Here is a 40,410-nt window from a genome sequence, read left to right as displayed (position 1 = left end):
CTGCAGGGGGGACCCTGTGGGAGAGTAGGACGCCGCCGAACAATTATTGTGGGAAGGCCCCGCACCTTATGGTGCGGGGCCTTTTCGCGTTCACCGTCAGTTCGTCTCCGCGCAGTTCGTCTCCGAGCTGCGTGCCTTTTGAAGCGCGAAGCGCTGTTCCGCACCTGCTGTCCAGGGCGGGGGCGGTGCGGCTCGTCGCCGGCCTTGGTCCCCGGCGTACGTTCCGCGTTCGGCGCTGCCGGGGGTTCTGAGTGCCCCGATCATCGGGTATAGTTTCTCTTGTTGCCGCGCCCCAATAGCTCAGTCGGTAGAGCGTCTCCATGGTAAGGAGAAGGTCTACGGTTCGATTCCGTATTGGGGCTCAAGTAAAAGAGTAAAAGAAAGGCCCCCGCCAGTGGCGGGGGCCTTTCGCATGTCCGAGGCCGGCAAGCCGCAGGCGGCGGCACGTCGCTGACAGCGGTCAGTGGGCGAGGTGGGGCTCCGGGATACGCATGGTCAGGATCGCCATGTCATCGGATGCGGGTTCGGCCGCGAAGCGTTCCACCGCGCGCAGGACACGGGCGCCGACCGCGCCGGCCGTGAGGCCCGTACAGTTTCTCAGGACATCGGCGAGGCCGTCGTCGCCCAGCATGCGGGTGCCCTCGCGGCGTTCCGTGACGCCGTCGGTGACGCACAGGAGGACATCACCCGGGTCCAGGGTGACCGTCTGCTCGTACAGCTCCAGGTCTTCCATGACGCCGAGCAGCGGCTGCGGTTCCGCCGAAGGTTCGACCGTGCCGTCCTGGCGCAGGCGCAGCGGGAGCGGATGGCCGGCGCACACCACCTTGAGAAGTGCGCTGCCGTCCTCCTGGGGCCACAACTCGCCGTAGAGCAGGGTGAGGAAGCGGCTGCGGGCGCCCTCGTCGAGGATCGCCGCGTTGAGTCGCTCCAGGACCGCGGGGCCGCTGAACCCCTCGCGGGCCAGCAGCCTGAGGGCGTGGCGGGCCAGGCCGGTGACGGCCGCGGCTTCCGGACCCGTACCGCAGACATCGCCGATGGCGAAGCCGTAGGCCCCGTCCCGGATGGGGAACAGGTCGTAGAAGTCGCCGCCGACCTCGTTGCCCTCGCCCGCCGCGCGGTAGATGACGTCGACCTCGACGCCGGGGATCTGGGGGAGGCCCTGCGGCAGCAGGCTGCGCTGCAGGGCCTGGCTGATGGCTGTGCGCTCGGAGTAGAGGCGGGCGTTGTCGAGGGCCAGCGCGGCCCTGCGCGACAGGTCTTCGGCCAGCTCCAGAATCTCCTGGCGGAAGTGGTCGTCGGAGGGCTTGCCGAGGGTCAGCATGCCGATGACCCGGTTGCGGGCCACCAGCGGCAGCACCACGGTCTCGCCGCCGACCGCGGCCGCCGTGGCCAGCGTGGTCCCGACGGACGAGACCTGCGTACCGCCGAGCTCGCGCATGGAGGTACGCAGCGCGGCCTGGTGGGCGGCGTCGGCGGGGGCGGTCCAGATGCGGGCGCCGGGGGCGGGGACCGGGTCGGGCGGGTCGATCTTGGACAGCAGGGCCTTGAGGCCGTCGATGCGTTCCTCGTCTTCGTGCAGCACGTAGGAGAGGTACGGGTCCGACGACTGGTCGGCGATGGTGTAGACGGCGCACCAGGTCGCGAGGGTGGGGACGGTCATCTGGGCCATCAGAGCCAGCGTCTGGTCGCGGTCCAGGGTGCCGGCGAGCAGGTCGGACGCTTCGACGAGGAACGAGAGCGAACCCCGGCGCAGGCGTTCCAGCTCGCCGAGGCGGGCGGATTCGACGGCCAGGGCGATACGGTCCGCCGCGAACTGCAGGCGCAGCGCTTCCTCGTTCGAGTAGCGGCCGGCTCCTTCGGCGGCGACACCCAGGGAGCCGGTGAGCCTGCCCTCGACCTTGAGCGGGACGGTCACGACGGAGCGCATGCCGGTGTCGTTCAGCAGCGGGACCGCCCCGGGGACGGCCAGGAGATCGTCGTGGACGGCGGGCATGCGTGCGGAGCCGTAGCGTCCGGTACCTGCCTCCACGGGGACACGGGCGAAGCGCTGGCGGGCCGAGGGGAGGCCGGTGGAGGCCCGTACCTCCAGTTCCGTCTCGTCGTCCGTGGCGAGGAGGAGGAAGGCCGAGTCGCCGTCGAGCATGTCGCGGGCGCGCTCCACCGTGCGCTGGAGGAGCCCGTCGAGGTCGTCGGGGGCGGGAGAGCCGATGAAGATCTCGAACGGGTCCGCGGTGCGGCTGTCGGCGCCCGCGTCGGTCGCGGGGGCGCGCAGCGGGGTCTGGATGACGGCTCGCTCGTGGTCGCGTACGAGGAGGCAGACCGTGGACGGTTCGCCGTGGGTGTCGCGCACACGGAGGTGGGAGGCGTAGACGGGGATGACCCGGCCGTCGGCGCCCGTGATGCCGTAACTGCCTTCCCAGCGGGAGAGTTGGAGCGCTTCGACGATGCCCATGCCGATGCCGGGGGTCTGTGGCCACGCGGCGAGGTCGGTGAGGGGTTTGCCGGTGACCTGCTCGGCTTCGTACCCGAAGAGGTGCCGCGCGTCCTCGTTCCAGCTGACCACGGTGGTGGCCCGGTCGATCTGGACGACGGCGACCCGTACCCGTTCGTCGGCGACGGGGAGCAGACTTGTCGGCAGGACGGGTCCCGCGGAGCGGGTGCCGACGGCGCGTGCGGGAAGGTCGAGTTCGAACCACACCTGCTTGTGGGTCGGCGTGTATTCGACGCCCCAGCGGGAGGCGAGCGCGGCGCAGAGCAGCAGGCCCCGGCCGTTCTCGCGGTCCGGGCTGCCGAACGACTGGGCGGAGCCCTGGATGGGCACCTCGCGCTCGGGGTAATGGTCGGCGACCTCGACGCGGACGCCGTCCTCCGTACGGAGGCAGAGCACATCGGCGGAGGTGCCGGCATGGATGACCGCGTTGGTGACAAGCTCGCTGGTCAGGACGACAGCGTCGTCGATGACTTCCGAGTAGCCCCACCCCTGGAGCGTGTCGCGGACAAAGGCGCGGGCCGTCGCGACGGACCGCCCGACCGGGTCGAAGGTGGCAGCCGCCCGCGCGGTGATCACAGCACTCCCCATTGGTGTCTCGTCGCTCCCCCGAGTTCTGTGCCCGTTCGGCGCGGCTTCGATTCGCTTGCCAGGCTAGACGGTCGGCGTCGGCCACGTGTCATGGAGTCCCGAGTCCGTGAAGCTGGGTTTCAAGGATTTGACGCTCGTGTGGTTACCCACCAACTGTTGGTCGGGACAGTGAGCCGAAGTGGAACACTGGGCAGGCTGTCGGCGACAGCCCGGGCAGTTCGGTCAACCCCTGCGGGAGGGACACGGTGGAGTCTGGCACGGCGGCGCGTGGCATGAGTACACGCGCGAAAGGCGGACGGTCCCGGAGCAATGGGACCGCCGAGGTGGACTCGGTGGAGCTGAACAGACTGCTGTCGGCCCTGGTGTCGATGCGGGACGGCAACTTCCGCAAGAGGCTGACCGTCTCCGGCGACGATGTGATGGCGGAGATCGCCGCCGTCTTCAACGAGGTGGCCGACCGAAATCTCCACCTCACGGGTGAGCTGGCCCGCGTGCGGCGGATGGTCGGGCGGGAGGGCAAGCTCACCGAACGGCTGGAGACCGGGGCCTGCGAGGGATCCTGGGCCTCCGCGATCGACGCGTCGAACGCTCTGGTGGACGACCTGGCCCGGCCCGTGTCGGAGGTCGGAAGGGTGCTCTCGGCGGTCGCCGAGGGTGACCTGGAGCAGCGGATGGATCTCCGTTCGCACTCCGTGGACGGGGCGGAGCGGCCGCTGCGGGGCGAGTTCCTGAAGGTGGCCCGTACGGTCAACAACCTGGTCGACCAGCTCTCCGCGTTCACCGACGAGGTGACCCGGGTGGCGCTGGAGGTCGGTACCGAGGGCAAGCTCGGCGGCCAGGCGAAGGTGCGCGGTATGTCCGGATCGTGGAAGGACCTCACGGATTCGGTCAACACCATGGCGTACCGGCTGACCGCGCAGGTACGTGACATTGCTCTCGTGACGACGGCGGTCGCCAAGGGCGATCTGTCGCGCAAGGTCACCGTCCATGTGGCCGGCGAGATGCTGCAGCTGAAGAACACCGTCAACACGATGGTGGACCAGCTGTCGTCGTTCTCCTCCGAGGTGACGCGCGTGGCGCGGGAGGTCGGCACCGAAGGTGAGCTGGGCGGTCAGGCGACCGTGCCCGGGGTGGCCGGGGTGTGGAAGGACCTCACCGACTCGGTGAACACGATGGCCGGCAACCTGACCAGTCAGGTGCGGGGCATCGCGGAGGTCACCACGGCGGTCGCCAGCGGTGACCTGACCCAGAAGGTCACGGTGAGCGCGCGGGGCGAGGTGGCCCAGCTCGCCGAGACGATCAACCAGATGACCGAGACGCTGCGTACGTTCGCGGACGAAGTGACCCGGGTGGCGAGCGAGGTCGGGGCCGAGGGGCTGCTCGGTGGCCAGGCGCAGGTGCCGGGTGCGGCGGGGACGTGGAAGGACCTGACGGACTCCGTCAACACCGTCTTCCGCAATCTGACCACGCAGGTGCGGGACATCGCGCAGGTGACGACGGCGGTCGCCAACGGTGATCTGTCGCAGAAGGTCACGGTCAATGTGGCCGGCGAGATGCTGGAGCTCAAGAACACCGTCAACACGATGGTGGGGCAGCTGAAGTCGTTCGGTTCCGAGGTGACCCGCGTCGCGCGGGAGGTCGGCGTCGAAGGCCGGCTGGGCGGTCAGGCCGAGGTGCCCGGCGCGGCCGGGACCTGGAAGGACCTCACCGACTCGGTGAACACGGCCTTCCGCAACCTGACCGGCCAGGTGCGGGACATCGCGCAGGTGACGACGGCGGTCGCCAACGGTGATCTGTCGCAGAAGGTCACCGTGGATGTCGCGGGCGAGATGCTGGAGCTGAAGAACACCGTCAACACGATGGTGGCGCAGCTGTCGTCGTTCGCCGACCAGGTGACGCGCATGGCGCGGGACGTGGGTACGGAGGGGCGGCTGGGCGGCCAGGCGCGGGTGGACGGCGTCAGCGGTACGTGGAAGGAACTCACCGACTCCGTCAACTTCATGGCGGGGAATCTGACCGATCAGGTGCGGCAGATCGCTCAGGTGACGACGGCGGTGGCGCGTGGTGACCTGTCGCAGAAGATCGATGTGGACGCCCGGGGCGAGATCCTGGAGCTGAAGAACACCATCAACACGATGGTCGACCAGCTCTCCGCCTTCGCGGAACAGGTCACCAGGGTCGCGCGTGAGGTGGGTACGGACGGCCGGCTGGGCGGTCAGGCGCAGGTGCCCGGTGTGGCGGGTGTCTGGCGTGATCTGACCGATTCGGTGAACGGCATGGCGGGGAACCTCACCGCGCAGGTCCGCAACATCGCGGGCGTCGCCACGGCGGTGGCGCGTGGTGACCTGTCGCAGAAGATCGATGTGGACGCCCGGGGCGAGATCCTGGAGCTGAAGAACACCCTCAACACGATGGTGGACCAGCTGTCCAACTTCGCCGAGCAGGTGACGCGGGTGGCCCGCGAGGTGGGCACCGAGGGCATTCTCGGTGGCCAGGCGGAGGTCCAGGGCGTCTCGGGTACGTGGAAGGACCTGACCCAGTCCGTCAATTTCATGGCGAACAACCTGACGTCGCAGGTGCGCAACATCGCCGAGGTGACGACGGCGGTCGCCAAGGGCGATCTGTCGAAGAAGATCACCGTCGATGCCAAGGGCGAGATCCTCGACCTGGTCACGACCGTCAACACGATGGTCGATCAGCTCTCGAACTTCGCGGACGAGGTGACGCGCGTCGCCCGTGAGGTGGGTACCGAGGGCATCCTCGGTGGCCAGGCCCGGGTGCGGGGCGTCACCGGCATCTGGAAGGACCTCAGCGACAACGTCAACACGATGGCCAACAACCTGACCAGTCAGGTGCGGAACATCTCGCGGGTCTCGTCGGCCGTCGCCAACGGCGACCTGACGAAGAAGGTGACGGTCGAGGCGCGCGGCGAGGTCGCCGAACTCGCCGACACCGTCAACACCATGGTGACGACCCTGTCCTCGTTCGCGGACGAGGTGACCCGGGTCGCCCGGGAGGTGGGCACCGAGGGCGAGCTGGGCGGTCAGGCCAGGGTGCCCGGCGTGTCCGGTACGTGGAAGGACCTCACCGAGTCGGTGAACTCGATGGCGTCCAACCTGACCGGTCAGGTGCGGCAGATCGCCACGGTCACGACCGCCATCGCCAAGGGCGATCTCACCAAGAAGATCGACATCGACGCGCGCGGTGAGATCCAGGAGCTCAAGAACACCATCAACACGATGGTCGACCAGCTCTCCTCCTTCGCGGAGGAGGTGACCCGGGTGGCCCGTGAGGTGGGTACGGACGGGCAGCTGGGCGGCCAGGCGCGGGTGCGGGACGTGGACGGCACCTGGCGCGACCTCACCGAGTCGGTGAACGAGATGGCCGGCAACCTGACCCGGCAGGTCCGGGCGATCGCCGCCGTCGCCACCGCGGTGACGCGCGGCGATCTCAACCTCAAGATCGATGTCGACGCGGCGGGCGAGATCCAGGTCCTCCAGGACAACATCAACACGATGATCGCCAACCTGCGCGACACCACTCTCGCCAACGAGGAGCAGGACTGGCTGAAGGGCAACCTCGCCCGGATCTCCGGCCTGATGCAGGGCCGCCGTGATCTGGAGGACGTGGCCTCGCTGATCATGAGCGAGCTGACGCCGGTGGTCTCGGCGCAGCACGGCGCGTTCTTCCTGGCGATGCAGACCGGGAATGTGCCGCAGGTCGGTACGGAGGTCGGCAGGGACGCCTCGTACGAACTGATCATGCGCGGCAGTTACGGCTACTCGGCCGGGTCGATGCCGACGTCGTTCCGGCCGGGCGAGACGCTCATCGGGACGGCGGCCGAGGAGAAGCGGACCATCCAGGTCAACGTCCCGCCGGGCTACCTCAAGATCTCGTCGGGGCTGGGTGAGGCGTCGCCGGCGCATGTGATCGTGCTGCCGGTGCTCTTCGAGGGGAAGGTCCTCGGGGTGATCGAGCTGGCGTCGTTCCAGCCGTTCACCCACATCCAGCGGGACTTCCTGAACCAGATCGCCGAGATGATCGCGACGAGCGTCAACACCATCAGCGTCAACTCCAAGACGGAGGTGCTGCTGAAGCAGTCGCAGGAGCTGACCGAGCAGCTGCGGGAGCGTTCGGCGGAGTTGGAGAACCGGCAGGAGGCCCTCCAGGAGTCCAACGAGGAGCTGGAGGAGAAGGCCGAGCTGCTGGCGCAGCAGAACCGCGACATCGAGGTGAAGAACACCGAGATCGAAGAGGCCAGGCAGGTGCTGGAGGAGCGGGCGGAACAGCTCGCCGTCTCGATGCGCTACAAGTCGGAGTTCCTGGCGAACATGTCGCACGAGCTGCGTACGCCGCTCAACTCGCTGCTCATCCTCGCCAAGCTGCTCGCCGACAACGCGGAGTCGAATCTCTCCCCGAAGCAGGTGGAGTTCGCGGAGACGATCCATGGCGCGGGTTCCGATCTGCTCCAGCTGATCAACGACATCCTCGATCTGTCGAAGGTCGAGGCGGGCAAGATGGACGTCAGCCCGACCCGGATCGCGCTGGTGCAGCTGGTCGACTACGTGGAGGCGACCTTCCGGCCGCTGACCGCGGAGAAGGGGCTGGACTTCTCCGTACGGGTGTCGCCCGAGCTGCCCGCGACCCTGCACACCGACGAGCAGCGTCTCCTGCAGGTGTTGCGCAACCTCCTGTCCAACGCGGTCAAGTTCACCGACAGCGGTGCGGTGGAGCTGGTGATCCGGCCGGCCGGCGCGGATGTGCCGCATGCCATCAGGGAGCAGTTGCTGGAGGCGGGTTCGCTGCGTGACGCGGACGGTGATCTGATCGCGTTCTCGGTCACGGACACCGGTATCGGTATCGCGGCGAGCAAGATGCGGGTGATCTTCGAGGCGTTCAAGCAGGCGGACGGCACGACCAGCAGGAAGTACGGCGGTACGGGGCTGGGTCTGTCCATCAGCCGTGAGATCGCGCGGCTGCTCGGCGGTGAGATCCACGCGGGGAGCGAGCCGGGGCGCGGCTCGACCTTCACGCTCTATCTGCCGCTGCACCCGAGCGAACTGCCGCCGCAGGGCTACCCGCAGCTGACGCCCGCCGGTATGCAGCCGCAGGGACGCGCGGTGGACGACGGCACGGCGGACGCGGCCGGCTCCTCGTATCCGGCGCCGGTGCCGGCGGAGCAGGCCGGTCCCGCCGCGCTGTTCCGGCGGCGCCGTAAGAGCGCGGCCGCCGGGGAGCAGGGGCCCGGAGCGGCCGGGCAGGGTACCCAGGCGCTGCCGGGAGGGGCACCGGGGTCGCCGGGGTCCGCGACGTCGGCGGGCTTTTCGGGTCTTCCGGGTTCCTCGGGTCCGGCCCTGGGATCGCTGGGCAGGCCGTCCGGCGGGTCCTACGCCGGTCAGGAGTCCTGGACCGTCGGTCCTGCCGGTACGGCCCGTCAGGAGGCGCCCCAGGAGCGCCGTACCTTCGCCTTCGCCGGCGAGAAGGTGCTGATCGTCGACGACGACATCCGTAACGTCTTCGCGCTCACCAGCGTGCTCGAACAGCACGGTCTGTCGGTGCTCTACGCCGAGAACGGCCGTGAGGGCATCGAAGTCCTGGAGCAGCACGATGATGTGACGGTCGTTCTGATGGACATCATGATGCCCGAGATGGACGGCTACGAGACGACGACGGCGATCCGCAGGATGCCGCAGTTCGCCACGCTGCCGATCATCGCGCTCACCGCGAAGGCGATGAAGGGGGACAAGGAGAAGGCGCTCGATTCCGGCGCGTCCGCCTATGTGACGAAGCCGGTCGACCCGGACCACCTGCTGACGGTGATGGAGCAGTGGATGCGGGAGAAATGACCGGTTGAGGTACGCGTCATCGAGGTGTCCTGACCGGGCCCGCCCGGGAAGGGGTGAGGCGGTGTGGGACGCCGCGATTGATGCGGTGATAATCGGGGAACGTTCTCGTCTCCCGCGACGTTTCCGCATCGAGCACAGTGACATCACGGTGACAGGGTGTGGCGACAAGCGGGGTGCGGCTACGATGACCGGCACAAGTACGGACGGCGTCAGGGAGTCGTCCCCAGGGGCGGCGCCCGGTGATTCGCCGAGCTCCGTGAGCAGGGGGCGCCCCACGCCGGGGCGAGGAGGGCGGGTGGCCATGGTGCAGAAGGCCAAGATCCTCCTGGTCGATGACCGGCCGGAGAATCTGCTGGCGCTGGAGGCCATCCTCTCTGCGCTCGATCAGACGCTGGTGCGGGCATCGTCGGGGGAGGAAGCGCTCAAAGCGCTACTGACGGACGACTTCGCGGTCATTCTGCTGGACGTGCAGATGCCGGGGATGGACGGTTTCGAGACCGCCGCGCACATCAAGCGGCGGGAGCGGACCCGCGACATCCCGATCATTTTCCTTACGGCCATCAACCACGGGCCGCACCACACCTTCCGTGGTTACGCGGCGGGCGCGGTGGACTACATCTCGAAGCCGTTCGACCCCTGGGTGCTGCGTGCCAAGGTGTCGGTCTTCGTCGAGCTGTACATGAAGAACTGTCAGCTGAAGGATCAGGCCGAGCTGCTCCGCCTGCAACTGGCGGGAGCGGGCGAGGCCAGGGAGCCGGCCGGTCTGCTGGCTGAACTGTCGGCGCGGCTCGCGGCTGTTGAGGAGCAGGCGGAAGCGCTCTCCAAGCAGCTGGACGACGACGCGGCGGATGCGTCGGCCGTCGCCACGGCCGCCCACCTGGAGCGCAAACTCACCGGGCTGCGACGGGCGCTGGACGCACTGGGACCGGGCGCGGGAAGCGGATCGCCCACGCTTCCGTCGCAGAACTAGACGGAGCGGGGCGGCGGCTGAGTCCGCGTCAGCTCGTCGATCGTCAGGGACGACACGTACGGGTGAAGCGGTGGGCACACGTGTCCGCGGCGGTGTACACCGGTAACCTCACCACCATGGCCTCACGTACGTCCGGCAAGGGTTCCCAGGGCACGGCGGGCACCGCCAAGCCGCGTGCCGGCCGTACGCCTGGCACGGCGAAGGCGGCGGCCGCCCCCAAGGCGGCCGCGAAGAAGGCCGCGCCCCCGAGGAAAGCTCCGGCCAAGGCACCGGCGAAAGCGCCGGCCAGGAAGGCCCCCGCCAGGAAGGCGGCGGCCCGGCCCGCACCCAAACCCGCGCCGTCCCCCACCGGAGGCGTGTACCGGCTCGCACGCGCCCTCTGGCTCGGGGCGGCGCACGGCGTCGGAGCGATGCTGCGCGGCATAGGGCGCGGCGCGAAGGGGCTCGACCCGGCCCATCGCAAGGACGGCGTGGCTCTGTTGCTGCTCGGCCTCGCCCTGGTCATCGCGGCCGGTACCTGGTCGAATCTCCAGGGTCCGGTGGGCGACCTCGTCGAGATGCTCATCACCGGAGCCTTCGGCCGGCTCGATCTGCTCGTGCCGATACTGCTCGGCGCCGTCGCCGTCCGGCTGATCCTGTATCCCGAGAAGCCCGAGGCCAACGGGCGGATCGTCATCGGGCTCTCCGCGCTCGTCCTCGGGGTGCTCGGGCTGGTCCACATCGCCTGCGGCGCCCCCGGCCGGGGCGAGGGCACCGAGGCGATGCAGGACGCGGGCGGGCTCGTCGGCTGGGCCGCCGCCATGCCGCTGATCTTCACCACCGGTGAGGTCCTGGCCGTGCCGCTGCTTCTGCTGCTCACCGTCTTCGGACTGCTGGTGGTCACGGCCACCCCCGTCAACGCCATCCCGAGGCGGCTGCGGCAGCTCGGCTCCCGGCTGGGTGTCATCGAACCCGCCTACGAGCCGGAGCACGTCGGCGACGACGACGAGCGGTACGAGGAGCGGTGGCGCGACTCCCTGGAGTACGACTCCGAGGCCGAGCGGGCGGAGGCGGCGGAGCTCTCCCAGCGGTACCGGCCGCGCAGGGCCTCCGTACAGCCCTCCCTGGGCCGGCCCATGGACGCCGTGGACGTGGCGGCGGCCGCCGCGGCGGCCCTGGACGGCGCCGTGCTCAACGGGATGCCGCCCTCGCCGATCGTCGCCGACCTCACCCAGGGCGTCTCCGTGGAGCGGACCCGGAGGCGGGAGCGGCCCGGTCCGCGGCCGGACGGGGACTCCGGGGAGCGCTCCGTACCCGTGCCGACCGCGCGCGGGGCCGAGAGGCCACCCGCCGCGCCCGCCGCCGTCGCGGACCTGACCGCTCCCGCGCCCGCCGCGGACCCGGCCGAACCCGCCCCGGTCGCCGACCTGACCAAACCCGCGCCCCGGGAGGACAGGCCGCTGCCCGCGCGCGCCGAGCAGCTCCAGCTGCGCGGCGACATCACGTACGCGCTGCCCTCACTGGACCTCCTGGAGCGCGGCGGCCCGGGCAAGACGCGCAGCGCGGCCAACGACAAGGTCGTCGCCTCGCTGACCAACGTCTTCATGGAGTTCAAGGTCGACGCGGCCGTCACCGGCTTCACCCGGGGACCGACGGTCACGCGGTACGAGGTGGAGCTGGGCCCTGCCGTGAAGGTCGAGCGCATCACCGCGCTCACCAAGAACATCGCGTACGCGGTGGCCAGCCCCGATGTCCGGATCATCTCGCCGATTCCCGGCAAGTCCGCCGTCGGTATCGAGATCCCGAACACCGACCGCGAGATGGTCAACCTCGGCGATGTGCTCCGCCTGGCGGACGCGGCGGAGGACGATCACCCGATGCTGGTCGCGCTCGGCAAGGACGTCGAGGGCGGCTATGTGATGGCCAACCTCGCGAAGATGCCCCACCTGCTGGTCGCTGGCGCCACCGGCTCCGGAAAGTCGTCCTGCATCAACTGCCTGATCACGTCCGTGATGGTCCGGGCCACCCCGGAGGACGTCCGGATGGTCCTCGTCGACCCCAAGCGCGTCGAGCTCACCGCGTACGAGGGCATCCCGCACCTGATCACGCCGATCATCACCAACCCCAAGCGGGCCGCCGAGGCCCTCCAGTGGGTCGTACGGGAAATGGACCTGCGCTACGACGACCTCGCCGCCTTCGGCTACCGGCACATCGACGACTTCAACGCGGCCGTGCGCGGCGGCAAGGTCAAGCTGCCCGAGGGCAGCGAGCGCGAGCTGTCGCCTTACCCCTATCTGCTGGTCATCGTGGACGAGCTGGCCGACCTGATGATGGTCGCGCCACGAGACGTCGAGGACGCCATCGTCCGTATCACCCAATTGGCCCGCGCCGCCGGTATCCATCTGGTGCTCGCCACACAGCGGCCCTCGGTCGATGTCGTCACCGGCCTGATCAAGGCGAACGTGCCCTCACGGCTCGCGTTCGCGACATCCTCCCTGGCGGACAGCCGGGTCATCCTCGACCAGCCGGGCGCGGAGAAGCTGATCGGCAAGGGCGACGGCCTGTTCCTCCCGATGGGCGCGAACAAGCCGACCCGGATGCAGGGCGCGTTCGTCACCGAGGACGAGGTCGCGGTGATCGTCCAGCACTGCAAGGATCAGATGGCACCGGTCTTCCGGGAAGACGTCGTGGTCGGCACCGCGAAGAAGAAAGAGATCGACGAGGACATCGGCGACGATCTCGATCTGCTCTGCCAGGCCGCCGAACTCGTCGTCTCCACCCAGTTCGGCTCGACCTCGATGCTCCAGCGGAAGCTGCGCGTCGGCTTCGCCAAGGCCGGCCGGCTGATGGATCTGATGGAGTCGAGAAACATCGTCGGCCCGAGCGAGGGCTCCAAAGCCCGCGACGTCCTCGTGAAGGCGGACGAACTGGATGGTGTACTCGCCGTGATTCGCGGGGAGTCGCCCTCCTGAGGAAGTCCCATACAGCTCCCGGGGAAAACGGAACGCAACCGTTTCCCTTGGCCAGACGTCAAGTTGGGGAGAGGAAGAGCATGATGTCCCTCTACCACGCCGTCCGGCCATTCTGATGGCGTACAAAGTGCATCCGCCCGGTTGCCCCACCCTTTCGTACCACCCATAGACTGAATGTCCAGCAGGTGGCTACACGCTCGAAAGGCGCTCCCCGTGTCCATCGGCAACTCCCCCGACGGCAAAGCCCCCGACGACGCCAACCCCCCGGAAGACGTCAACTCCCCTGAAGAGGAACGGCCTTCGATCGGCCGTACGCTTCAGCAAGCACGCATCGCCGCGAAACTGACGATCGACGAGGTCAGCGGTGCCACCCGGGTGCGCATCCCCATCGTGCACGCGATCGAGCAGGACGACTTCTCCCGCTGCGGCGGCGACGTCTACGCCCGCGGGCACATTCGGATGATCGCCCAGAAGGTCGGACTCGACGCCGAGCCCCTCATCGAGCGGTTCGACGCCGAGCACGGCGGGCGCCCGGCGCCCACGCCCGCGGCGCCGCTGTTCGAGGCGGAGCGGATCCGTCCCGAGCGGCGCCGGCCGAACTGGACCGCCGCCATGGTCGCGGCGATCGTCGCCGTGGCCGGCTTCGTGGGCTTCACCGCGTTCAGCGGTGGGGACGGCGACGGGAAGACCAAGCCGGTCGCCGAAGGGCCGAAGCCCGAGAAGACCAACGTCAAGCCGAGTGCCACCAAGACGGCCGACCCCAAGCCCGACCCGTCGGACAGCGCCATCGCCGCCGCGCCGCGCGACAAGGTCACGGTGAAGCTCTCCGCCACGGACGACAAGAGCTGGATCTCCGCCAAGGCGCACAACGGCAAGCTGCTCTTCGACGGATTGCTCCTGAAGGGTGATTCCAAGACCTTCCAGGACGACGACCAGATCGACCTGATCCTCGGAAACGCCGGGGCGATCGACCTGTTCGTCAACGGCAAGAAGGTCGAGGACGAGTTCGAAACCGGGCAGGTCGAGCGGCTCTCGTACACCAAGGGCGACCCCGAGGTCGGCTGAGCAACCCTGCACGGCAGGGGCGGGGCCAGGACAAAGTAGTCTTAGGCCCATGCCCGAACGCCGTACCGTCGCCCTTGTCACTCTTGGCTGCGCCCGTAACGAGGTGGACTCGGAGGAGCTCGCAGGCCGCTTGGCAGCGGACGGCTGGGAGCTCGTCCAGGACGCCTCGGACGCTGACGTAGCCGTCGTCAACACCTGTGGATTCGTCGAAGCCGCGAAGAAGGACTCCGTCGACGCCCTCCTCGAAGCCAACGATCTCAAGGATCAGGGGAGAACCCAGGCCGTCGTCGCGGTCGGCTGCATGGCCGAGCGCTACGGCAAGGAGCTGGCGCAGGCCCTCCCCGAAGCGGACGGTGTGCTCGGCTTCGACGACTACGCCGACATCTCCGAGCGGCTCCAGACCATCCTCAACGGCGGCATCCACGCCTCCCACACCCCCCGCGACCGCCGCAAGCTGCTGCCGCTCAGCCCCGTCGAGCGGCAGGCCGCCGGCGGGGTGGCCCTGCCGGGGCACGGTGACCTCGCCCCGGCACCCGCCCCGGGGGAGGGCGACCTCCTCGTGGCCCCCGAGGACCTGCCGGAGGGGCTTGCCCCGGCCTCCGGGCCGCGGGCGCCCCTGCGGCGGCGTCTGGACCGCAGCCCCGTCGCCTCCGTGAAGCTCGCGTCCGGCTGCGACCGGCGCTGCTCCTTCTGCGCCATCCCGTCGTTCCGCGGCTCCTTCATCTCCCGCCGTCCCTCCGATGTGCTGGGCGAGACGCGCTGGCTGGCCGAACAGGGCGTCAAGGAGGTCATGCTCGTCTCCGAGAACAACACCTCGTACGGCAAGGACCTCGGCGACATCCGGCTGCTGGAGACGCTGCTGCCCGAGCTGGCGGCCGTCGACGGGATCGAGCGGGTACGCGTCAGCTATCTGCAGCCCGCCGAGATGCGCCCCGGACTGATCGACGTGCTGACGTCGACGCCCAAGATCGCGCCGTACTTCGACCTCTCCTTCCAGCACTCGGCGCCCGGTGTGCTGCGCGCGATGCGCCGCTTCGGAGACACCGAACGCTTCCTGGAGCTGCTGAACACCATCCGCGGCAAGGCGCCGCAGGCCGGCGTCCGCTCCAACTTCATCGTCGGCTTCCCGGGCGAGACCGAGGCGGACTTCGCCGAGCTGGAGCGCTTCCTCACGGGTGCGCGCCTCGACGCGATCGGCGTCTTCGGCTACTCCGACGAGGACGGCACCGAGGCCGCGACGTACGCCGACAAGCTGGACCAGGACGTCATCGACGAGCGTCTGGCGCATCTGTCGCGGCTCGCCGAGGAACTGACCGCCCAGCGCGCCGAGGAGCGGCTCGGCGAGAGCCTTGAGGTGCTCGTCGAATCGGTCGACCCGGACAGCGACGAGGAGCCTGCGGTGGGCCGGGCGGCGCACCAGGCGCCCGAGACGGACGGTCAGGTGATCTTCACGTCGGGCGAGGGCCTGGTTCCCGGCCGGATGGTCGACGCGAAGGTGGTCGGCACCGAGGGAGTGGACCTCGTCGTCGAATACCACGGCCTGACGGGGGACGGATCCCGGACCCTGGGCGAGGGGGCGGCCAGATGACCGGAGTCCCGGCGTCCGCGGCCGGCGGCGCCGGTGCGCAGCCGGTGGCGGGCGGCGCCGGTGCCAAGCAGGGGTCCGGGCCCGGGGGCAAGCTGGGGGCCGTGGCGGTCAATCAGGCCAGTCTCTGGAACATCGCCAATATTCTGACCATGGTGCGGCTGGCACTCGTGCCGGGCTTCGTGCTGCTGATGGTCCAGGCAGGCGGCTTCGATCCCGCCTGGCGTGCCTGGGCGTGGGCGGCTTTCGCCGTCGCCATGATCACGGACATCTTCGACGGCCACCTGGCCCGTACGTACAACCTGGTCACCGACTTCGGGAAGATCGCCGACCCGATCGCGGACAAGGCGATCATGGGCGCGGCGCTGCTCTGCCTCTCCGCGCTCGGTGACCTGCCGTGGTGGGTGACGGGGGTCATCCTCTTCCGTGAACTCGGGATCACGGTGATGCGCTTCTGGGTGATCCGGCACGGGGTCATTCCGGCCAGTCGCGGGGGCAAGGTGAAGACCCTGGCGCAGGGCACGGCCACGGGGATGTACGTGCTGGCGCTGACCGGGCCGCTGGCCACGCTGCGGTTCTGGGTGATGGCCCTCGCCGTCGTGCTGACGGTGCTCACCGGCCTGGACTACGTGCGACAGGCGGTCGTACTGCGGCGCCAGGGGCTCGCCGCGGAGCGGGCCGCGGCGGAGTCCGCGCGGTGACGGACGCTCCGGCTCCGGTCCGCGCGGCGAATGACGCCGCGCCCGGAGCCGGCGCGGCGCGGGTGCTGGCGCTGCTGGCGGAGCGCGGGGCCACGCTGGCCGTCGCGGAGTCCCTGACCGGCGGTCTGGTGGCCGCGGAGCTGACATCGGTCCCCGGCGCCTCCCGGACCTTCCGCGGGTCCGTCACGGCCTACGCGACGGATCTCAAACGGGACATTCTGGGCGTCGACAGTCCCCTCCTGGCCGAGCGTGGCGCGGTGGACCCGGAGGTCGCGCGCCAGATGGCGGCCGGGGTGCGGCGGGTGCTCGGGGCCGACTGGGGTGCGGCGACGACCGGCGTGGCGGGACCCGATCCGCAGGACGGACAGCCCGTGGGCACCGTGTACGTCGCGGTCGCGGGACCGGAAGACACCTGGAATGTGAGCGCTCTGCGGTTGAACGGCGACCGGGCGGACATCCGTAAGGAGAGCGTGCGCAGTGTGCTCGCCCTGCTCCTGGGCGAACTCTCCGGGAACGCGCGGGCACAGGATACGGAACAGAACGGGGGGAATTGATGTTTGCAGCCCTGAGTGAACACGACATCGCTCCCCGCACGGCCGCAGCGCGAGGCGGTACGGTGGGGCGTGAAGGATGCGGCTACGCGGTCCGAGGAGGGAGCCACCGATGATTCTGCTCCGTCGCCTGCTGGGTGACGTGCTGCGTCGGCAGCGCCAGCGCCAGGGCCGTACTCTGCGCGAAGTCTCCTCGTCCGCCCGAGTCTCGCTCGGCTATCTCTCCGAGGTGGAGCGGGGGCAGAAGGAGGCATCCTCCGAGCTGCTCTCCGCCATTTGCGACGCGCTTGACGTACGGATGTCCGAGCTCATGCGTGAAGTGAGCGACGAACTGTCGTTGGCCGAGCTGGCTGCGTCGGCGACGGCCAATGAGCCGGTGCCTGCGCCAGTACGCCCAATGCTCAATTCCGTCTCTGTGACGTCGGTGGCCGGTGTGCCGACGGAGCGGGTGACAATCAAGGTGCCTGCGGAGGCGGTGGACGTGGTCGCCGCCTAGGTCCTGTTCCCGCGAAGGTCCGCGGGACAGGCCCGGTGTCGTGGCCGGCGACGTTTGCCCGACAGGGCGAGGCGCGCCGGGAACGGCACGGGATTCCGTAGCGTTCGACCTCAGCCCCGGCCGGTCCCTGTGACCGGCCGGGGCTTAGTCGTTCTCGCAGGCGTGCGTGCCGTCTCAGCCGTCGCCCCGGCGATCGTCTCCGATGCCGTTCCAAATGCCTGCTTTTGTGTGATTTGTGCCATGGTGGAAAGTGCGTGCGAACGCGATATCCGACGAACGGAACCGGAGGACATGCATGTCTGTCGTGAAGAGTTCCCTGTCCGAGGAGAACCTGAAGCTGGTCGGTGAGGCGTTGCAGGGCGCGCTCGTGGATCTGGTGGATCTCTCGCTGGTCGCCAAGCAGGTCCACTGGAACATCGTCGGTCCGCGCTTCCGCTCCGTACATCTGCAGCTCGACGAGGTCGTGACCACGGCGCGCCAGCACTCGGACACGGTGGCGGAGCGCGCCTCCGCGATCGGGGTGACGCCGGACGGGCGGGCCGGGACGGTGGCGGCGACGAGCGCGATCGGTACGGTGCCCAACGGGTGGATCAAGGACGCGGACGCCGTGCGGCTCATGGTGGACGCGCTCGGTGCGGTGATCACGCGGATGCGTGAACGCGTCGAGGTGACGGATGAACCGGACCCGGTGACCCAGGACGTACTGATCCAGGTGACGGCGGACCTGGAGAAGCACGCCTGGATGTTCCAGGCGGAGAGCGCGTAGTCCGTTCTGGATGCGGCGCGGGCGGGGCCGGGGGAGACTGCGGAGAGCGACCGGCCGGCCGGAGGAGGCACCCTTGGCAAGGCGATGGATCCTTCCGCCGGCCCTCGCCCTGGGCGGTGTGTGGTGGTGGGCCGTCCTGCGGCTCGCCCTGGCGCCGGACCATGCCGGGGCCGTCGAGGGGGCGATAGCCGCGGGCGGCTGGGGGTTGAGCCTGCTCCCGGTGCATGTCACGTCGTCGCGGCGGCGGGCAGGGTCGCGGCGGGCAGAGGGGAAAACCGCCGGGCCGGAGCGCCCTCCCCTCGCTGAGGGGTCGTCAACTGCCCTGCTCTGAAGCACGTCTGCTCTGTACCTGAGTCCGAGACGCTCGGGCCCTCGCGCCTGCCGTCTCGCGCCCGCCTCTCACACCCGCCTCTCACACCCGCCTCTCACACCCGCCTCTCACACCCGCCTTACGCCCGCAGCCGCAGGCCCCTCGGGGTGGCGTGGAAGCCCGCCGACTCCAGGGTGCGGCCCAGAGGCGAGGTCAGGGCCGCGGCTCCGTTGGCCCGCTCCACCGTGACGGTGCCGAGCGCGCCCCGGCGCGCCGCCCCCGCCAGGGCCTCGGCGGCCGCGCGCAGCGCGGGGTCCTCCGGGTCCGCGGGCCAGGCCAGCAGCGTTTTGCCGCCGCGCTCCATGTAGAGGGTGAGCTCGCCGTCGACGAGGACGACCAGCGAACCGGCCTTGCGGCCCGGCTTGTGGCCGGCGCCGGAGGGTGGCTCGGGCCAGGGCAGCGCCGCCCCATAGGCGTTGGCGGGGTCGGCCGCGGCCAGGACCACGGCGCGGGGAGCCGCCGGGGATGCGGCGCGGTCGCGGGCCGTCGCCGCCGCGCGCAGCCGGTCGACCGCGCCGTCCATCGCGAACTGCGCGGCGCCCAGCCCTTCGACGACATAGCCGCGGCGGGCCTGACCGCTGTCCTCGAAGGCGGACAGCACGCGGTACGTCGCCGAGAAGCCGCCTTCGACACCTTCGGCTGCCACCGCCCCCCGGGTCACCACGCCGTGCCGGTCCAGGAGCGTACGGGCCAGTGCGTGGGCACGGTGCGTGGCGTCCGGCTCCTGGGCGGGCAGCAGCGACCAGCGGCCGCTGACCGTCGGCGGGCCGGTCCGGGAGGCGGTCCTGGCGGCGGCGGTGAGGGTGCCGTACCGTCCGCGCGGCACCGGGCGGCGCGCGCGATGCGCCGTCGACCCCGCCGTGCGGCCGGAACCGAGCAGCGCGCGCAGCGGCGCCAGGGTGTCGTTCGTGAGCCGGCCCGACCAGGCCAGGTCCCACAGGGCGTCGGCCAGTTGGGGATCGGCCGCGTCGGGGTGCGTGGTGGCGCGGACCTGGTCGGCGATCTGCCGGAAGAACAGGCCGTAGCCCCCCGAGAGCGTGGTGAGCACCGACTCGTGAAGGGCGGTCAGCTCCAGAGGGTGCGGAGGAGGAAGCAACAGCGGTGCGGCGTCGGCGAGATAGAGGGAGACCCAGCCGTCCTTGCCGGGCAGGGCGCCCGCTCCGGCCCACAGGACCTCGCCCGTGGTGGTCAGTTCGTCCAGCAGCGCGGGTGTGTAACCGGAGACCCGGGACGGGAGGATCAGTCTCTCCAGGGCCGAGGCCGGGACGGGAGCGCCCTGCAACTGCTCGACGGCCCGGGCCAGTCCGTCGATTCCGCGCAGGCCGTTGCCGCCCAGATGCTGCCACTGGGGGAGGAAGGTGGCGAGTGTGGCGGGCGCCACCGGCTCCAGCTCCTGACGCAGTGCGGCCAGGGAGCGGCGGCGAAGCCTGCGCAGCACGGTGGCGTCGCACCACTCCTGCCCGATTCCCGACGGATGGAACTCACCCTGGACGACCCGGCCGCTCGCGGCGAGGCGCTGCAGGGCGCCGTCCGTGACCGCTGTGCCCAGGCCGAAGCGTTCGGCGGCCGTGGACGAGGTGAAAGGGCCGTGCGTACGGGCGTGCCGGGCGAGGAGATCGCCGAGGGGGTCCTTGACCGGCTCGGTGAACGCTTCGGGGACACCGACCGGCAGTGCCGTGCCCAGCGCGTCGCGCAGCCGTCCCGCGTCCTCGACGGCCGCCCAGTGGTCGGCCCCGCCGATCCGGACCTTGATGGCGCGGCGGGCCGCGGCGAGATCCCCGGCCCATGCCGGCCGCGCCCCCCGCTCGGTCAGCTCTCCGTCGGTGAGCGGCCCGAGAACGCGCAGCAGGTCGGCGACGCCCTCGACATCCTTGACGCGCCGGTCCTCCGTGAGCCACTGGAGCTCCTGCTCCAGGTCGGTGAGCACGTCCGGGTCGAGCAGCTCACGCAGCTCGGCCTGCCCGAGCAGCTCGGCGAGCAGACGTGAGTCGAGGGACAGCGCGGCGGCCCGCCGCTCCGCCAGGGGTGAGTCGCCCTCGTACAGGAACTGCGCGACATAGCCGAAGAGGAGCGACCGGGCGAAGGGGGAGGGCTCCGGGGTGGTGACCTCGATCAGCCGCACCCGCCGGGATTCGATGTCGCCCATGAGCTCGGTGAGACCGGGCACGTCGAAGACATCCTGCAGGCACTCCCGGACGGCCTCCAGCACGATCGGGAAAGAACCGAACTCGCTCGCCACCTGGAGGAGTTGGGCGGCGCGCTGACGCTGCTGCCACAGCGGGGTGCGCTTGCCCGGGCTGCGACGGGGAAGGAGCAGCGCCCGCGCGGCGCACTCCCGGAACCGGGAGGCGAACAGCGCGGAGCCGCCGATCTGGTCGGTGACGATCCCACTGATGTCGCCCCGGTCGAAGGCGACGTCGGCGGCCCCGATGGGGGCCTGTTCACTGTCGAAGGCCGTGCCGGTGCGGTCGGCTTCGTCGTCGAGGAGGTCCAGACCCATCAGGTCGGCGTCGGGAAGCCGCAGCACGATGCCGTCGTCGGCGTGCATGACCTGCGCGTCCATGCCGTACCGCTCGGCGAGGCGGGCCCCCAGGGCCAGCGCCCACGGTGCGTGCACCTGGGCGCCGAAGGGGGAGTGCACCACCACGCGCCAGTCGCCCAGTTCGTCGCGGAACCGCTCGACGAGGATCGTCCGGTCGTCGGGAATGTGGCCGCAGGCGCGGCGCTGCTCGTCGAGATACGCCAGTACGTTGTCGGCGGCCCAGGCGTCGAGCCCCGCGGTCAGCAGCCGCAGCCGGGCGTCCTCCTCGGAGAGGGAGCCGACCTCGCGCAGGAACGCGCCCACCGCGCGGCCCAGTTCCAGCGGGCGGCCCAGCTGGTCGCCCTTCCAGAAGGGCAGCCGGCCCGGGGTGCCCGGGGCGGGGGTGACCAGGACACGGTCACGGGTGATGTCCTCGATCCGCCAGGACGAGGTGCCCAGGGTGAAGACATCGCCCACCCGGGACTCGTACACCATCTCCTCGTCCAGCTCACCGACCCGGCCGCCGCCCTTCTTGGGGTCCGACCCGGCCAGGAAGACGCCGAAGAGGCCGCGGTCGGGGATGGTGCCCCCTGAGGTCACCGCGAGCCGCTGCGCGCCCGGCCGGCCGGTGACCGTACCGCCGACGCGGTCCCACACCACGCGCGGGCGCAGCTCCGCGAAGGCATCGGAGGGATAGCGCCCGGCGAGCATGTCGAGCACGCCGGTGAAGGCGGACTCCGGCAGCGACGCGAACGGCGCGGCCCGGCGGACCAGGGCGAGCAGATCGTCGGCCTGCCTGCCCTCCAGGGCGACCATGGCGACCAGCTGCTGCGCCAGCACGTCCAGCGGATTGGACGGGACGCGCAGCGCTTCGATGGAACCGCCGCGCATCCGCTCGGTGACCACGGCGGCCTGTACGAGGTCGCCCCGGTACTTGGGGAAGACGACACCGGTGGAGACGGCGCCCACCTGGTGGCCGGCGCGGCCGACCCGCTGGAGGCCGGAGGCGACCGAGGGCGGTGACTCGACCTGGACGACCAGATCCACCGCCCCCATGTCGATGCCCAGCTCCAGACTGGACGTGGCCACGACGGCGGGCAGCCGGCCCGCCTTGAGGTCCTCCTCGACCTGCGCGCGCTGCTCCTTGGACACGGAGCCGTGGTGCGCGCGGGCCAGCAGGGCGGGCGCGCCCTTGGCCGCGCCCGACTCGGCCATGATCTCGGCAGGGGCGTGTGCCTCGGGCATCGGCTGCCCGGTCGCACGCTCGTACGCGATCTCGTTGAGCCGGTTGCACAGGCGCTCGGCCAGGCGGCGGGAGTTGGCGAAGACGATCGTGGAGCGGTGCGCCTGGATGAGATCGGCGATCCGCTCCTCCACATGCGGCCAGATCGACGGCTTCTCCGCGCCGGCCGTCTCCGACGCGGGCGACCCGCCGAGCTCGCCGAGGTCCCGCACCGGGACGACGACGGAGAGGTCGAACTCCTTGCCGGAGGGCGGCTGGACGATCTCCACCCGGCGCTGGGGCGACAGATACCGGGCCACCTCCTCCACCGGGCGCACCGTCGCCGACAGCCCGATCCGGCGGGCCGGGCGCGGCAGCAGCTCGTCGAGCCGCTCCAGGGACAGCGCGAGATGGGCACCCCGCTTCGTCCCGGCGACGGCGTGCACCTCGTCGAGGATCACCGTCTCGATCCCCGCGAGCGCGTCCCGCGCCGAGGACGTGAGCATCAGGAACAGCGATTCCGGGGTGGTGATCAGAATGTCCGGCGGTCTGGTGGCCATCGACCGGCGCTCAGCGGCCGGGGTGTCGCCGGAGCGGATACCGACGCGCACCTCGGGCTCAGGCAGCCCGCGCCGTGCGGACTCCTGCCGGATTCCCGTGAGCGGGCTGCGCAGATTCCGTTCCACATCGACGGCGAGGGCCTTGAGCGGAGACACGTACAGCACCCGGCAGCGCTTCTTCGCCTCGGCGGGCGGGGGCACCGACGCCAGCCGGTCCAGGGCGGCGAGGAAGGCGGCCAGGGTCTTGCCGGAGCCGGTCGGGGCCACGACGAGCACGTCGGAGCCCTCCCCGATGGCACGCCAGGCCCCTTCCTGCGCCGGGGTGGGCGCGGGGAAAGCCCCCGTGAACCAGCCGCGGGTCGCGGGAGAGAAGGAGTCGAGCGCGGTCCGTGCCATGCCCCCATCGTGCACCCGGCCACTGACAATCGCCCGGACCTGGGAAAACAGCCGTCGCGGCGCCTCCGTGATGCGTCGGCGGTGCCGTCGCGGTGTTCGCCGGGCCGACCGGTGTTCGCCGCGCCGGCCGGCGTGGTCAGCCGACGGGACGGCCGTAGGCCCCTAGCGTCCGCAGCGCCTCGATGGTCACGATCGGCCGCCACTCCAGCGCGGTGCCCGGAGCCCAGGCGTGCCAGGTGACCGGCCAGCCGCCGTCCTCCCTCTGGCAGCCGGCGAGGAAGTCCAGCGACCGCTCCATCTCCTCCGCCGTGAACCAGCGCCGGGCCAGCGACCCCGGCACCCGCGCGTAGTCGTGCGGAAAGTGGTGCTCGCCCGGCGCGTATCCCGGAGACACCGGGTACTCCGCACGGCGCTCCGGATCCAGCACCGCCAGTCCGCCCTCCCGCACCAGCCGGCCGAGCCGGTCGGCCGCCGCCTCGGCCCGCGCCCGGTCGGGGACGCCGTCCAGGAAGGCGACGGCGGCCTCCACCTCGTACGGATGCGACTCCTCCAGCGACTCGACGGCCGCCCAGCAGAAGTCGGTGGCGCGGAAGAGCCAGGCGTGCCAGACCTCGTTGCGATGCAGCAGCCCGGCCACCGGACCGGTCGCCAGCAGGTCGCCCGGCGGGTCGTCGACGACCGGGAGGAAGGGCGCGAACGGATAGCCGCGCAGGGAGGGGTGGAGCGCGGGCAGCGCCCCCTCCGGCGTTGTCACCGCCGTGAGATAGCGGCAGATCCGCTCGACCCGCGCCCCGTCGCAACGCCCGATGGAGTCGAGGACACGCAGCGCGTGCGCCGTGTGGAGAGGCTGGCTGACCGGGCCCCGCAGATCGGGTTCGAGCGCGTGGCCGTATCCGTCGTCCTCGTTGCGGTACGCCAGGAGGGCCGCTTCCACGGGCTCCTCCCCGCCGTCCAGGAAGTGGTACGCGAACCGTCGCTGTTCGAGGACCCGCGCCGTCAGCCAGATGAAGTGCTCGGCGCGGGCGAGGGGGGAAGCGGTGGTTGCTGTGGTGGCGGCCATGCTCCGACCGTAGGGCGGAAACGTTCGGCGGCGGAAGGGACAGGCCGGGCTGCACTCTCAGGGGCGCGATACTGAGGGCATGCGGTTGACGATTTTCTGGGAACGGATGGCGGACCACTTCGGTGCGGTCTACGCCGATTCCTTCGCCCGTGACCATGTGATGGCCGAACTGGGCGGTCGGACGGTGCACGAGGCACTGGACGCCGGCTGGGAGGCGAAGGACGTCTGGCGCGCGGTCTGCGCCGCCATGGGCGTCCCCGCCGACAGACGGTGACGCGACCCGGCCGGAGGCCGGCCGGCGCCACGATCCCCGGCCACTCGCGTCATCGCTTGTCCCACCGGTAGGCGAGACTGGCTCCGTGGCACCGACTGACGAGACCGAACCGGACATTCAACGGCTGATCCCGCCTCAGCCCACCTCCCCGGGTGCGCCGCCGTCCACGGCCGGCGCCGCGGGCGAATCCACGGCCGACGGAGGCGGGGCCCGCATGCCCCGCTGGCTGCCGCGCGCGATGATCCTCGCACTGGCGCTCGTCGCCTGCTTCCAGCTGGGCAGCTGGGCGTTCCATCAGCTCATCGGGCTGTTGATCAACGTGCTGATCGCTTTCTTCCTGGCTCTGGCGGTCGAACCGGCCGTGAGCCGGATGTCGGCCGGCGGTATGCGGCGTGGACTCGCCACCTTCCTGGTCTTCTTCGGGGTGGTGATCGCGAGCGCCGGATTCGTGGCCATGCTCGGCTCGATCCTGGCGGGCCAGATCGTCACCATGGTCGAGGGCTTCCCCCAGTACCTCGACTCGGTGATCAACTGGGCGAACGACACCTTCCACACGGAGCTGTCCCGGGTCGCCGTGCAGGACAGTCTGATCCACTCCGACTGGCTGCAGAGGTATGTGCAGAACAGCGCGACGGGAGTGCTCGACGTCTCCACGACCGTGCTGGGCGGTCTGTTCCGGCTGCTGACGATCTTCCTGTTCTCGTTCTATTTCGCGGCGGACGGGCCACGGCTGCGGCGCGCGCTCTGTTCCGTACTGCCGCCGGCCAAGCAGGCGGAAGTGCTGCGCGCCTGGGAGATCGCGGTCGCCAAGACCGGCGGCTACCTCTACTCACGCGGCCTGATGGCGCTGGTATCCGGTATCGCGCACTACATCCTGCTGGAGATCCTGGGTGTGCCGTACGCCCCGGCGCTCGCGGTGTGGGTCGGCCTGGTCTCGCAGTTCATCCCCACCATCGGCACCTATCTGGCCGGCGCCCTGCCGATGCTGATCGCCTTCACCGTGAACCCCTGGTACGCCGTCTGGGTGCTCGGATTCGTGCTCATCTATCAGCAGTTCGAGAACTACGTACTCCAGCCCAAGCTCACCGCCAGGACCGTGGACATCCACCCCGCGGTGGCCTTCGGCTCGGTCGTCGCGGGTACGGCGCTGCTGGGGGCGGTCGGCGCGCTGATCGCGATCCCGGCGGTCGCCACGCTGCAGGCGTTCCTCGGTGCGTATGTGAAGCGGTACGACGTGACGGACGACCCGCGGGTGCGGGGCCGCGCTCCGCGGGGGGACGGGACGCTTCCGCGCAGGGTGCGGCGCGCGCCGCGCGCGGACGCGGGCGGCCGGCCGGAGGACCTGCCGCCCGCGTAGTCGCCGGTGCAGGTGTCCCGTGACATCTGGATCCCTCGCCGACATACCCGTTCGCCCGAGGGCAGGGCCGACCTGCCACAGGAACCGGGAACGCGGTCGCCCGTGCACGGAGCGTCGCGTGGCGCGCTTGACATTAAAATCGAACATCTATTCTTATGAGGTGGGGGGCCGACGTTTCCCGGGTCGGCCGACACGGGTATGGCGGTGGAGTTGTCCACAGAGTTGTCCACAGGCCGGGAGGGCGTCGGGACGCGTTGTCAGTGGCAGGGGATAGCGTCTTTGATGTGAAGCGATCGACTCAAGCAAATCGGGTGGAATCCATGGCAGGAACCGACCGCGAGAAGGCGCTCGACGCCGCCCTCGCACAGATTGAACGGCAATTCGGCAAGGGCGCGGTGATGCGCCTCGGCGAGCGGCCGAACGAGCCCATCGAAGTGATCCCCACCGGATCGACCGCGCTCGACGTCGCGCTCGGTGTCGGCGGTCTGCCGCGCGGCCGCGTGGTGGAGGTGTACGGCCCGGAGTCCTCCGGCAAGACGACGCTGACGCTGCACGCCGTGGCGAACGCGCAGAAGGCCGGCGGCACGGTGGCCTTCGTGGACGCCGAGCACGCCCTTGACCCCGAGTACGCGAAGAAGCTCGGCGTCGACATCGACAACCTGCTCCTGTCCCAGCCGGACAACGGTGAGCAGGCACTGGAGATCGTGGACATGCTGGTCCGCTCCGGGGCGCTCGACCTGATCGTCATCGACTCCGTGGCCGCCCTGGTGCCGCGCGCGGAGATCGAGGGTGAGATGGGTGACTCGCACGTCGGTCTGCAGGCGCGACTGATGAGCCAGGCGCTCCGGAAGATCACCAGCGCGCTCAACCAGTCCAAGACCACCGCGATCTTCATCAACCAGCTCCGCGAGAAGATCGGTGTGATGTTCGGCTCGCCGGAGACCACGACCGGTGGCCGCGCGCTCAAGTTCTACGCCTCGGTGCGCCTCGACATCCGTCGTATCGAGACCCTGAAGGACGGCACCGACGCCGTCGGCAACCGCACCCGCGTCAAGGTCGTCAAGAACAAGGTCGCGCCGCCCTTCAAGCAGGCCGAGTTCGACATCCTCTACGGCCATGGCATCAGCCGCGAGGGCGGCCTGATCGACATGGGCGTGGAGCACGGCTTCGTACGGAAGGCCGGCGCCTGGTACACGTACGAGGGCGACCAGCTCGGCCAGGGCAAGGAGAACGCCCGCAACTTCCTCAAGGACAATCCCGATCTCGCCAATGAGATCGAGAAGAAGATCCTGGAGAAGCTGGGTATCGGCGTCAGGCCGGAGGCCACGGCGGCCGAGCCCGGCGCGGACGCGGCCACCGCTCCCGCCCCGGCCGACGATCCGGTGAAGTCCGTACCCGCCACTGCCGCCAAGGCCAGGTCGGCCAAGGCGGCCACGGCCAAGAGTTAGTCCGTACCGTGCCGTACGCGAAGAGGCGACGAACGGAACGACCGGGCGAGCACCCGGCCCCGGCGGGGGCCGGGCCGGAGTCGCCACCCCAGGATCCGGCGGAGCGGGCGAGGGCGATCTGTCTGCGCCTGCTCACCGGGACTCCGCGCACCCGTCAACAGCTGGCGGACGCGCTGGCGAAGCGGGACATCCCCGAGGACGTCGCCGAGGAGGTGCTCTCGCGGTTCGAGGACGTGGGGCTGATCGACGACGCGGCGTTCGCGGACGCCTGGGTGGAGTCCCGGCACCACGGCCGGGGCCTCGCCCGGCGGGCTCTCGCGCGGGAGCTGCGCACGAAGGGGGTCGACGCGGCTCTGATCGACGAGGCGGTCGGACAGCTCGACTCCGATCAGGAGGAGGCCACCGCCCGCGAGCTCGTCTCCCGCAAGCTCCGGGCCACCCGTGGTCTGGAGCGCGACAGACGGCTGCGCCGGCTCGCGTCCATGCTGGCCCGCAAGGGGTATGCCGAGGGGATGGCGCTGCGGGTGGTCAGGCAGGCGCTGGAGGAGGAGGGCGAAGACACCGAGGGGCTGGACGAGAGCTTTTCCTAGGACCGGCGTGGGCTCGTACGCCCCCGTACGCCACCCGCACCGTTTCCGGGCCGTCTCCTGTGGTCTTTTCCGGCCGTCTTCGTCTCGTCGTGGTCTTCGTGGTCTTCGTGCGCAGGGACCGGTTTCCGCTTGGACGAGCGCCTCCGCACCGGACAGCACCGCGACCTGCCGGGGGTCACCGGGCTGTCGCACCTGTCCCGGTCACCCGCTCACGGGGTGACCGGCAGCCCCTCGGCCTTCCATGCCTGGAATCCGCCGACGAGGTCGGTCGCGCGGTGCAGTCCCAGCTGCCGCAGCGAGACCGCCGCGAGGCTCGACGCGTACCCCTCGTTGCAGATCACCACCACCCGCAGATCGTGGCTCGTGGCCTCGGCCGCACGATGGCTGCCCTGTGGATCGAGCCGCCACTCCAGCTCATTGCGCTCGACGACCAGGGCTCCCGGAATCAGCCCGTCCCGCTCCCGCAGGGCCGCGTAACGGATGTCCACCAGCAGCGCGCCGTCGGCGGCCGCCTCGAAGGCATCGTGCGGCGATATCCGGTCCAGGTCCTGGCGGACCCGCTCCAGCAGTTCATCGATCCCGATCCGCTCGCTCACTGCCACTCCTCCGGACGCTCGACCTGCTCAAGCCGGAGCACCGGGCCCGTGCGGCTGTAGCGCCGCATCAGCGGCAGCGGCGGATAGTAGGCGTGGACGGAGACGGCGTGCTCGGTCCCGGAGTCGTTCCGCACCTCGTGCACGTGGTGTCGGCCGAACGCCCGGCCCTCGCCCGCCGACAACTGCCGCTCGCGGTCGACCCCCTCGGCGAGCTCCAGCGTCTTCCACCCCTCGGTGGGCAGCCGGGCCGCCAGCGAGTCCTCGTGGAGGGCGCCCGCCGCCGTGGCGAACGCGCCGTGCGAGCCGCCGTGGTCGTGCCAGCCGGTCCCCGTGCCCGGTGGCCAGCTGATCAGCCACGCCTCGCTGCCGGCCGGACCGTCGAGCCGGATCCACGTACGGCCCTCGGGATCCAGCGGGAGCGAGGCGATCAGCTCGGCGTCGACCGCGGTCCTGCGGACGAAGTCCAACAGCTCGGCAGGGGTCGGACCGGAGGCGGCGGGCGCGGAGGCGAGGGAAGCGGAAGCGGCGGGCGCGGGGAGGTGTGCGGGAGCAGACATGGTGACCGTCCTGAGAAGTCGCGACGAGGCACGGCCGCGGAGCGGCGAGCACGGGAAGAGAGCGAAATCAGCAGGAAGGGCGACACACGCAGCCCGCATAGCGGAGCAGGTCCATATGGACCCTCCGCCACAGGCGCACATCGGTGTCGGTCACGTTCCGGAGTACACCACGCGCGCCCGCGACGGTCAATCGATGTTCGCAGTGCGGTCACCGGCGGGCAGGGCGGTCACCTCCGGGGGAGCGCCGCCGCGCGCCGCGTCCGCCGCCGCGTACAGGTCCGCGGGGCGCACCCCGCCGAAGGCCGCGACGAGGTGCCCGTCCGGCCGTACCAGCAGCACATTGTGCGCGGAGGCGCCCGGATAGGCCTCGGTGACCAGTAGTTCGGCCCGTACCGGCAGGGCGGTCACCGCGGCGGCCAGCCGCGGCATCACCCCGGCGGTCAGCCAGTGCCGCCGGTCCCACACCCCGGTCCCCGGTGCGACCAGCATCACCAGCAGCAGCCCCCGGCCGAGCCGGTCCCGCAGCGGCCCGGTCGTGCCGTCGGGCGCGGTCACCCGGACATCGGCGACCGGCGCACCGGGGGGCGTGCCGACCGCTGTCTGCGCCTCGGCGTACGGAGGTGCGAGGGGGGAGTGCGGATAGGAGGGCGGTGCTCCCAGGGGGCCGTACCCGAGATGCCCGTCGGCGAGCAGGGCGTCGTGTCCCCGTGCGCCACCGCCCATGTACGTTCGCAGACCGCCGCGGCCCCGCAGTATCGGCAGCGACTGGTCCGCAGCGCGCAGCCGGGCGGCGACGGCGGTGCGCCGCTCCGCCTGGTAGCTGTCCAGCAGGGTCTGCGACGCTCCGTGGTGCCAGTCCTCGGCCACCTTCCAGGCCAGGTTGCCGACATCACGCAGTCCTTCGTCGAGCCCCTGGGTGCCGACGGCGCCGAGCAGGTGCGCCGCGTCCCCGGCGAGGAAGGCCCGCCCCACCCGCCAGCGCTGGGCCAGCCGGTGGTGCAGCGTGTAGACGCCCGTGTCGAGCAGCTCGTACGGGGGTGTCTCGCCGCACCAGCCGGCCAGGGTGTCCCGTAAACGTGCCACCAGCGCGTCGGGCGTGACCAACTCGCCCCGTGCGGGCAGCAGCCAGTCGAGGCGCCATACGCCGTCCGGGAGCGGCCGGGCCGACACCTCGTCGCCGCCGGTGCGCCAGGGCGGCTGCCGGTGCAGCATCGCTTCGCCGGGCCAGGGCAGCTCGGCGCGGAGTGCGGCGACGGCGTGCCGCTCCACCGCCGTACGTCCCGGGAAACGGATGTCGAGGAGCTTGCGCACCGTGGACCTGGCGCCGTCGCAGCCCACCAGGTGGCTGCCGCGCCACCAGGTCGCCCCGGGCCCGCGCGTGTGCACGGTGACTCCGCGGGCGTCCTGCTCCAGCGAGTCCAGACGGCTGTCCGTCACCACCCGCACCAGGTCCTGGTCGGCGATGGCGTTGCGCAGGCCGCGCGCCAGGGCGTGCTGCGGAATGTGCAGGGGGGCCGGGTCGCCGTCCTCGCCGAGCGGCAGTTCCCGCATCAGCTGCTTGCGGCGCATCGAGCGCCAGCCGACCCACCGGGCACCCTCGTCACGGAGGGTGGTGCAGCCGAGCCGGGCCACCAGGGCCGCGGTGTCGTGGCGCAGGACAGCCGTGCGGGCCGGGCGCGGATCGTCCGTACCCGGCCCCTCGTCGAGGACGACGGCGGGCACGCCCTGCGCGGCGAGCGCGAGGGAGAGCGCGAGTCCGACGGGGCCCGCGCCGGCGACGATCACCGGGTCCACGGCGCGGCCCCTCCGGCCCATGAGGTCGTGCGGTCAGTGGCTGCGGGAGCCCGGTGTGTGATCACAGAACGTATGCAACCCACTGGGACTCCTCGCGTCAAGCGACAGGGGGAGCGGCGCGTACACCGCTCGTCCCCGCCGCCTCAGACGCTGCTGCCGGTCATCGTGTGCCCCGGAGTGCCGGCCCCCTGGGCGTCGACGGCTCCGAGAACCGTGCCCGTACTCTTCCTGCCCCGGCGCAGCCGCTGCTCCAGCCGGCCGGCGAAGCTGGTCAGAAGGAAGTTCAGCGCGATGTAGATCAGGGCGATGACGGTGAACGCGGCGATGGTGTTGGCGCCGTAGTTCGCCGTGATCGTGCGGTTCTGCGAGAGCAGCTCCGGGAGATTGAGCATCGCGCCGCCCAGCGCCGTGTCCTTGACGATCACGACCACCTGGCTGACCAGGGCGGGGAGCATCACGGTCACCGCCTGCGGAAGCAGGATGTACGTCATGGTCTGGCCCTTGCGCATGCCGATCGCCTTGCCGGCGTCGGTCTGGCCGTACGGCAGCGCCAGGATGCCGGCCCGAAGGATCTCGGCGATGACCGAGGCGTTGTAGAGCACCAGGGCGGTCACCACCGCGTACAGCGGGCGGATGTCGGAGGAGACGTTGGTGAAGTGCGCGTACAGCGCGTTGGCGAACAGCATCATCAGCAGCACGGGGATCGAGCGGAAGAACTCGACCACGACGCCGACCGGTACCCGTACCCAGGCGTGGTCGGAGAGCCGTCCGATGCCCAGCAGCGAGCCGAACGGCACGGCGATCACGATGGCCAGTGCCGCCGCCCGGAGGGTCTCACCGAGACCCGGCAGCAGATACGTCGTCCAGACCTCGGAGTCCGTGACGAACGGACTCCACTTCTCCGACGTCAGCTGGTTCTTGTCGGCCATGGCGGACAGCGTCCACCAGAGGGCCAGCGCGAACAGGACCACGAACACGATCGTGTAGAGGATGTTGCGCCGCTTGGCGCGTACGCCGGGCGCGTCGTACAGAACGGACGTGCCGCTCATCGCTTCACCGCCACTCGCTTGCTGACCCAGCCCAGGAACAGGCCGGTCGGAAGGGTGAGAACGATGAAACCGAACGCGAACACCGCGAACACGGCGAGGAGCGCGTCGGCCTCGTTCTCGACCATGGTCTTCATCAGGGCGGCGGCCTCGGCGACGGAGATCGCCGCGGCCACCGTGGTGTTCTTGGTCAGCGCGATCAGCACGTTGGCCAGCGGCGCGACGACGGAACGGAACGCCTGGGGGAGCACGATCAGCCGCAGGACCTGGAAGAAGCTCAGCCCCAGGGCGCGGGCGGCCTCCGCCTGGCCGACGGGCACGGTGTTGATGCCGGAACGCAGGGCTTCACAGACGAAGGTGCTGGTGTAGGCCACAAGTCCCAGCACGGCGAGCCGGAAACCCATGGTCGTGAAGTCATGGCCGCCGAGCGTGACCCCGAGCGTCTGCTGGAGCCCGAGCGAGCAGGCCACGATGATCACGGTCAGCGGGGTGTTGCGGACCACGTTGACGTAGGTGGTGCCGAAGGCGCGCATCAGGGGCACAGGACTGACGCGCATTCCCGCGAGCAGCGTTCCCCAGACGAGCGAACCGGCCGCGGAATAGAGGGTGAGCTGCACCGTCACCCAGAAGGCGCCGAGCAGGTCGTATCGCCCGGAATCAAGAAAGTCGAACACGATGACCCGCGCTCTCCTCTGGTTGGCTGGTAGGTACGCGCACGCGCCGCCGGACGGGCCGGCGGCGCGTCACTGCTGTCTCAGCTGCCTTCGGTGATGCTCGGGGCAGGCTCGTTCTGGTACTTGGCCGGACCGAAGTTGGCCTTCACGGCCTTCTCCCAGGAGCCGTCCGACTCCATCTTCTTCAGAGCGGCGTTGATCTTCGTCTGGAGGGCGGTGTCGCCCTTCTTGAGGCCGATGCCGTAGTTCTCGTCGCTGAGCTTGAGGCCCGCGAGCTTGAACTTGCCCTGGTGCTCCTTCTGCGCGGCGTAACCGGCGAGGATGGAGTCGTCCGTGGTCAGCGCGTCGACGGCCTTGTTCTCCAGACCGGTCAGGCACTCCGAGTAGCCGCCGACCTGAAGGAGTTCCGCCTTGGGGGCGAGCTTGTCGTGCACGTTCTGCGCCGAGGTGGAACCCGTGACCGAGCAGAGCTTCTTGGAGTTCAGGTCGGCGGCCTGGGCGATCGAGCTGTCGTCCGAGCGGACCAGCAGGTCCTGGTGGGCCAGGAAGTACGGTCCCGCGAAGTCGACCTTCTGCTTGCGCGCGTCGTTGATCGAGTAGCTGGCCACCACGAACTTGACGTCACCGTTGGAGATCAGGTTCTCGCGCTCGGCGCTGGGAGCCTGCTTCCAGACGATGTCCTTGGCCTCGTAGCCCAGTTCCTTGGCGACGTACGTGGCGACATCGACGTCGAAGCCCGCGTACGTGTTGTCCGGCTTCTTCAGACCGAGTCCCGGCTGGTCGAACTTGATGCCGATGGTGATCTTTCCACCGCCGTCGCCGTCGTCACCGCTGTCGCCGCTGCCGCAGGCCGTGGCCGTCAGGGAGAGGACGAGTGCCGCGGCGGCGGCAGCGCTTGCCTTGTGAAGCTTCATGCGTGGACTTCCCTCGGGTGAGACGTGGACGAATCAGGTTCTGCCGAGCTCGCGAGAGCTGTGACTCGGTGAAGCGGGATCGACTCGGTGACGTGCGATCACTCGGTGACGCACGATCACTCGGCTATGCGGGATCACTCGGTGACGCGGGATCCCTCAGTGATGCAGGATCTTCGACAGGAAGTCCTTGGCACGGTCGCTGCGCGGATTGCTGAAGAACTCGTCGGGCGTGGCCTCTTCGACGATCCGGCCGTCCGCCATGAAGACGACCCGGTTCGCGGCCGAGCGTGCGAAGCCCATCTCGTGGGTGACGACGACCATCGTCATTCCGTCGCGCGCCAGCTGCTGCATGACCTCAAGTACTTCATTGATCATCTCGGGGTCGAGTGCCGAGGTCGGCTCGTCGAAGAGCATGACCTTCGGCCCCATCGCCAACGCCCGTGCGATGGCGACGCGTTGCTGCTGACCACCCGAGAGCTGCGCCGGGTACTTGTCGGCCTGGGAGCCGACACCCACGCGGTCCAGCAGAGCGCGCGCCTTCTCCTCCGCGTCCTTCTTGGCCGTCCTGCGGACCTTGATCTGGCCCAGCGTGACGTTCTCCAGCACGGTTTTGTGCGCGAAGAGGTTGAACGACTGGAAGACCATGCCGACATCGGCGCGCAGCCGGGCGAGTTCCCTGCCCTCCTGCGGCAGCGGATCGCCGTCGATCGAGATCGCGCCCGAATCGATCGTCTCCAGGCGGTTGATGGTGCGGCACAGTGTGGACTTGCCGGACCCGGAAGGCCCGATGACGACCACGACCTCGCCACGGGCGATGGTCAGGTCGATGTCCTGGAGCACATGCAGCGCGCCGAAGTGCTTGTTGACGTTGCTCAGTACGACCAGGTCGCCCGCCGCCGGCACGGCGTCCTCGGTGCCCGTGGTCACTGACACTTCGCTCATCGGCTTTTTGCTCCGTCCTCCTCGATTGGGAGGACCTTATTCACGCACTGCGATCAGCGTCATTACATCTGAGCGGAAATTGAGCATAACGATCCGGCCGCAGCTGGATACTGAGCGTGCGCGAAGCGGTGAAGGCAGTACCGGGTGGGTAACGGAAACCTTGGCGTAACGGGGAAAGTCTTGACTGGCGCCATGTCATGGGCGTGGATGCCCTGGTACGCACAGTCACCACCCACACCGACCGACCACGCAGGCCGGTCACCCGTACGACCAGGCACACTGACCGCGCACGGTGACCGTGCGCGGGGAACACGACCGCGAAGGGGGCTCATGAGGCTGCTGCTCGTCGAGGACGACGACCACGTCGCCGCCGCTCTGTCGGCGGTGCTCGCCAAGCACGGGTTCGACGTCGTGCACGCCCGGAGCGGCGAGGAGGCGCTGCAGGCGCTGCTGCCGGCGGCCAACGCCGGCAAGGAACCGTTCGCGGTGGTCCTCCTCGACCTCGGACTGCCGGACCAGGACGGCTATCAGGTCTGCGGCAAGATGCGGAAGATCACCGCGACTCCGGTGATCATGGTGACCGCGCGGGCCGACGTCCGCTCCCGGATCCACGGCCTCAACCTCGGCGCCGACGACTACGTCGTCAAGCCGTACGACACCGGCGAACTGCTCGCCCGCATCCACGCGGTGAGCCGGCGCACCCCGGCCGGTGAGGAGCCCGGCCAGGCCGCCGAGACGGTTCACCGGCTCGGACGCCTCACCATCGAACTGCCCACCCGCAGGGTGAGCGTGGACGACGAGACCGTCCAGCTGACCCGCAAGGAGTTCGACCTGCTGGCCCTGCTCGCCCAGCGGCCCGGTGTCGTCTTCGGCCGTGAGCAGATCATCAGTGAGGTCTGGCAGACCAGTTGGGAAGGGACCGGCCGCACGCTCGAAGTGCATGTGGCGTCCCTGCGCGGCAAGCTCGGCATGCCCGCGCTCATCGAGACCGTACGCGGCGTCGGGTACAGCCTGGTCGTCCCGTCCGCCCACCCGGGTCCGTAGCCCTGTGCGCACCCGACTTCTGCCGCTGCTCATCATCCTCATGGCGGGCGTCCTCCTCGCCCTCGGCTTCCCGCTCGCCGTGAGTCTCGCCGCCGCGCAGCAACAGCGGGTCGTCGTCGACCGGATCGACGACACGGCGCGGGTGGCGGCGCTCGCCCAGTTCGTCGCCGAGGGCCGCACCGGCACCGACGAGCGGGCGGTCATGCTGGAGGAGGAACTCACCCGCTACTACGAGGTGTACGGGATCAGGGCGGGCGTCTTCTACCGGGACCACGGCGCCATGGCCCGGGCCCCGGAGAACTGGACCGTGCCCGGTACCGGCGAGGGACGCCAGTCCTTCCAGGAAGCCCTGCTGGGCCGCCGCAGCGACGACCCCGAGCAGGTCTGGCCCTGGCAGAACGGCCGGCTCATCGTCGACTCGCCGGTCGTACGGGACGGGGACGTCGTGGCGGTCGTGGTGACGGACTCGCCCACCGGTCAGATGCGGTCACGCATCCTGCGGGGCTGGCTGCTCATCGCCGCGGGCGAGGCGGCGGCCATGCTCGTCGCGGTCGGGGCCGCCTTCCGGCTGACCGGCTGGGTGCTGCGGCCCGTACGGGTGCTGGACGCGGCCACGCACGACATCGCCACCGGCCGGATGAATTCCCGGGTCGCGGCGGCCGGCGGACCGCCGGAACTGCGCCGCCTCGCGAGTTCGTTCAACGAGATGGCCGACAACGTCGAGGAAGTGCTGGAGCAGCAGCGCGCCTTTGTCGCCGACGCCTCCCACCAGCTGCGCAATCCGCTCGCCGCCCTGCTGCTCCGCATCGAACTGCTCGCCCTCGAACTGCCCGACGGCAACGAGGAGATCGCCTCCGTACGCACCGAGGGCAAGCGTCTCGCCCAGGTCCTCGACGATCTGCTGGACCTGGCCCTGGCCGAGCACACCGCCGCCGACCTGCGGCTCACCGACATAGGCGAGCTGGTGGCCGAGCGGGTCGCCGCCTGGCGGGCCCTCGCCGAGGAGAAAGGGGTACGCCTGACCGAGCACCCGGCCGCCGTCACCGCGTGGGCCGACCCCGTCGCGCTCTCCAGCGCCCTCGACGCCGTGATCGACAACGCACTCAAGTTCACCCCCGCCGGCGAGGAGGTCACCGTCTCGGCCGCGCGCGACGGCCTCACGTCCACGATCGTCATCCATGACGGCGGACCGGGACTGACGGACGGTGAGATCGCCAGAATCGGCGACCGGTTCTGGCGCAGCAACCGGCATCAGAACATCAAGGGGTCGGGTCTCGGTCTGTCCATCTCGCGGGCGCTGCTCGCGGCGGGCGGCGGCTCGATCGCGTACACGCACGGTGAGCCGGGGGGCCTGCGCGTCACGCTCACGGTCCCGAGGTCGTCCCCCACGGCGTGAGCGTCCCGCCTCCGTGGGCGCCCGCTACGGTTTGACCGACTGGTAGTAGCGCCTGGCGCCTTCGTGCAGTGGCAGCGGGTCGGTGTAGATCGCGGTCCGCAGATCCACCAGCTGCGCCGGATGCACCTCGTGGCCGATCCGGTCCCGGCTGTCGATCACGGTCCGGGTGAAGCCCTCCGTCAGCGGGGCGTCCATCCGGTCGGTGGTCACCAGCAGATTCGCCACCGCCACGGTCGTGACGGCCGTGTCGTTGCGCACCTCGCCGTAGGCGTCGGCGGGTATCTCCGCGGAGCGGTAGTAGCGCGAGGCGGCCTCGCCCGAGGCGCGCAACGAGGTGATCAGTGCCGGGTCCAGCGGCACCAGCCGGATGTCGAAGCGCTCCGACAGCTGCTGCACGGCCGCGGTGGGCAGCCCGCCCGACCAGAAGAAGGCATCCAGGTCGCCCCGTTCGAGGAGGCCCGGCATGGTGTCGATGCCGGCCGGGACCGGCGTGATGTCCCTCTCGGGGTCGACCCCGGCGGACCGCAGGATCCGGTCGGCTATCAGCCGGACCCCTGATCCCTCCTGCCCCACGGCGACCCTCCTGCCCCGCAGCCCGGCGGTGGACTGGACCGCGGAACCGGCAGGGACCACCAGCTGCACGTAGTCGTCGTACAACCGGGCGCAGCCGCGCAGGGAGTCCGCGCCCGGCTTGGCGTCCTTCTGGTATTTGGCGACGGCATCGGCCGTGGCGATGGTGAAGTCGGCCTCGCCGCTCGCCACCCGTGCGATGTTCTGCTGCGATCCCTCGCTGGTCCGCAGCCGTATCGAGACATCGGGCAGGTCGTGCGCGAGATCGTCCTTGAGCAGTGCGCCGTACCGCTGGTAGACGCCGCTGGTCACCCCCGTACTGAAGGTGATCGAGCCGCTCGGCGCCGGCGCCCCGATCGGCAGCAGCCACCACGCCAGCAGCCCGAGCGCCACCAGTGCCGCGGCGGCGCCCTGGACGGCACGGCTGCGGCTGATCCGGGACGGCAGGGTGGCCATGACGCGATCCTGCCAGCTCACTCCCCGTAATGGCCAGGCCCTGTCCGATGGAAGCCACGGGCGCCGGGCCCGGCCGACCCCGTACCCTGGTGGGCGAGATGAGCGCGAAGACTTACGAGGTGCGCACCTACGGGTGCCAGATGAATGTCCATGACTCCGAGCGGCTGTCGGGTCTGCTGGAGGGGGCCGGCTATGTCCGCGCGCCCGACGGCGCCGACGGCGATGCCGATGTCGTCGTCTTCAACACCTGCGCGGTGCGGGAGAACGCCGACAACAAGCTGTACGGAAATCTGGGCAGGCTCGCCCCGATGAAGACGAAACGGCCCGGCATGCAGATCGCCGTCGGGGGCTGTCTGGCGCAGAAGGACCGCGACACCATCGTGCGGCGCGCGCCCTGGGTCGACGTCGTCTTCGGTACGCACAACATCGGCAAGCTGCCGGTCCTCCTGGAGCGCGCGCGTATCCAGGAGGAGGCGCAGGTCGAGATCGCCGAGTCGCTGGAGGCCTTCCCCTCCACGCTGCCGACCCGCCGGGAGTCCGCCTACGCCGCGTGGGTCTCCATCTCCGTCGGCTGCAACAACACCTGCACCTTCTGCATCGTGCCGGCGCTGCGCGGCAAGGAGAAGGACCGTCGTCCCGGTGACATCCTGGCCGAGGTCGAGGCGCTGGTCGCGGAGGGCGTCTCCGAGGTCACGCTGCTGGGCCAGAACGTCAACGCGTACGGCTCCGACATGGGCGACCGCGAGGCATTCTCCAAGCTGCTGCGCGCCTGCGGCGGGATCGAGGGCCTGGAGCGGGTCCGCTTCACCTCACCGCACCCGCGTGACTTCACGGACGACGTGATCGCGGCGATGGCCGAGACCCCGAACGTGATGCCGCAGCTCCACATGCCGCTGCAGTCCGGCTCGGACACCATCCTGAAGGCGATGCGCCGTTCGTACCGGCAGGACCGCTACCTCGGCATCATCGACAAGGTGCGCGCCGCCATCCCGCACGCCGCCATCTCCACCGACATCATCGTGGGCTTCCCCGGCGAGACCGAGGAGGACTTCGAGGAGACCATGCGGGTGGTGCGCGAGGCGCGCTTCGCGCAGGCCTTCACCTTCCAGTACTCCAAGCGGCCCGGGACCCCCGCCGCCGAGATGGAGGGGCAGATCCCGAAGGAGGTCGTCCAGGAGCGCTACATGCGCCTGTCCGCCCTCCAGGAGGAGATCTCCTGGGAGGAGAACAAGCGTCAGGTCGGCCGGACCCTGGACGTCATGGTCGCCGAGGGCGAGGGACGCAAGGACGGTGCCACCCACCGGCTTTCCGGACGCGCCCCCGACAGCCGTCTCGTGCACTTCACCAAGCCCGACGAAGAGGTACGCCCGGGTGACGTGGTGACCGTCGAGATCACCTACGCCGCCCCGCACCACCTGCTCGCCGAGGGGTCCACCCGGACGGTGCGCCGTACCCGTTCCGGTGACGCCTGGGAGAAGCGGAAGGCGGCGCGCGACGCGAAGCCCGCCGGCGTGCTGCTGGGCCTGCCGACGGTCGGTGTGCCGGCCCCGCTCCCCGTCGTGACGGGCGGCTGCGCCGTCGAGTGATCAACCCCCCCTGAGGGAGTGATCCGGGCGCCTCGGGCGAGTGATCCGGGACTGATCCGTCCGGGTTAGGGTGCGATCATGCTCGTCGCCGCTGCCGTCTGTCCCTGTCCTCCGCTGCTCGTGCCCGCCGTGGCCGCGGGCGCGGCCTCCGAGCTGGACGCGGCGCGCGCCGCGTGCGCCGGCGCCCTCGGGGTGCTGGCCGCCGCCCGGCCCGACCGGCTGATCGTCGTCGGGCCCGCCGGTGAGGACGGCCGGGGGCCGCACCCGCACGGTTCGGCCGGGTCCTTCCGGGGCTTCGGAGTGGCGGTCGATGTCGTCCTCGGCGGGTCCGGGGACGGAGCCGCCGCCGGTCCGCGTCCCGGGCCCGGGCTACCGTCCTCCCTCGCGGTCGCGGCCTGGCTGCTGGAGCACGTCCGCTGGTCGGCCGCCCCGGTCGACGGACTCGGCGTGGGGGAACGTCTGGATCCCGAGCGCTGCGCGGAAGCCGGACAGGAGATCGCGACGGGCCCCGACCGGGTGGCCCTGCTCGTGATGGGCGACGCCAGCGCGTCCCGCTCGCTGAAGGCGCCCGGCTATCTCGACGAGCGGGCCGCCGCGTTCGACGAGAAGGTGGCGCGGGCCCTGGAAACGGCGGATGTGGCGGCGCTGAAGGCACTGGACGCGGAGCTGGCGTACGACCTCAAGGCGGCGGGACGGGCGCCCTGGCAGGTGCTGGCGGGCGCGGCCGAGGACGCGGGTCTGAGCGGTGAGCTGCTGTACGAGGCAGCCCCTTACGGCGTGGGATATCTGGTGGCCGCCTGGTCGTAGCCGGCTCGGAGTGTGCTGACCCGGAGTGTGCTGACCCGGACTGTGGCGACCCGGACTGTGGCGACCTGGCCGCGTTCAGTCAGATCGCTGTCGTGGGGGGGCCCCCCCCCCCGGGGGGCCCCCCCCGGGGCGGGGGGGGGGCGGGGGCGGGGGGGGGGGGGGGCCCGCGGCCCCCCCCCCCCCCGCGGCCAACGCGGCCGAATGCGTGACCGGCCCCCCG

29 protein-coding genes, 1 tRNA gene and 1 pseudogene are annotated in these 40,410 nt (G+C 70.5%); 19 read left to right on the top strand and 12 right to left on the bottom strand.

Annotated features, from left to right (window positions below):
- Nucleotides 1-289: 289 nt before the first annotated feature.
- A tRNA-Thr gene (locus ACIBAE_RS22095) sits at nucleotides 290-362 on the top strand.
- Between the two features lie 98 nt (nucleotides 363-460).
- On the opposite strand, the gene ACIBAE_RS22090 is transcribed toward ACIBAE_RS22095, so the two are convergent.
- On the bottom strand, nucleotides 461-3,079 hold the full coding sequence (locus ACIBAE_RS22090; RefSeq protein ID WP_399288160.1) for a SpoIIE family protein phosphatase: 2,619 nt from the start codon (nucleotides 3,077-3,079) through the stop codon (nucleotides 461-463).
- A gap of 272 nt (nucleotides 3,080-3,351) precedes the next feature.
- On the opposite strand from ACIBAE_RS22090, the gene ACIBAE_RS22085 reads away from it, so the two are divergent.
- From ACIBAE_RS22085 to ACIBAE_RS22040, 10 genes are all read left to right on the top strand, one after another.
- Nucleotides 3,352-8,925 carry a HAMP domain-containing protein gene (locus ACIBAE_RS22085; RefSeq protein WP_399288157.1) on the top strand — a complete coding sequence of 1,858 codons (5,574 nt, stop codon included), beginning with the start codon at nucleotides 3,352-3,354 and terminating at the stop codon, nucleotides 8,923-8,925.
- Nucleotides 8,926-9,226: 301 nt separating this feature from the next.
- Entirely contained in the window at nucleotides 9,227-9,895 is a 669-nt protein-coding gene (locus ACIBAE_RS22080) for a two-component system response regulator (RefSeq protein WP_399288181.1), read from the top strand.
- Between the two features lie 116 nt (nucleotides 9,896-10,011).
- Nucleotides 10,012-12,846: a DNA translocase FtsK gene (locus tag ACIBAE_RS22075; RefSeq protein ID WP_399288154.1), complete on the top strand. Its 2,835-nt coding sequence runs from the start codon at nucleotides 10,012-10,014 to the stop codon at nucleotides 12,844-12,846.
- A 219-nt stretch (nucleotides 12,847-13,065) separates the two neighbouring features.
- On the top strand, nucleotides 13,066-13,911 hold the full coding sequence (locus tag ACIBAE_RS22070) for a helix-turn-helix domain-containing protein (protein WP_399288179.1): 846 nt from the start codon (nucleotides 13,066-13,068) through the stop codon (nucleotides 13,909-13,911).
- 49 nt (nucleotides 13,912-13,960) lie between these two features.
- The gene (gene rimO, locus ACIBAE_RS22065) at nucleotides 13,961-15,499 is read left to right on the top strand and encodes a 30S ribosomal protein S12 methylthiotransferase RimO (protein ID WP_399288152.1); all 1,539 of its coding nucleotides are present in this window, start codon (nucleotides 13,961-13,963) and stop codon (nucleotides 15,497-15,499) included.
- Nucleotides 15,496-16,197 carry a CDP-diacylglycerol--glycerol-3-phosphate 3-phosphatidyltransferase gene (pgsA, locus tag ACIBAE_RS22060; protein WP_399288149.1) on the top strand — a complete coding sequence of 234 codons (702 nt, stop codon included), beginning with the start codon at nucleotides 15,496-15,498 and terminating at the stop codon, nucleotides 16,195-16,197. Before rimO ends, pgsA begins: the two co-directional genes overlap by 4 nt.
- A 62-nt stretch (nucleotides 16,198-16,259) precedes the next feature.
- A complete protein-coding gene (locus ACIBAE_RS22055) occupies nucleotides 16,260-16,751 on the top strand; it encodes a CinA family protein (RefSeq protein ID WP_399288176.1) in 492 nt (163 codons plus the stop codon).
- Nucleotides 16,752-16,860: 109 nt separating this feature from the next.
- Nucleotides 16,861-17,244 carry a helix-turn-helix domain-containing protein gene (locus tag ACIBAE_RS22050; protein ID WP_399288146.1) on the top strand — a complete coding sequence of 128 codons (384 nt, stop codon included), beginning with the start codon at nucleotides 16,861-16,863 and terminating at the stop codon, nucleotides 17,242-17,244.
- 295 nt (nucleotides 17,245-17,539) lie between these two features.
- Nucleotides 17,540-18,010, top strand: a complete 471-nt coding sequence (locus ACIBAE_RS22045; RefSeq protein WP_399288143.1) for a Dps family protein — start codon at nucleotides 17,540-17,542, stop codon at nucleotides 18,008-18,010.
- A gap of 73 nt (nucleotides 18,011-18,083) precedes the next feature.
- Nucleotides 18,084-18,341 carry a hypothetical protein gene (locus ACIBAE_RS22040; protein ID WP_399288140.1) on the top strand — a complete coding sequence of 86 codons (258 nt, stop codon included), beginning with the start codon at nucleotides 18,084-18,086 and terminating at the stop codon, nucleotides 18,339-18,341.
- 118 nt (nucleotides 18,342-18,459) lie between these two features.
- Here the strand turns inward: ACIBAE_RS22040 and ACIBAE_RS22035 are convergent, their stop codons facing one another.
- Nucleotides 18,460-23,079 carry an ATP-dependent helicase gene (locus ACIBAE_RS22035; RefSeq protein WP_399288137.1) on the bottom strand — a complete coding sequence of 1,540 codons (4,620 nt, stop codon included), beginning with the start codon at nucleotides 23,077-23,079 and terminating at the stop codon, nucleotides 18,460-18,462.
- Between the two features lie 136 nt (nucleotides 23,080-23,215).
- Nucleotides 23,216-24,139, bottom strand: coding sequence for a hypothetical protein (locus tag ACIBAE_RS22030; RefSeq protein ID WP_399288134.1), 924 nt, complete (start codon nucleotides 24,137-24,139; stop codon nucleotides 23,216-23,218).
- 79 nt (nucleotides 24,140-24,218) lie between these two features.
- On the opposite strand from ACIBAE_RS22030, the gene ACIBAE_RS22025 reads away from it, so the two are divergent.
- From ACIBAE_RS22025 to recX, 4 genes and pseudogenes are all read left to right on the top strand, one after another.
- A complete protein-coding gene (locus ACIBAE_RS22025; protein ID WP_399288131.1) occupies nucleotides 24,219-24,413 on the top strand; it encodes a DUF3046 domain-containing protein in 195 nt (64 codons plus the stop codon).
- 85 nt (nucleotides 24,414-24,498) lie between these two features.
- Nucleotides 24,499-25,770, top strand: coding sequence for an AI-2E family transporter (locus ACIBAE_RS22020; RefSeq protein ID WP_399288128.1), 1,272 nt, complete (start codon nucleotides 24,499-24,501; stop codon nucleotides 25,768-25,770).
- A 320-nt stretch (nucleotides 25,771-26,090) separates the two neighbouring features.
- The gene (gene recA / locus ACIBAE_RS22015; protein ID WP_399288125.1) at nucleotides 26,091-27,218 is read left to right on the top strand and encodes a recombinase RecA; all 1,128 of its coding nucleotides are present in this window, start codon (nucleotides 26,091-26,093) and stop codon (nucleotides 27,216-27,218) included.
- A pseudogene (gene recX, locus ACIBAE_RS22010) lies at nucleotides 27,143-27,808 on the top strand (recombination regulator RecX); the annotation flags it as partial. The gene recA and the pseudogene recX, both read left to right, overlap by 76 nt.
- A gap of 209 nt (nucleotides 27,809-28,017) precedes the next feature.
- On the opposite strand, the gene ACIBAE_RS22005 reads toward recX, so the two are convergent.
- From ACIBAE_RS22005 to ACIBAE_RS21970, 8 genes are all read right to left on the bottom strand, one after another.
- On the bottom strand, nucleotides 28,018-28,404 hold the full coding sequence (locus tag ACIBAE_RS22005; protein WP_399288122.1) for a rhodanese-like domain-containing protein: 387 nt from the start codon (nucleotides 28,402-28,404) through the stop codon (nucleotides 28,018-28,020).
- Nucleotides 28,401-28,961, bottom strand: coding sequence for a cysteine dioxygenase (locus ACIBAE_RS22000; RefSeq protein ID WP_399288119.1), 561 nt, complete (start codon nucleotides 28,959-28,961; stop codon nucleotides 28,401-28,403). Before ACIBAE_RS22000 ends, ACIBAE_RS22005 begins: the two co-directional genes overlap by 4 nt.
- Nucleotides 28,962-29,028: 67 nt before the next feature.
- Nucleotides 29,029-29,100: a putative leader peptide gene (locus ACIBAE_RS21995; protein ID WP_310851512.1), complete on the bottom strand. Its 72-nt coding sequence runs from the start codon at nucleotides 29,098-29,100 to the stop codon at nucleotides 29,029-29,031.
- Between the two features lie 47 nt (nucleotides 29,101-29,147).
- Nucleotides 29,148-30,755 carry an FAD-dependent monooxygenase gene (locus ACIBAE_RS21990; protein WP_399288116.1) on the bottom strand — a complete coding sequence of 536 codons (1,608 nt, stop codon included), beginning with the start codon at nucleotides 30,753-30,755 and terminating at the stop codon, nucleotides 29,148-29,150.
- A gap of 143 nt (nucleotides 30,756-30,898) precedes the next feature.
- Complete coding sequence (locus ACIBAE_RS21985; protein WP_399288113.1) at nucleotides 30,899-31,804, bottom strand: amino acid ABC transporter permease; 906 nt, start codon at nucleotides 31,802-31,804, stop codon at nucleotides 30,899-30,901.
- On the bottom strand, nucleotides 31,801-32,475 hold the full coding sequence (locus ACIBAE_RS21980; protein ID WP_399288110.1) for an amino acid ABC transporter permease: 675 nt from the start codon (nucleotides 32,473-32,475) through the stop codon (nucleotides 31,801-31,803). The genes ACIBAE_RS21985 and ACIBAE_RS21980 overlap by 4 nt, the downstream gene beginning before the upstream one ends.
- An 80-nt stretch (nucleotides 32,476-32,555) precedes the next feature.
- Nucleotides 32,556-33,389, bottom strand: a complete 834-nt coding sequence (locus ACIBAE_RS21975; RefSeq protein WP_399288107.1) for a glutamate ABC transporter substrate-binding protein — start codon at nucleotides 33,387-33,389, stop codon at nucleotides 32,556-32,558.
- Between the two features lie 156 nt (nucleotides 33,390-33,545).
- Nucleotides 33,546-34,331: an amino acid ABC transporter ATP-binding protein gene (locus ACIBAE_RS21970; protein ID WP_399288104.1), complete on the bottom strand. Its 786-nt coding sequence runs from the start codon at nucleotides 34,329-34,331 to the stop codon at nucleotides 33,546-33,548.
- Nucleotides 34,332-34,661: 330 nt separating this feature from the next.
- On the opposite strand from ACIBAE_RS21970, the gene ACIBAE_RS21965 reads away from it, so the two are divergent.
- Complete coding sequence (locus ACIBAE_RS21965) at nucleotides 34,662-35,375, top strand: response regulator transcription factor (RefSeq protein ID WP_399288101.1); 714 nt, start codon at nucleotides 34,662-34,664, stop codon at nucleotides 35,373-35,375.
- A gap of 4 nt (nucleotides 35,376-35,379) precedes the next feature.
- Nucleotides 35,380-36,771 carry an ATP-binding protein gene (locus ACIBAE_RS21960; RefSeq protein ID WP_399288098.1) on the top strand — a complete coding sequence of 464 codons (1,392 nt, stop codon included), beginning with the start codon at nucleotides 35,380-35,382 and terminating at the stop codon, nucleotides 36,769-36,771.
- A 24-nt stretch (nucleotides 36,772-36,795) separates the two neighbouring features.
- On the opposite strand, the gene ACIBAE_RS21955 is transcribed toward ACIBAE_RS21960, so the two are convergent.
- Nucleotides 36,796-37,797, bottom strand: a complete 1,002-nt coding sequence (locus ACIBAE_RS21955) for a TAXI family TRAP transporter solute-binding subunit (protein ID WP_399288095.1) — start codon at nucleotides 37,795-37,797, stop codon at nucleotides 36,796-36,798.
- Nucleotides 37,798-37,895: 98 nt separating this feature from the next.
- On the opposite strand from ACIBAE_RS21955, the gene miaB reads away from it, so the two are divergent.
- Nucleotides 37,896-39,383, top strand: a complete 1,488-nt coding sequence (miaB, locus tag ACIBAE_RS21950; RefSeq protein WP_399288092.1) for a tRNA (N6-isopentenyl adenosine(37)-C2)-methylthiotransferase MiaB — start codon at nucleotides 37,896-37,898, stop codon at nucleotides 39,381-39,383.
- 78 nt (nucleotides 39,384-39,461) lie between these two features.
- Nucleotides 39,462-40,190: a class III extradiol dioxygenase subunit B-like domain-containing protein gene (locus ACIBAE_RS21945; protein ID WP_399288089.1), complete on the top strand. Its 729-nt coding sequence runs from the start codon at nucleotides 39,462-39,464 to the stop codon at nucleotides 40,188-40,190.
- Nucleotides 40,191-40,410 lie beyond the last annotated feature (220 nt).

Source organism: Streptomyces sp. NPDC051569 (assembly GCF_044454085.1).
Classification (GTDB): Bacteria; Actinomycetota; Actinomycetes; order Streptomycetales; family Streptomycetaceae; genus Streptomyces.
Note: the sequence above shows the minus strand (reverse complement) of the source record. Positions and strands in the feature narration are given on the sequence as shown.

What these genes read in the sequence shown, in the direction of transcription:
- ACIBAE_RS22090 (WP_399288160.1), bottom strand. Translation starts at nt 3,079, where the DNA reads ATGGGGAGTGCTGTGATCACCGCGCGGGCGGCTGCCACCTTCGACCCG.
- ACIBAE_RS22085 (WP_399288157.1), top strand. Translation starts at nt 3,352, where the DNA reads ATGAGTACACGCGCGAAAGGCGGACGGTCCCGGAGCAATGGGACCGCC.
- ACIBAE_RS22080 (WP_399288181.1), top strand. Translation starts at nt 9,227, where the DNA reads ATGGTGCAGAAGGCCAAGATCCTCCTGGTCGATGACCGGCCGGAGAAT.
- ACIBAE_RS22075 (WP_399288154.1), top strand. Translation starts at nt 10,012, where the DNA reads ATGGCCTCACGTACGTCCGGCAAGGGTTCCCAGGGCACGGCGGGCACC.
- rimO (WP_399288152.1), top strand. Translation starts at nt 13,961, where the DNA reads ATGCCCGAACGCCGTACCGTCGCCCTTGTCACTCTTGGCTGCGCCCGT.
- pgsA (WP_399288149.1), top strand. Translation starts at nt 15,496, where the DNA reads ATGACCGGAGTCCCGGCGTCCGCGGCCGGCGGCGCCGGTGCGCAGCCG.
- ACIBAE_RS22050 (WP_399288146.1), top strand. Translation starts at nt 16,861, where the DNA reads ATGATTCTGCTCCGTCGCCTGCTGGGTGACGTGCTGCGTCGGCAGCGC.
- ACIBAE_RS22045 (WP_399288143.1), top strand. Translation starts at nt 17,540, where the DNA reads ATGTCTGTCGTGAAGAGTTCCCTGTCCGAGGAGAACCTGAAGCTGGTC.
- ACIBAE_RS22035 (WP_399288137.1), bottom strand. Translation starts at nt 23,079, where the DNA reads ATGGCACGGACCGCGCTCGACTCCTTCTCTCCCGCGACCCGCGGCTGG.
- ACIBAE_RS22030 (WP_399288134.1), bottom strand. Translation starts at nt 24,139, where the DNA reads ATGGCCGCCACCACAGCAACCACCGCTTCCCCCCTCGCCCGCGCCGAG.
- ACIBAE_RS22025 (WP_399288131.1), top strand. Translation starts at nt 24,219, where the DNA reads ATGCGGTTGACGATTTTCTGGGAACGGATGGCGGACCACTTCGGTGCG.
- recA (WP_399288125.1), top strand. Translation starts at nt 26,091, where the DNA reads ATGGCAGGAACCGACCGCGAGAAGGCGCTCGACGCCGCCCTCGCACAG.
- ACIBAE_RS22000 (WP_399288119.1), bottom strand. Translation starts at nt 28,961, where the DNA reads ATGTCTGCTCCCGCACACCTCCCCGCGCCCGCCGCTTCCGCTTCCCTC.
- ACIBAE_RS21985 (WP_399288113.1), bottom strand. Translation starts at nt 31,804, where the DNA reads ATGAGCGGCACGTCCGTTCTGTACGACGCGCCCGGCGTACGCGCCAAG.
- ACIBAE_RS21975 (WP_399288107.1), bottom strand. Translation starts at nt 33,389, where the DNA reads ATGAAGCTTCACAAGGCAAGCGCTGCCGCCGCCGCGGCACTCGTCCTC.
- ACIBAE_RS21970 (WP_399288104.1), bottom strand. Translation starts at nt 34,331, where the DNA reads ATGAGCGAAGTGTCAGTGACCACGGGCACCGAGGACGCCGTGCCGGCG.
- ACIBAE_RS21965 (WP_399288101.1), top strand. Translation starts at nt 34,662, where the DNA reads ATGAGGCTGCTGCTCGTCGAGGACGACGACCACGTCGCCGCCGCTCTG.
- ACIBAE_RS21955 (WP_399288095.1), bottom strand. Translation starts at nt 37,797, where the DNA reads ATGGCCACCCTGCCGTCCCGGATCAGCCGCAGCCGTGCCGTCCAGGGC.
- miaB (WP_399288092.1), top strand. Translation starts at nt 37,896, where the DNA reads ATGAGCGCGAAGACTTACGAGGTGCGCACCTACGGGTGCCAGATGAAT.
- ACIBAE_RS21945 (WP_399288089.1), top strand. Translation starts at nt 39,462, where the DNA reads ATGCTCGTCGCCGCTGCCGTCTGTCCCTGTCCTCCGCTGCTCGTGCCC.